Annotated in this window: 58 protein-coding genes; 38 read left to right on the top strand and 20 right to left on the bottom strand. The window is 64.6% G+C overall.

The window, feature by feature from the left end:
* The first annotated feature begins 30 nt into the window (after positions 1-30).
* Together HDG37_RS31770 and HDG37_RS31765 are read left to right on the top strand one after the other, a co-directional pair.
* Positions 31-744, top strand: coding sequence for a J domain-containing protein (locus HDG37_RS31770; protein ID WP_184054574.1), 714 nt, complete (start codon positions 31-33; stop codon positions 742-744).
* A 282-nt stretch (positions 745-1,026) separates the two neighbouring features.
* Complete coding sequence (locus HDG37_RS31765) at positions 1,027-1,638, top strand: low molecular weight phosphatase family protein (protein ID WP_184054572.1); 612 nt, start codon at positions 1,027-1,029, stop codon at positions 1,636-1,638.
* On the opposite strand, the gene HDG37_RS31760 is transcribed toward HDG37_RS31765, so the two are convergent.
* Entirely contained in the window at positions 1,635-1,961 is a 327-nt protein-coding gene (locus HDG37_RS31760) for an H-NS family nucleoid-associated regulatory protein (protein ID WP_184011295.1), read from the bottom strand. The genes HDG37_RS31765 and HDG37_RS31760 overlap by 4 nt on opposite strands.
* Before the next feature lie 786 nt (positions 1,962-2,747).
* Here HDG37_RS31760 and HDG37_RS31755 point away from each other — a divergent pair.
* The 6 genes from HDG37_RS31755 to HDG37_RS31730 all read left to right on the top strand — a co-directional run bounded on the left by HDG37_RS31755 (position 2,748) and on the right by HDG37_RS31730 (position 8,018).
* The gene (locus HDG37_RS31755) at positions 2,748-3,056 is read left to right on the top strand and encodes a hypothetical protein (protein WP_184054570.1); all 309 of its coding nucleotides are present in this window, start codon (positions 2,748-2,750) and stop codon (positions 3,054-3,056) included.
* Positions 3,057-3,989: 933 nt separating this feature from the next.
* Positions 3,990-4,607: a copper-binding protein gene (locus HDG37_RS31750; protein ID WP_184054568.1), complete on the top strand. Its 618-nt coding sequence runs from the start codon at positions 3,990-3,992 to the stop codon at positions 4,605-4,607.
* Positions 4,608-4,751: 144 nt separating this feature from the next.
* Entirely contained in the window at positions 4,752-4,985 is a 234-nt protein-coding gene (locus HDG37_RS31745; protein ID WP_184031536.1) for a hypothetical protein, read from the top strand.
* A gap of 162 nt (positions 4,986-5,147) precedes the next feature.
* Positions 5,148-5,900 carry an SDR family NAD(P)-dependent oxidoreductase gene (locus HDG37_RS31740; protein WP_090810144.1) on the top strand — a complete coding sequence of 251 codons (753 nt, stop codon included), beginning with the start codon at positions 5,148-5,150 and terminating at the stop codon, positions 5,898-5,900.
* Between the two features lie 99 nt (positions 5,901-5,999).
* Positions 6,000-7,178, top strand: coding sequence for an L-rhamnonate dehydratase (rhmD, locus tag HDG37_RS31735; protein ID WP_184054566.1), 1,179 nt, complete (start codon positions 6,000-6,002; stop codon positions 7,176-7,178).
* A 57-nt stretch (positions 7,179-7,235) separates the two neighbouring features.
* Complete coding sequence (locus HDG37_RS31730) at positions 7,236-8,018, top strand: SDR family NAD(P)-dependent oxidoreductase (RefSeq protein ID WP_184011280.1); 783 nt, start codon at positions 7,236-7,238, stop codon at positions 8,016-8,018.
* A 19-nt stretch (positions 8,019-8,037) separates the two neighbouring features.
* On the opposite strand, the gene HDG37_RS31725 is transcribed toward HDG37_RS31730, so the two are convergent.
* Positions 8,038-9,033 (bottom strand): LysR family transcriptional regulator, encoded by a 996-nt coding sequence (locus HDG37_RS31725; protein WP_184054564.1) that lies wholly within the window; start codon positions 9,031-9,033, stop codon positions 8,038-8,040.
* 121 nt (positions 9,034-9,154) lie between these two features.
* Between HDG37_RS31725 and rhaM the strand changes: the two genes are divergently transcribed.
* The 6 genes from rhaM to rhaS all read left to right on the top strand — a co-directional run bounded on the left by rhaM (position 9,155) and on the right by rhaS (position 15,150).
* Positions 9,155-9,472 (top strand): L-rhamnose mutarotase, encoded by a 318-nt coding sequence (gene rhaM / locus HDG37_RS31720; RefSeq protein ID WP_184054562.1) that lies wholly within the window; start codon positions 9,155-9,157, stop codon positions 9,470-9,472.
* 81 nt (positions 9,473-9,553) lie between these two features.
* Positions 9,554-10,447, top strand: a complete 894-nt coding sequence (locus tag HDG37_RS31715) for an amidohydrolase (RefSeq protein ID WP_184054560.1) — start codon at positions 9,554-9,556, stop codon at positions 10,445-10,447.
* Between the two features lie 47 nt (positions 10,448-10,494).
* Entirely contained in the window at positions 10,495-12,024 is a 1,530-nt protein-coding gene (locus HDG37_RS31710; RefSeq protein ID WP_184054558.1) for a sugar ABC transporter ATP-binding protein, read from the top strand.
* Positions 12,021-13,076, top strand: coding sequence for an ABC transporter permease (locus tag HDG37_RS31705; protein WP_184054556.1), 1,056 nt, complete (start codon positions 12,021-12,023; stop codon positions 13,074-13,076). The genes HDG37_RS31710 and HDG37_RS31705 overlap by 4 nt, the downstream gene beginning before the upstream one ends.
* Entirely contained in the window at positions 13,069-14,100 is a 1,032-nt protein-coding gene (locus tag HDG37_RS31700) for an ABC transporter permease (protein WP_184054554.1), read from the top strand. Before HDG37_RS31705 ends, HDG37_RS31700 begins: the two co-directional genes overlap by 8 nt.
* 39 nt (positions 14,101-14,139) lie before the next feature.
* Complete coding sequence (gene rhaS / locus HDG37_RS31695) at positions 14,140-15,150, top strand: rhamnose ABC transporter substrate-binding protein (protein WP_184054552.1); 1,011 nt, start codon at positions 14,140-14,142, stop codon at positions 15,148-15,150.
* A 91-nt stretch (positions 15,151-15,241) separates the two neighbouring features.
* Here the strand turns inward: rhaS and HDG37_RS31690 are convergent, their stop codons facing one another.
* The 6 genes from HDG37_RS31690 to HDG37_RS31660 all read right to left on the bottom strand — a co-directional run bounded on the left by HDG37_RS31690 (position 15,242) and on the right by HDG37_RS31660 (position 19,407).
* Positions 15,242-16,393, bottom strand: coding sequence for a CmpA/NrtA family ABC transporter substrate-binding protein (locus HDG37_RS31690; RefSeq protein ID WP_184054550.1), 1,152 nt, complete (start codon positions 16,391-16,393; stop codon positions 15,242-15,244).
* Positions 16,394-16,400: 7 nt separating this feature from the next.
* Complete coding sequence (locus HDG37_RS31685) at positions 16,401-16,976, bottom strand: ANTAR domain-containing response regulator (RefSeq protein ID WP_184054548.1); 576 nt, start codon at positions 16,974-16,976, stop codon at positions 16,401-16,403.
* A gap of 266 nt (positions 16,977-17,242) precedes the next feature.
* Complete coding sequence (locus HDG37_RS40130; RefSeq protein ID WP_311541678.1) at positions 17,243-17,485, bottom strand: hypothetical protein; 243 nt, start codon at positions 17,483-17,485, stop codon at positions 17,243-17,245.
* A 415-nt stretch (positions 17,486-17,900) separates the two neighbouring features.
* A complete protein-coding gene (gene infA / locus HDG37_RS31670; RefSeq protein ID WP_090806547.1) occupies positions 17,901-18,170 on the bottom strand; it encodes a translation initiation factor IF-1 in 270 nt (89 codons plus the stop codon).
* A gap of 144 nt (positions 18,171-18,314) precedes the next feature.
* On the bottom strand, positions 18,315-18,596 hold the full coding sequence (locus tag HDG37_RS31665; RefSeq protein WP_184054546.1) for a hypothetical protein: 282 nt from the start codon (positions 18,594-18,596) through the stop codon (positions 18,315-18,317).
* Between the two features lie 592 nt (positions 18,597-19,188).
* Positions 19,189-19,407, bottom strand: a complete 219-nt coding sequence (locus HDG37_RS31660) for a hypothetical protein (RefSeq protein ID WP_184054544.1) — start codon at positions 19,405-19,407, stop codon at positions 19,189-19,191.
* Positions 19,408-19,644: 237 nt separating this feature from the next.
* On the opposite strand from HDG37_RS31660, the gene HDG37_RS31655 reads away from it, so the two are divergent.
* The 3 genes from HDG37_RS31655 to HDG37_RS31645 are packed head-to-tail and all read left to right on the top strand — an operon-like array spanning position 19,645 to position 20,806.
* Positions 19,645-20,289: a transcriptional regulator gene (locus HDG37_RS31655; RefSeq protein ID WP_018425410.1), complete on the top strand. Its 645-nt coding sequence runs from the start codon at positions 19,645-19,647 to the stop codon at positions 20,287-20,289.
* Positions 20,290-20,347: 58 nt separating this feature from the next.
* Positions 20,348-20,590 carry a DUF1653 domain-containing protein gene (locus HDG37_RS31650; protein ID WP_184054542.1) on the top strand — a complete coding sequence of 81 codons (243 nt, stop codon included), beginning with the start codon at positions 20,348-20,350 and terminating at the stop codon, positions 20,588-20,590.
* Between the two features lie 21 nt (positions 20,591-20,611).
* Positions 20,612-20,806: a YqaE/Pmp3 family membrane protein gene (locus tag HDG37_RS31645; RefSeq protein ID WP_090806541.1), complete on the top strand. Its 195-nt coding sequence runs from the start codon at positions 20,612-20,614 to the stop codon at positions 20,804-20,806.
* 54 nt (positions 20,807-20,860) lie between these two features.
* On the opposite strand, the gene HDG37_RS31640 is transcribed toward HDG37_RS31645, so the two are convergent.
* Positions 20,861-21,169 (bottom strand): 2Fe-2S iron-sulfur cluster-binding protein, encoded by a 309-nt coding sequence (locus HDG37_RS31640; protein ID WP_184054540.1) that lies wholly within the window; start codon positions 21,167-21,169, stop codon positions 20,861-20,863.
* A 305-nt stretch (positions 21,170-21,474) separates the two neighbouring features.
* Here HDG37_RS31640 and HDG37_RS31635 point away from each other — a divergent pair, with 305 nt between their 5' ends.
* Positions 21,475-21,765 carry a DUF1488 domain-containing protein gene (locus HDG37_RS31635; RefSeq protein ID WP_184054538.1) on the top strand — a complete coding sequence of 97 codons (291 nt, stop codon included), beginning with the start codon at positions 21,475-21,477 and terminating at the stop codon, positions 21,763-21,765.
* Between the two features lie 192 nt (positions 21,766-21,957).
* Here HDG37_RS31635 and HDG37_RS31630 read toward each other — a convergent pair whose 3' ends face one another.
* From HDG37_RS31630 to HDG37_RS31600, 7 genes are all read right to left on the bottom strand, one after another.
* Positions 21,958-22,491 (bottom strand): cytochrome b, encoded by a 534-nt coding sequence (locus HDG37_RS31630; protein ID WP_184054536.1) that lies wholly within the window; start codon positions 22,489-22,491, stop codon positions 21,958-21,960.
* A gap of 147 nt (positions 22,492-22,638) precedes the next feature.
* Complete coding sequence (locus HDG37_RS31625; protein ID WP_184054534.1) at positions 22,639-23,940, bottom strand: NCS2 family permease; 1,302 nt, start codon at positions 23,938-23,940, stop codon at positions 22,639-22,641.
* A gap of 164 nt (positions 23,941-24,104) precedes the next feature.
* Complete coding sequence (locus tag HDG37_RS31620; RefSeq protein ID WP_184054532.1) at positions 24,105-24,599, bottom strand: YaiI/YqxD family protein; 495 nt, start codon at positions 24,597-24,599, stop codon at positions 24,105-24,107.
* Positions 24,600-24,739: 140 nt separating this feature from the next.
* Entirely contained in the window at positions 24,740-25,006 is a 267-nt protein-coding gene (locus HDG37_RS31615; RefSeq protein ID WP_184054530.1) for a DUF4148 domain-containing protein, read from the bottom strand.
* A gap of 214 nt (positions 25,007-25,220) precedes the next feature.
* Positions 25,221-25,991, bottom strand: coding sequence for a slipin family protein (locus HDG37_RS31610; RefSeq protein ID WP_184031463.1), 771 nt, complete (start codon positions 25,989-25,991; stop codon positions 25,221-25,223).
* Positions 25,988-27,616, bottom strand: coding sequence for a nodulation protein NfeD (locus tag HDG37_RS31605; protein WP_184054528.1), 1,629 nt, complete (start codon positions 27,614-27,616; stop codon positions 25,988-25,990). Before HDG37_RS31605 ends, HDG37_RS31610 begins: the two co-directional genes overlap by 4 nt.
* An 85-nt stretch (positions 27,617-27,701) precedes the next feature.
* On the bottom strand, positions 27,702-28,748 hold the full coding sequence (locus HDG37_RS31600; RefSeq protein ID WP_184054526.1) for an AraC family transcriptional regulator: 1,047 nt from the start codon (positions 28,746-28,748) through the stop codon (positions 27,702-27,704).
* Positions 28,749-28,969: 221 nt separating this feature from the next.
* Here HDG37_RS31600 and HDG37_RS31595 point away from each other — a divergent pair, with 221 nt between their 5' ends.
* The 10 genes from HDG37_RS31595 to HDG37_RS31550 all read left to right on the top strand — a co-directional run bounded on the left by HDG37_RS31595 (position 28,970) and on the right by HDG37_RS31550 (position 41,439).
* The gene (locus HDG37_RS31595; protein ID WP_184054634.1) at positions 28,970-30,103 is read left to right on the top strand and encodes an acyl-CoA dehydrogenase family protein; all 1,134 of its coding nucleotides are present in this window, start codon (positions 28,970-28,972) and stop codon (positions 30,101-30,103) included.
* 153 nt (positions 30,104-30,256) lie between these two features.
* A complete protein-coding gene (locus tag HDG37_RS31590) occupies positions 30,257-31,948 on the top strand; it encodes an AMP-binding protein (RefSeq protein ID WP_184054524.1) in 1,692 nt (563 codons plus the stop codon).
* Between the two features lie 117 nt (positions 31,949-32,065).
* Positions 32,066-33,607, top strand: a complete 1,542-nt coding sequence (locus HDG37_RS31585; RefSeq protein WP_184054522.1) for a CoA-acylating methylmalonate-semialdehyde dehydrogenase — start codon at positions 32,066-32,068, stop codon at positions 33,605-33,607.
* Between the two features lie 31 nt (positions 33,608-33,638).
* Positions 33,639-34,556, top strand: coding sequence for a 3-hydroxyisobutyrate dehydrogenase (mmsB, locus tag HDG37_RS31580; protein ID WP_184031442.1), 918 nt, complete (start codon positions 33,639-33,641; stop codon positions 34,554-34,556).
* Positions 34,553-35,353: an enoyl-CoA hydratase gene (locus tag HDG37_RS31575; protein ID WP_184054520.1), complete on the top strand. Its 801-nt coding sequence runs from the start codon at positions 34,553-34,555 to the stop codon at positions 35,351-35,353. Before mmsB ends, HDG37_RS31575 begins: the two co-directional genes overlap by 4 nt.
* A complete protein-coding gene (locus tag HDG37_RS31570) occupies positions 35,350-36,513 on the top strand; it encodes an enoyl-CoA hydratase/isomerase family protein (RefSeq protein WP_184054518.1) in 1,164 nt (387 codons plus the stop codon). Before HDG37_RS31575 ends, HDG37_RS31570 begins: the two co-directional genes overlap by 4 nt.
* 300 nt (positions 36,514-36,813) lie before the next feature.
* The gene (locus tag HDG37_RS31565; protein ID WP_184054516.1) at positions 36,814-38,457 is read left to right on the top strand and encodes a hypothetical protein; all 1,644 of its coding nucleotides are present in this window, start codon (positions 36,814-36,816) and stop codon (positions 38,455-38,457) included.
* Entirely contained in the window at positions 38,457-39,734 is a 1,278-nt protein-coding gene (locus HDG37_RS31560) for a hypothetical protein (RefSeq protein ID WP_221312201.1), read from the top strand. Before HDG37_RS31565 ends, HDG37_RS31560 begins: the two co-directional genes overlap by 1 nt.
* Positions 39,735-39,913: 179 nt before the next feature.
* Complete coding sequence (locus HDG37_RS31555) at positions 39,914-40,096, top strand: CsbD family protein (protein ID WP_184054512.1); 183 nt, start codon at positions 39,914-39,916, stop codon at positions 40,094-40,096.
* A 248-nt stretch (positions 40,097-40,344) separates the two neighbouring features.
* Positions 40,345-41,439 carry an AI-2E family transporter gene (locus HDG37_RS31550; RefSeq protein WP_184054510.1) on the top strand — a complete coding sequence of 365 codons (1,095 nt, stop codon included), beginning with the start codon at positions 40,345-40,347 and terminating at the stop codon, positions 41,437-41,439.
* A 48-nt stretch (positions 41,440-41,487) separates the two neighbouring features.
* Here the strand turns inward: HDG37_RS31550 and HDG37_RS31545 are convergent, their stop codons facing one another.
* From HDG37_RS31545 to HDG37_RS31535, 3 genes are all read right to left on the bottom strand, one after another.
* Positions 41,488-42,771, bottom strand: coding sequence for an MFS transporter (locus HDG37_RS31545; RefSeq protein WP_184054508.1), 1,284 nt, complete (start codon positions 42,769-42,771; stop codon positions 41,488-41,490).
* Positions 42,772-42,837: 66 nt separating this feature from the next.
* Positions 42,838-43,674, bottom strand: a complete 837-nt coding sequence (locus HDG37_RS31540; RefSeq protein WP_184054506.1) for a siderophore-interacting protein — start codon at positions 43,672-43,674, stop codon at positions 42,838-42,840.
* A 64-nt stretch (positions 43,675-43,738) separates the two neighbouring features.
* Positions 43,739-44,581 (bottom strand): PadR family transcriptional regulator, encoded by an 843-nt coding sequence (locus HDG37_RS31535; protein ID WP_184054504.1) that lies wholly within the window; start codon positions 44,579-44,581, stop codon positions 43,739-43,741.
* Positions 44,582-45,366: 785 nt separating this feature from the next.
* On the opposite strand from HDG37_RS31535, the gene HDG37_RS31530 reads away from it, so the two are divergent.
* The 10 genes from HDG37_RS31530 to HDG37_RS31485 all read left to right on the top strand — a co-directional run bounded on the left by HDG37_RS31530 (position 45,367) and on the right by HDG37_RS31485 (position 53,679).
* Entirely contained in the window at positions 45,367-46,239 is an 873-nt protein-coding gene (locus tag HDG37_RS31530; RefSeq protein ID WP_184054502.1) for a xanthine dehydrogenase family protein subunit M, read from the top strand.
* A gap of 7 nt (positions 46,240-46,246) precedes the next feature.
* The gene (locus HDG37_RS31525) at positions 46,247-46,735 is read left to right on the top strand and encodes a (2Fe-2S)-binding protein (RefSeq protein ID WP_184054500.1); all 489 of its coding nucleotides are present in this window, start codon (positions 46,247-46,249) and stop codon (positions 46,733-46,735) included.
* The gene (locus HDG37_RS31520; RefSeq protein ID WP_184054499.1) at positions 46,728-49,082 is read left to right on the top strand and encodes a xanthine dehydrogenase family protein molybdopterin-binding subunit; all 2,355 of its coding nucleotides are present in this window, start codon (positions 46,728-46,730) and stop codon (positions 49,080-49,082) included. Before HDG37_RS31525 ends, HDG37_RS31520 begins: the two co-directional genes overlap by 8 nt.
* A 14-nt stretch (positions 49,083-49,096) precedes the next feature.
* Positions 49,097-49,978 (top strand): NAD(P)-dependent oxidoreductase, encoded by an 882-nt coding sequence (locus HDG37_RS31515; protein ID WP_184054497.1) that lies wholly within the window; start codon positions 49,097-49,099, stop codon positions 49,976-49,978.
* Between the two features lie 9 nt (positions 49,979-49,987).
* Positions 49,988-50,437 (top strand): CoxG family protein, encoded by a 450-nt coding sequence (locus HDG37_RS31510; RefSeq protein WP_184054495.1) that lies wholly within the window; start codon positions 49,988-49,990, stop codon positions 50,435-50,437.
* 44 nt (positions 50,438-50,481) lie between these two features.
* Entirely contained in the window at positions 50,482-50,793 is a 312-nt protein-coding gene (locus tag HDG37_RS31505; RefSeq protein WP_184054493.1) for an NIPSNAP family protein, read from the top strand.
* A gap of 86 nt (positions 50,794-50,879) precedes the next feature.
* A complete protein-coding gene (locus tag HDG37_RS31500; protein WP_260335172.1) occupies positions 50,880-51,758 on the top strand; it encodes an SDR family NAD(P)-dependent oxidoreductase in 879 nt (292 codons plus the stop codon).
* Between the two features lie 37 nt (positions 51,759-51,795).
* A complete protein-coding gene (locus HDG37_RS40485) occupies positions 51,796-52,179 on the top strand; it encodes an SMP-30/gluconolactonase/LRE family protein (RefSeq protein WP_184054491.1) in 384 nt (127 codons plus the stop codon).
* Positions 52,180-52,286: 107 nt separating this feature from the next.
* Entirely contained in the window at positions 52,287-52,697 is a 411-nt protein-coding gene (locus HDG37_RS31490; protein WP_311541672.1) for a putative quinol monooxygenase, read from the top strand.
* Between the two features lie 343 nt (positions 52,698-53,040).
* Positions 53,041-53,679: a TetR/AcrR family transcriptional regulator gene (locus HDG37_RS31485; RefSeq protein ID WP_311541671.1), complete on the top strand. Its 639-nt coding sequence runs from the start codon at positions 53,041-53,043 to the stop codon at positions 53,677-53,679.
* Between the two features lie 201 nt (positions 53,680-53,880).
* On the opposite strand, the gene HDG37_RS31480 is transcribed toward HDG37_RS31485, so the two are convergent.
* A complete protein-coding gene (locus HDG37_RS31480; protein ID WP_184054628.1) occupies positions 53,881-55,200 on the bottom strand; it encodes an IS4 family transposase in 1,320 nt (439 codons plus the stop codon).
* Positions 55,201-55,432: the final 232 nt, after the last annotated feature.

Below are 55,432 nucleotides of genomic sequence, written 5' to 3'. Positions count from 1 at the left end.
GCAGTGATTTTTCGCGAGATCGAGTCCAGCATGGCAACCCTGTATGAGACGCTCGGCGTGCCCGCGCACGCCACCGACGACGAAATCAAGCGGGCCTACCGGAAAGCCGCGATGAAGTGGCATCCGGACCGCAACCACGGTGCCGAGGACGTGGCGCGCGCGGCGTTCCAGGAAATCAAGGACGCGTACGCGATCCTGTCCGATGCCGAGCAGCGCAACGTCTACGACGCGGTCTACACCGAGCAGATGCGCGAGTGGGAGGCGCAGCACACGCGTCGGCAACGCGCGCAGGCGAAGCGCGAGGCAGCGGCCCGCGCGGCCGACGAAGCCGGGTATGCCGAGATGGTGTCGATCGCGATCCGCTTCGCCGACCAGGGCCACAATCGCGACGTGCTGTTCGGCGTGCTGCTCGGGCGGCAATGCGAACCGCAGCGCGCCGCGCAGATCGCCGACAGCGTCGCGGCGTTGCAGGCCGCACGCCGCGACGAGGCGGACGCCGCGCAAAACGCCCAGCGCGCGGGAAAGACCGCGAAGAGCGCGCAAGCGGCGCAAGCCGAGGCGTCCGAGCCCGAACTGGCGGACCGCGCGCAAGACACCGGCGCGGCCTCGCAAACCGCCCCTCACGACACGCAGCCTTCCAGACGCGAGAACCATGCGAAGCGCGACGAAACCGTCAGCGACATGCATCCGGCCGGCGCGCTCGGCAACCTGTGGTTTCAGTTCCTCAACAGCCTGAAGTTCTGACCCGCCGCCGACGGCGACCGGGCCAGGCCCATCATGCCGGACCGGCGGGCCGGCGGCAGCGTCGGTTGATCTGGCAAATATTGACAGGGTGCTGAAACAGGGGGCCGGACACTGGTACACTGCCCATCGTTCGCAAAGTTGTGCTCTGTGCCCGTGAGTCGAGATACCTGGTGCGAATCCCGAGGCGCAAATAATAAAGACGCCGTAGTTTCACGGGGGCGCAAGACTGGAGCGGCACAATTCCGCCCAGAGGCCAATAAAAAACATCGGTACGGGGTAAGCGTGTCCAGAAAATATAAGGTGTTGTTTCTCTGCCGCGATAATTCGATCCGCAGCATCATTGCCGAAGCTTTACTGCGCGAACTGGCGGGGCACCGGTTCGACGCGTTCAGCGCGGGCCCTGAACCGGCCGCGCGCCTTCATCCACTCGCGGTCGCGCAATTGCGGCCCGGCATTTCCGGGCGCGCGGTGCTGAGCCCTAAAAGCTGGCTCGAATTCACCGGCGAATGGGCGCCGCGCATGGATATCGTGATCGCGCTCGACGAATTCGTCGGCGGACTGCACGCGCCGGTATTTCCCGGCGCACCGGCGTTCGTCTATTGGACCATTACCGATCCGCTCGCGGGCGGCCACGGCTGCGCTGACGAGCAGGCCTGTCTTTTCGACAAGACCTTCTGGCAGATCGTGCGGCAGGTCAGCGCGCTTATCGAGCTGCCGCAATATGCGCAGCCTGCCTCGAATCACGCGAATCTCGTCGATGCGGCGGATGCGGGGAATGCGGTGAATGCCGTAAATGTGACAAGCGGTGGCGCAAAAACGGTGCGTGGCACGGCGGTTCGTTTCGAAGCCGCAGCCATTGTGCCCGCGCCTTCGAGCGCGGCGTCCTGCACCTAGCGGTTATTCGGGCGCCCGAGCCGCGTGCCGGCGAACGGGTCATTCGACCAGTCCACCTGTTTTTTCGGTTGGGGCGCGGGCGCCGGTTTTGCGGCCAATTCGAAATGCTCAATGCTCTGGCCGGCACTAATAGCCTGCTTCAACCATTGCGGCATTTCGCCATTGCCGTCCCAGCTGTCTCCGGTCGCATTGCGATAGCGCTCAGCCTTTTTGGCCAATGACTCGGTCGCCAGCGCTGCGGCAAGGTCTTCTGGTCTGATACCAAACTCTTCCATACGATGGCGGAGATAGGCAATCATGCTATCTCGCTTCCTTTCGTCCATAGGATATTCGTCCTTCTAAAACGTGCAGCGTGCTGTCGAAGACAGATTGCGGGGAAAAAGCTGCGAAGCATCGAGCCCGACTGAATGGGGCCGCCCCGCGGGGGGGTGTCGATTGACGGAAATGCCATGTGCCGGGTTAAAAAACGTTGCTCCCTGAATTGCAATACGGCCTCGGACAAAGACGGCCGCTGGAACAACCGACCCTCGAACCGAGAGTCTCGATCAGCAAATATTTCAGCATGTCGCAACGCGACGAACGAGGCCGGTAAGCCTGACGTTCGCTATGAAAAACTCTGTGTCTCGATGCAATGATTGCGAATGGATGGAGTCATTCCACGCTGTCCGCCTTTCATCGGACTTTCGTCGACGTGCGGGTTCGCTTTTTGTGCGTTGTAGCAACATGATAGCGCAATGCGCGAGCAAAGCACGCTTAGTTCACGTTGAATTTGTCGGTGAATGCGGTTTATCGAACGGTGTGGACGATTGGCGACACTGCTGGAAGCTCCTGGATTGAATTCCGAGGTGCGCGAACTATAAAAGAAGGACGACAAGCTGCGAATGCAGACTTACAGCCGCCTTGTGCGCGCCGATTCCGCCGACGCTCGGGAACGCGTCGAGTATCGGGTGCAAGCGCGGTAATTCTTCATCTGTTTAGTTCGGTGACCCGTCGCAGCAGTAGCGCATTGGCATCGACCCGTTCCTCGGCCAGATTGGGCAGGTTGGCTGTTCGCGGATCAATTCTTGTGGAGGACGAACACTGCTGCGCCGGATTCGAGGAGTCCGGAAATGAGAGTACGTATATTGTTGATTGCCGCGACCGCAGTTCTGTTTCTCGCGCCGAGAACGGCCATCGCCGAGGAGTTGAGCGGCCAGGCGGAGCACGCCGTGTCGGGTCGCGCGATCATGGAGCACGATGCGGACGAATCGGCGCAGGCGACGACCGACATGTCGTTCGGTCAGAACTGGGACCCGCGTGAGCAGGGCATACGCAACGCGTCGTATGGTGGTGTTCCGGCGGGCGAGTCGCAAGCGGGAGGCCGGCGCAGCCAGTCATGCTCGTTCAGCACGGAGTGCAAGACTTATTTCGGTCAATGACCAGAGTTCGCGAGCGGCAGTGGGGCGCCAGGAACGACCCCGGATCGCGAGGCAACGAACAGGTGCCGAGCGCTGCCGCCGCCGCCTTTCACGCGCTTGGTCGAAAGCGCATGCCATTTCACGCGAATGCCAATTCCCGCTGGGCATCAGCGCAGCGCCTCGCCGAGGCGAGCGACGATATCGCGTCGCGCAGCGATGCGTAATCGCTTCAGTATCATCCATTAAGGGTTTGTGCGGAGTCGTTCGGCGATTGCCAATCTGCCGCGCGCCCACCGCTTTTCAATGCATATCGAATGCGCCGATTCGACTGTTGTCAGGCAACCGGACAGAGTCAGAGCGAGGACGGCGTCGCCGGGCATCCGAGTTCAGCGAATTGCAGCGATCATATTTTTATGGCAAATGAATCGCCCACCGTCATAAAAGATTTGACGCGGCAAACCCGATTAATCGGGAATGGCGATGCACAGCCACTTGTCTTGCCATTCCTTTGCGCGTTTGCTAGCATCCCCGAAACCGTTTGAAATAGTCATAACGTTCGGCAATTTCCGGACCCGCTCAGGTCGGGTCGCCCGGTAGTCCATCTCGTTGCGAGGAATATGTTATGGCTAGCTCTCTACCCCTCCGCTGACGCTCACGGGAACGCATGTGCAAAGCCGCGCGGCTCCTTGCGCAAGCTCATCCGCCACGACTCCGCATACCGATTGCATCGCATGGAGAAGCACGCGCTTTTCGCGATCAGCTCTCCGGGACAAATCGACGCATTAGAAAGGAACCGCCATTGGTTTCAAAAAGCGTAACCCCGTCCGCTAAAAGCGATTAATAGTCCGTTTTTCTTTTTTATTCGAAGCGACTGCACTTGCCGGTGCCAAGCGTAGTACGCGATCTGCGACAAAACATTTGCCGTAACATCGACGCAATCAAAAGGAGCATTTCATGGCTTGCAATTCAACGGACTCCGGGCTCATGCAGGTGAAGGCGATCGCGGTTGCGTTGGTGGTTTGCGTCGCCGCGGCGGGTCCGGCGCTGGCACAGGACAACGCGGCCGCGTCCGCGCCGGAACAGCGGGCAATTGGCGCCGCCGCGCTGCTGCACGTTCAGGCGCGCGTCGTCGCGATCGATCCCGCGACGAACAGCGTGACGCTGCGCGGCCCGCAAGGCGGCGAGGAAACTTTCGACGTGAATCCGCAAGCCGCCGACGTCAGCAAGCTGCATGTCGGCGACGTCGTGACGATTGCGTACAAGAAGGCGGTGCTGGTCGGCGTCGACAAACTCGCGCCGAACGGAATCCGCCAGCGCATCGATACCGAAGTCACGCACCCTGCGGCCAACGGTGTCGTTGCATCGGCGCGGCGCATCGAGGTCGTCGCGACGGTGCGCAAGATCGATCGCAAGAAGCGCACGGTCACGCTGCGCGGGCCGTCGCGCACGGAAACGCTCGACGTGGCGCCGGACATTGCGCTCGAGAAACTGAAGGTCGGCGATTCGGTGCGCGCGGTGTTCGTCTCGGCCATCGCGGCGTCGGTGTCGCGCAATGGCGCGGACGTCAAATAACGGCGATCGAGAAGGCTTAAATAAACTACGCTGAAGCGTATCGAGGTGCGCGGCGTCGAACCGCAACCGGCGGTTCGACGTCGCGCCGGCCATTGCGGCTCAGGTTTCACGATGGTCATCGCGTCGCGCGCGAAGGAGCGGGGAATGGAACAGAGCGAAACGGAAACCACTGCCGAATCGGAGCGCAAACGGCTGGTCCGCAGCAAGATACACGTGGGCCTCGCGGCGCTCGGCACGTTGTCGTCGGTGTTCGGGATCGGCATTGCGATCATCGGCGGGATCAACTTCGACAAGACCAAGGTGCTGGTCGGCGTCGGCATCATCGTCGTGTCGACCATTCTGTATGTCTCGATGCTTTTCGTCGCTGCCGATGATTAGCCACTTCGCTTCCCTTTAGCGCCCGCTCCCGCTGCCGATCCACTTTTGCTATCGCCCCCGCGAATAGTCGGATTGTTGGCGCATCGCACCGCCCGTATATTGACCGCAGCGATATACAACAACTCGATGGCACGCCGCACGGCGGCCTACAGGAGCACAGCAATGAATCGGATCGATCTGGAGGGGCGCACGGTCGTCATCACCGGCGGCGCGCGTGGCATCGGCTACGCGGTCGCGCAGCGGGCGTTGCGCTCGGGCGCGTCGGTCGCGTTGTGGGACGTCGATAGCGAACGGCTCGCGCGCAGCCAGCGCGAGCTGAGCGAACTCGGCAAGGTGAGCGCCATCACGGTCGAGCTGACCGACGACGCCGCGGTCCAGCAGGCCACCGCGCAAACGGTCGCCGGGCACGGCTCGATCGACGTGCTGATCAACTGCGCGGGCATCACCGGCGGCAACGGCACGACCTGGGAGCTTGCGCCCGACATGTGGCGCCGCGTGATCGACGTGAATCTGATCGGCCCATACCTGACCTGCCGCGCGGTCGTGCCGCAGATGCTGAAGCAGGGCTACGGCCGCATCGTCAATATCGCGTCGGTGGCGGGCAAGGAGGGCAATCCGAATGCTTCGCACTACAGCGCATCGAAAGCGGGGTTGATCGGGCTCACCAAGTCGCTCGGCAAGGAACTCGCGACCAGAAACATCCTCGTCAATGCGGTCACGCCGGCCGCGGCCAAGACCGAAATCTTCGATTCGATGTCGCAGCAGCACATCGACTACATGCTGTCGAAGATTCCGATGAACCGTTTCCTGCTGCCGGAAGAAGCGGCGTCGCTGATCCTGTGGCTGTCTTCCGAAGACTGCGCGTTCAGCACCGGCTCGGTATTCGACCTGTCGGGCGGCCGCGCCACCTATTGAGCGCGCTGCTCGCGCATTGCTCACGTCCCGCAGCGGATTGCACACGCGTCGAACGCGCGTTGTCGAGCCCCTTCGACGCCTCTCTCACGGAGCCCTTTCATGGCCATGCCTACCATCCGGCACGTGCGTGCCTTCATCGTTCGCGGCGGCGGCGCGGACTATCACGACCAGGCCGGCGGACACTGGATCGACGATCACATCGCGACGCCGATGGCGCGTTATCCCGAGTACCGCCAGAGCCGTCAGTCGTTCGGCATCAATGTGCTCGGCACGCTGGTCGTCGAGATCGAAGCGAGCGACGGCACCGTGGGCTTCGCGGTGACGACCGGCGGCGAGATCGGCGCGTTCATCGTCGAAAAGCATCTCGCGCGTTTTCTCGAAGGGCAACTGGTGACCGACATCGAGAAGATGTGGGATCAGATGTACTTCGCGACGCTGTACTACGGGCGCAAGGGCGTCGTGCTGAACACGATTTCCGGTGTCGATCTCGCGCTGTGGGATCTGCTCGCGAAGGTGCGCAAGGAGCCCGTGTATCAACTATTGGGCGGCCCGGTGCGCGACGAGCTGGTGTTCTATGCGACCGGCGCGCGGCCCGATCTCGCGAAGGAGATGGGCTTCATCGGCGGCAAGCTGCCGTTGCAGCATGGTCCCGCGGAAGGCGAAGACGGACTCAGGCAAAACCTCGACAAGCTCGCCGACATGCGCTCGCGCGTCGGCGACGACTTCTGGCTGATGTATGACTGCTGGATGAGCCTCGACGTGCGCTACGCGACGCGGCTCGCGCAAGGCGCGCACGAATACGGCCTCAAATGGGTCGAGGAATGTCTTCCTCCCGACGATTACTGGGGTTACGCCGAACTGCGCCGCAACGTGCCACGCGGCATGATGGTGTCGACCGGCGAGCACGAGGCGACGCGCTGGGGCTTTCGGATGCTGCTGGAGATGCAGTGCTGCGATCTGATCCAGCCCGACGTCGGCTGGTGCGGCGGCATCACCGAGCTGATCAAGATTTCCGCGCTCGCCGATGCGCACAACGTGATGGTGGTGCCGCATGGGTCGTCGGTGTACAGCTATCACTTCGTCGTCACGCGCCATAACTCGCCGTTCTCCGAGTTTCTGATGATGGCGCCGAAAGCCGACGAAGTCGTGCCGATGTTCGATCCGCTGCTGCTCGACGAGCCGGTGCCGGTGAACGGGCGCATGAAGGTGCCGGACACGCCGGGCTTTGGCGTGCGGCTCAATCCGGAATGCGCGCTGGTGCGGCCTTATCAGCATTGAACATGTCGAACGTTTTGAACCTGTGCCGAACGGCGAACCGCCGCAAAGGAGATTAGGGTGCTGCTCAAGGACAAAGTCGTGATCGTCACCGGCGGCTCGCGCGGCATCGGACGCGCGATCGCGGTGGCCTGCGCGCGCGAAGGCGCGGACGTGGCGATCAACTACTGGGGCGACAACGACGCATCGTATGGCCGGCGCTCGGCGGTCGAGGAAGTCGTCGGCGAAATCGAGGCGTTGGGGCGGCGCGCGATCGCGGTGGAAGGCAACGTCGCGGCGCGCGACACCGGCCAGGAGCTGGTGCGACGGACGCTCGACGCGTTCGGCAAGCTCGACGTGCTCGCGAGCAATGCCGGCATCTGCCCGTTTCACGCGTTTCTCGACATGCCGGCGGACGTGCTCGAATCGACGGTCGCGGTCAATCTGAACGGCGCGTTCTTCGTTACGCAGGCTGCCGCGCAGCAGATGAAAAAGCAGGGCACCGGCGGCGCGATCGTCGCGACGAGTTCGATCAGCGCGTTGGTGGGCGGCGGCATGCAAACGCATTACACGCCGACCAAGGCCGGCGTGCATTCGCTGATGCAGTCGTGCGCGATCGCGTTGGGGCCGTTCGGCATCCGCTGCAACTCTGTCATGCCGGGCACGATCGCGACCGATCTGAACGCCGAAGATCTCGCCGACGAAGCGAAGAAAGCCTACTTCGAAAAGCGCATTCCGCTCGGCCGCCTCGGGCGTCCCGACGACGTCGCCGATTGCGTCGTGTTTCTCGCGTCGGACCGCGCGCGCTATGTGACGGGCGCCGCGCTGCTGGTCGACGGCGGCCTGTTCGTGAACCTGCAATAAGCGACGCGCGATGCGGGCGTCAATTGACCGTGACGGGCGTAGTCGGCGTGCCGGGTGCGGCGGCCGGATCGTCGCGCGCGAGGTCGCGCGAGAAGCCGCGCAGCAGTTCGATGAAGCGCAGCGCCGGCTCGGCGAGCTGCTCTTCCTTGCGCGTGAGAATGCCGAAACCGGCGAGACTCTTGCCGATTTCGAGTGGCAGCGCGACCAGCAGTCCGCCGCGCACATGATCGCGCACGACCGACTCCGGCAGCATCGCGACCGCATCGTAATTCTCGAGCAATTGCAGCGTCGCGAAGATCGACGCGCATTCGGTCAGATTGACTGGCGTGGCGAGCCCGGCACGCGCGAGTTCTTCCTCGAACAGCACGCGCGCCGGACTCGTGACGGGTTGCGCAACCCACGGCCACGCGACCAGTTCGCGCAACGTGATGCGCGTGCGCCGCGCGAGCGGATGCACGGCGCGCACGACGAGCAGCAGCGTTTCGCGCGCGAGCGGCTCGAAGCTGAAGTCGTTGTGCTGCAGAGGGTTGGTCAGGCGCCCCAGCGCGAGATCGACCTCGCGCCGATGCAGCAATTGCACGACCTGATCGCTTGTTTCACCGAGGATGCGCACGCTGAGCAGCGGGCTTTCGGTCTTCAGCGCGGCGACCGACATCGCCAGCAGATCGGGCGCGGCGCCCATGATCGCGCCGACGGTCAACTGGCCGTGACCGCCGCGGCGTTTGACATCGAGGTCTTCGGCGAAGCGTGTGAGCTCGGCGAGCGCACGGCGCGCGTAAGCGAGCGTGACGACGCCGAGCGGCGTCGGCGTCATGCCGCGCGCGTTGCGCTCGAACAGCAGGAAGCCGAACGCTTCCTCGATGTCGCCGAGCATGCGGCTCGCGCTCGGTTGCGCGACGTTGACGGCCTCGGCGGCCTGATGCAGGTTGCGGGTGTCGTCGAGTGCGACGAGCAGGGCGAGATGCTTGAACTTGAGACGATTGACGAGTGCGACGGCGGCTGAATGTTGGCTCATGGTGCCAGTGGGAGTGCCCGTGCGATTCGGTTTGTGGATCGACCAATCCCAACAACGGATTGAGAGGCTATCGATGCAGGAATTATAGTCGTTCGAAGAGGTCGACAGGAGACAGGCCGCAATGGAGACAATCGCTTTCCGGATGGTGCTGAACCCCGGCATGCGCGAAGAATACGAACGGCGTCATACGCAGATCTGGCCCGAGTTCGTTGACGCGCTGCACAACGCCGGCGTGCGCGACTACCGGATTTTCTTCGACCCCGACACGCATCATCTTTTCGCGGTGCTCTCGCGCACCAGCGATCACACGATGGACCAGTTGCCGCAACTCGACGTGATGCGCAAATGGTGGGATTACATGGCCGACATCATGCAGACCGCGCCCGATCACACGCCGCTGTCGCAGACGCTCGAACCGGTCTTTCGTCTCAGTCATTGAGTCGCGCTGAACGCTGAACCCGGTTGAACCCCGCAACGACGCACGAACCTCGAAACGCTTTTCACCGGACGAAGGTGCCGCATGCAGGTTGTCGATTCGCATATCCATCTGTGGGATCTGAAGACGCATCGCTATCCGTGGCTGGAGAACCCGGGCGTGTCGTTCGTCGGCGATGCGCGCGATCTGAAGCACGACTATCTGCTCGACGATCTGCTCGGTGAAGCGGGCGACGTCGACGTGCTGAAGCTCGTGCACGTCGAAGCGAATCACGATCCGGCCGATCCCGTCGAGGAAACGCGCTGGTTGCAGTCGATCGCGGATCGCGACGCCTCGCGCGGCATGCCGAATGCGATCGTCGCCGCCGTGGACCTGTCCGCGCAAAATGCGCCCGCGTTGCTCGAAGCGCATGCGTCGTTCGCGAATACGCGCGGCATCCGGCAGATTCTCAACGTGCACGACAACAAACTGTTCGATTACGTCGGCCGTCATTACATGCGCGAGCCGCGGTGGCGCGAGCATTTCGCGTTGCTGCGCCGTTACGACCTGTCGTTCGATCTGCAACTGTATCCGTCGCAAATGGAAGAGGCGGCCGCCTTGGCGCGTGCGCATGCGGACACGCTTCTGGTCGTCAATCATGCGGGCATGTTCGTCGATCGTAATAGCGTGGCCGGTTACCGCGCGTGGCGCGAAGGCATGCGCCTGCTCGCGGCGTGTCCGAACGTCGCGGTGAAGATCAGCGGGCTCGCGATGTTCGATCATCACTGGACCGTCGAAAGCCTGCGGCCTTATGTGCTCGAAACGATCGATACGTTCGGCGTCGAGCGTGCGATGTTCGCGTCGAATTTTCCGGTCGACCGGCTGTTTGGTTCGTATACGGATTTGTGGCGCGCGTATGCGGCGATCGTTGGCGATGCGAGCGAGGCTGAGAAGGACGCGCTGTTTCGGCGCAACGCGCAACGGTGCTACCGGATTTGACGCGCGGCGCGTCGAAGAGAAGACAGCCGCAAAAAAGGAGACACGCAGTGCAGCCATCCCCTTCCGCGGTGCCGCGACTCGAATTGCGGCACGCGAGCAAATCCTTTGGCCGGGTGCGCGCGCTGTCCGACGGCGATCTCGTGCTGTGGCCCGGCGAGGTGCATGCGCTGCTCGGCGAGAACGGCGCGGGCAAATCGACGCTCGTGAAAATTCTCGCCGGGGTGCATCAACCCGACGCCGGCGAACTGCTGGTGAACGGCGAGCCACGTCGCTTCGCGACGCCGGCCGAAGCGCGCGACGCCGGGCTTGCGGTCATCTATCAGGAGCCGACGCTGTTCTTCGATCTGTCGATCGCGGAGAACATCTTCATGGGCCGGCAGCCGGTCGACCGCTTCGGCCGCATCCAGTACGACGCGATGCATCGCGAAGTGGACGGACTGCTCGCGTCGCTCGGCGTCGAGTTGTGCGCGGATCAACTGGTGCGTGGTCTGTCGATCGCGGATCAGCAGGTGATCGAAATCGCGAAGGCGTTGTCGCTGAACGCGAGCGTGCTGATCATGGATGAACCGACGGCCGCGTTGTCGCTGCCCGAAGTCGAGCGGCTCTTCGCGATCGTGCGCAAGCTGCGCGAACGCGACGTCGCGATTCTGTTCATCACGCACCGGCTCGACGAAGTGTTCGCGCTGACGCAACGCGTGACGATCATGCGCGACGGCGCGAAAGTCTTCGACGCGCTGACCGCCGATCTGAGCACCGACGCGATCGTCGCCAGGATGGTCGGCCGCGATCTGCAAACGTTCTATCCGAAGGCCGATTGCACACCGGGCGACGTGCGTCTGTCGGTGCGCGGCTTGACGCGCATCGGCGTGTTCAAGGATGTCTCGTTCGACGTGCGCGCCGGCGAGATCGTCGCGCTCGCGGGCCTCGTCGGCGCGGGACGCAGCGAGGTCGCGCGGGCGATCTTCGGTATCGATCCGCTCGATTCGGGCGAAGTGTGGCTGACCGGCAAGCGGCTCGACACCGGCAAGCCCGCGGCCGCGGTGCGCGCCGGGCTCGCGCTCGTGCCGGAGGATCGCCGCCAGCAAGGGCTCGCGCTCGAACTGAGCATCGCGCGCAATGCGTCGATGACGGTGCTCGGACGGCTCGTTCGGCGTGGGCTCATTTCGACGCGCAGCGAAACGCAGCTCGCCAACAAGTGGGGCACGCGTCTGCGCCTGAAGGCGAGCGACCCGGGGGCGCCGGCCGGTACGCTGTCGGGCGGCAACCAGCAGAAGGTCGTGCTCGGCAAGTGGCTCGCGACCGGCCCGAAAGTGCTGATCATCGACGAACCGACGCGCGGCATCGACGTTGGCGCGAAAGCCGAGGTGTATGGCGCGCTCGCCGAACTCGTGCGCGATGGCATGGCCGTGCTGATGATTTCGAGCGAGTTGCCCGAGGTGCTCGGGATGGCCGATCGCGTGCTCGTGATGCACGAAGGCCGCATCAGCGCGGAGCTCGCGCGCGCCGACGCGAACGAGGAGCGCATCATGGGCGCCGCGCTCGGTCAGGGACTTTCACCATTGGGACGTGCAGCATGATGCGCCATTCGATTCATCCCGCGCCGGTGCGGCAGTCGCTGCCGAAGCGTTCCGCGGCTTCATCGGGCGGCCTCGTCGCGAGCGTCGCGAAGAGCCGCGAAACCACGTTGTTCGTCGTGCTGATCCTGCTGATCGCGGGGACCGGGCTCGCGAAGCCGCAGTTCCTGAATCTGCAGAACCTGCGCGACGTGCTGCTGAACGTGTCGATCATCGGTCTGCTGACGGCCGGCATGACCGTCGTGATCCTGATGCGGCATATCGATCTGTCGGTCGGCTCGACGGTGGGTATCAGCGCGTACGCGGTGGGCAGCCTGTACGTTGCGTTCCCGCATATGCCGGTGCTCGTCGCGCTGGCCGCGGGGCTCGCGATCGGGCTCGTGGCGGGAGGCATCAATGCGCTGCTCGTCGCGGTGGGGCGCGTGCCTTCGCTGGTGGCGACGCTGTCGACGCTGTACATCTTTCGCGGCGCCGATTACGCATGGGTGCACGGCGGTCAGATCAACGCGACCAGTCTGCCCGACGCGTACTCGCGGCTCGCGACCGGCACGCTGCTCGGCATTCCGACGCTCGCGCTGATCGCGATCGTCGTACTCGCCGGCCTGTCGGTGTATCTGAAGCAGTTTCGCGGCGGTCGCGAGCACTATGCGATCGGCTCGAATCCGGAAGCCGCGCGGCTCGCGGGCGTCAACGTCGAGCGTCGCGTGATGTCGGGCTTTTTGTTGTCCGGGGCGATTGCGGGCTTTGCGGGCGCGTTGTGGCTCGCGCGCTTCGGCACCGTCGATGCCAGCACCGCGAAGGGCATCGAATTGCAGGTCGTCGCGGCGGCGGTGGTCGGCAGTGTCGCGATTACGGGCGGCGTCGGCACGATCCTCGGCGCGACGCTCGGTGCGCTCGTGCTCGGCGTGATCAGCATCGCGCTCGTCGTGCTGCACGTGTCGCCATTCTGGGAGCAGGCGATCCAGGGCGCGCTGATCGTCGCCGCGATCGCCGCCGATACGCTGCTGGCCCGCTCCGTCGCCAAACGCATGATGAGGAAACGCGATCATGGCTAAACCCGATTCCGCGCTGCTCACGCGCAAGCGCGAAACGCCGCTGCAATGGGAAGTGTTGCTGGTGATCGTGCTGATCGTGTCGCTGGTGTTGGGCCGCTGGCTGTCGCCGGTGTTTCTGACCGGCGCGAACCTGAGCAACGTATTCGCCGATCTGACCGAGATCGCGCTGATGGCGCTGCCGATGACGCTGATCATCGTCGCCGCCGAAATCGATCTGTCGGTCGCGTCGGTGCTGGGCGCGTCGAGCGCGCTGATGGGCGTGCTGTGGCACATGGGGCTGCCGATGCCGGTCGTGATCGTCGTGGTGCTGATCGCCGGTGCGCTGGCGGGCCTGCTGAACGGCCTCGTGATCGTCAAGCTGAACCTGCCGTCGCTCGCGGTCACGATCGGTACGCTCGCGCTGTTTCGCGGTCTCGCGTATGTGCTGCTCGGCGATCGGGCGGTCGCGGATTTTCCGGCCGCGTATACGGCGTTCGGCATGAACACGCTTGGCCCCACGTTCATTCCGTTGCCGTTCGTGATCGTGATCGTCGCCGCCGTGCTGTTCACGGTTCTGCTGCAAGCCACCGCGTTCGGCCGCAGTCTCTATGCGATCGGCGCGAATCCGACCGCCGCCGCGTTCTCCGGCATCGAGGTCGCGAAGATCCGTTTGCGCCTGTTCGTGCTGTCGGGTCTCGTCAGCGCGCTCGCGGGCATCGTCTATACGCTGCGCTTCACGAGCGCGCGCGGCGATAACGGCGAGGGCTTCGAGCTGTCGGTGATCGCCGCGGTGCTGTTCGGCGGCGTCAGCATTTTCGGCGGACGCGGCTCGATGGTCGGCGTGCTGCTGTCGCTGCTGATCATCGGCGTGCTCAAGAACGCGCTGACGCTCGACGACGTATCGAGCGAAACGCTGACCATCGTGACCGGCGTGCTGCTGCTCGCGTCGGTGCTGATTCCGAACCTCGTCGCGCGCTGGCGGGCGGCACGCGACCGGCGTTTCATCGCGAAGTCCGCCGCCACGTCTTCTTCATCCGCAACCTAGCTTCCCCTCTCTGTCCAACAACAACGCAGGAGACACTTCATGTTCAAACCTCTACGTCACACCGGCATGGCCGCGCTCTGCGCCGCGTTGCTCGCGATCAGCTGCGGCAGCGCGTTCGCCGCGGAACTGAAAAGCGGGCTGAAGATCGCGTTCGTGCCGAAGCAGATCAACAACCCGTACGAAGTGATCGCCGACGACGGCGGCCTCGCCGCGATCAAGGAATTCGGCGGCGTGGGCAAGGCGGTCGGGCCGTCGGATGCGGGCGCGTCGTCGCAGGTGTCGTACATCAACACGCTGATCACGCAGCACCAGGATGCGATCGTGATTGCCGCCAACGATGCGAACGCGGTCGTGCCGTATCTGAAGAAGGCGATGGGTCAGGGCATCAAGGTCGTCACGTTCGACTCCGATACCGCGCCCGAGGGCCGCCAGCTGTTCGTCAATCAGGCGAACGCCGAAGGCATCGGCCGCGGGCAGGTGCAACTGGTTGCGAAGCTGATGGGCGGCGAGGGCGAGTTCGCGATTCTGTCGGCGACGCCGAACGCGACGAACCAGAACACCTGGATCAAGTGGATGCAGGAGGAACTGAAGAAACCGGAGTACTCGAAGATCAAGCTCGTCAAGATCGCGTACGGCAACGACGACGATCAGAAGTCCTTCGTCGAAACGCAGGGCTTGCTGCAGGCGTATCCGAACCTGAAGGCGATCGTCGCGCCGACGACGGTCGGCATCGCGGCGGCGGCGCGCTATATCTCGTCGTCGTCGAGCAAGGGCAAGGTGGCGGTGACGGGCCTCGGCACGCCGAACCAGATGCGCGCGTTCGTGAAGAACGGCACCGTGACCGCGTTCCAGTTGTGGGATCCGAGCGAGCTCGGCTATCTGGCCGCGTACGCGGCGGCGTCGCTCGCGTCGGGCACGATCACGGGTAAGGAGGGCGAAACGTTCGACGCCGGCAAGCTCGGCAAGCGCACGATTGGCGCGCACGGCGAAATCATTCTCGGGCCGCCGACCACGTTCGATGCGAGCAACATCGACAAGTACAACTTCTGAGCTTCGGCAACGCCGACTGTCCACCTGATCGCCGTTGGCGGTTCGTGGGCAGTCGGCGCAGCGGATCTCGGGGCTTTCGCGTGCGGTCCGCTCAGCGGCGGATCGCAAAACGCCGCGCATAAGCGGCGGATGGTGTGCCGCTTCCCCACACCGCGCCATCGATCAGTTCCCTTGTGACGTCCTCGCCGGGCACCGGCACGTTCACGCGTGCGGCGGCCTCGCGATACAACTGCGTCTGGTTGATGCGCGCGGCGACCGCGTCGTAGTCGTTGTGCGCATCGATGATCCCCCAGCGCTCGAACTGCGTGAGGAACCACGCGCCTTCGAATGGATGCGGATAGTTGACCGCGCCGTCGTCGAAGAAACGCATCGGCAGGCGGCGCGGGTTCGCCGTGTCGAGGTGGTCGCCGAGCCGCGCCGCGATCAGCGTCTCGTCGATACCGATGTAATCGGGCTGCGCGAGCCAGCGGGCGATCTCGTCGCGATGCCCGGCGCCGTCGAGCCAGCGGCACGCTTCGAGCACGGTCTGCACGAGCGCGCGCGTCGTGCGCGGATGCGCATCGACGAAATCGCGTCGGCAGGCGAGGACTTTCTCGGGATGCTCGGGCCACACCTCGCTCGAATAAGCGATCGTTTTGCCGACGCCGTGCGCCTCGGCCATTTCATTCCACGGCTCGCCGACGCACAGACCGTCGAGCCGGTCCTCGGCAAGCGCGGCGACCATTTGCGGCGGCGGAATCGCGACACTGTCGATATCGCGCAACGGATCGACGCCTTGCGCCGCGAGCCAGTAGTACAGCCACATCGCATGCGTGCCGGTCGGGAAGGTGTGCGCGAACACCGGCTTGCGGCCGAGCGTCGCGAGCGCCTCGCGCAAGGTCCCATGCTTCGCGAGCGCATCGGCGAGCCGATTCGACAGCGTGATCGCCTGGCCGTTGCGGTTCAGCACCATCAGCACGGCCATGTCGGTGCGCGGGCAACCGAGGCCGAGCTGCACGCCATACACGAGCCCGTAAAGCGCGTGCGCGGCGTCGAGATCGCCGGCTAGCAGCTTGTCGCGCACGGCGGCCCACGACGGCTGGCGGCACAGTTCGAGCGTGAGCCCGTGCGCATGGCCGAACTCGAGCAGCTTTGCCGCGATCAGCGGCGCCGCGTCGGACAACGCGACGAAACCGAGCCGCAGATGGGTCTTTTCAGGCGGCTCCGCAAAGGCCGCGGCGGTGACGGAAGTGGCTGGATTCATGAGCGCATCATTTGAGCGAGCCGGCCGACGCGACGACCTCGCGCGCCACCTCGGCGAGTTTGACGCCCTGGTTCATCGCGCGTTTGCGCAGACTCGCGTAGGCGGCCGGTTCGGTGAGTTTCTGCTGATCCATGAGCAGGCGTTTCGCGCGATCGATCAGCTTGCGCTCGGCCAGTTCGTTTTCGGCCTGCGCGAGCCGCTCGCGCAATTGCGACTCCTGCGCGAAACGCGCGAGCGCGACTTCGAGAATCGGCGCGAGCCGCTCGGTCGCGAGGCCTTCGACCAGATACGCGGTGACGCCCGCGTTGACCGCTTGGCGGATCAGTTGCTGGTTCGCGTCGTGGCTGAACATCAGCACGGGGCGCGGCGCGCTCGCGTGCATCACGGCGAGCTGTTCGAGCGTATCGCGCGACGGCGACTCCGTATCGATGATGATGACGTCGGGCCGCTCGTCCTGAACCGCGCGATGCAGCGCCTGCGGCGTCGCGGTGCCGGGGAGCATTTCGCAGCCGAGACAGGCGAGCGCATCGCGCAGATCGCCGATGGGTTTGTCGGTGTCGGTGACAAGGAGAACACGCAGCATGGAGTCGGGGGAAAGGACATCTGACTATCAGTAAAGCAATGAATATGCCAGCCTTCGCACGACGGGGCTTGACGAGGTGCGTGAGCGCATTCGCGCGAACGGCGGGGATCGATTGGGTTTTTTGCGGGCGATCGCTGCGAATCGTCCGCGAAAGAGGTGACGCGGCCACGCCGGTCGCGCTGCACCGGCGAGGGGCATGCAGGACAGCGGACGCCCGATGCACCGAAGCGGCGCATCGCGTTCGTCGCGGCCGCAGCCTTGGAGCCTTAAAGCCAGCGCGAATAACTGCGCGGTGAAAACAGCGAGGTCACCGCCATCATCGCGGCGATGCAGCCGGCGAGCATGATCCACGCGGCGACGAATCGGCCGCTCCAGCCGCGCACGATGCCGGCCACGAGCGGCGCAACCGCCGCGCCGAACGCGCCGGCGCCCATCGCGACCACCGGCAGACTGGTCAGCAATGACGCGCCGTAGAAGCTCGAGCCGGTCGCGTCGCGAATCGTCGTCATTAACGGGCTGATCGAGGTCGGCAGCGGGCGCAGATGAAGCTGGAGGAGCGGGTGGTCGAGCAGGTGCGCAAAAGCGCGGGTGGGGAGGATTTGGGGACGGTGTTTGGAGTTTAGCGAGACGTGCTGCGACGTGCGTGGTCGCCGAAGCGGCGTGCCGCCAGATTCCGATCAAGACGCCGCGCGTGTTGCGGCGTACGACGTTCGCGCCTGCGCTGGAGAGCATCCCGAATGTCAGGGAAGACGTCTATTTCACGCGCTTGGGCGGCGAGGCTGACGTAGCGCGTTCAAGCAGAACGCGGAGTCGGAAGGTATGGCGCGAGTTTGTCGGGCCTCGCGCTTTCGCATGGGTTCGGGCGGGCTGCCCGCATCGCCTGCACAACATCACAGGTACGCAGGGCGGCGCCGTGACCCCTGCTTACCTCCGCCGCGCCGCGTGCCGTGGCGCACCGCCGCCACTCGCACGCTCGTCCTTGTGGCGGAAATTGATCCGCCCCTTGGTCAGGTCGTAGACCGACAATTCGAGCGTCACGCGATCGCCCGCGAGAATACGGATATGGTTCTTGCGCATGCGCCCGGACGCATAGGCGCCGACCACGACGCCGTTGTCGAGCGTCACGCGGTAGCGGCTATCCGGAAGCACTTCGTCGACGATACCGTCAAGTTCAAGCAGTTCTTCTTTCGCCATGCATAACTCCTGGTCGATGGGATAAAGGGGAAATAGGGGAAACCGGCCGCAGGCATTGCGAGCGGCGCGACTGTGGATTCGTTTGAAAAGCCGCGGCGCCCGAAAGCACGCTGGGCGACATGAGTGACGCGCCGATGACGCCGCTCAAAGATCGGTGACCGACTGACCGCTCACCTGGCCGTCGATCAGCCGTTCCGCATGCGCCATGCACGCGATGCGCGCCTTGCCCATGCCGTCGAACGGAAACAGATACTGCAGGCGAAATACCCGGCCGTCGGCCGCCGGATTGGCGCCGACGCGGCAGATGCGCACCGAAGCGTCGTAACCGGCGCCCGGATTGCGGGTCGCTGGCGCGCCCGCGGGGCGGCGCGGATAAACGAGCGGGTGAATTTCGTAACCTTTGTAGGTCTTGACTGCTGGATTCATGAGAAACATGTCCTGTATTGCGTGGTCCACGCGCCGCGTGCGGGGCGCTGCTTCCGGCAACGCTCCTTTGACGCGTCACGGCGCGGACCGGCGGCGCAGCACCGATGGGCGCGCCGGCGATAAAAATGGTTGGCACAGACCTGCTAGACCCGGCGGGCTCAATGACAATGGCCCGAGCGGTCGCGCGAAAACGCGGATTCGACCGAAAAAACGCTGAAGCGGCGCGTCAATTCGGGCGCCGGACGCATGATGCTGAACCGCTCGGTGTACTTCTCGCGGCGGCGAATGCGGGCGGCGCATTGCCGGAGTGACGGGATCGCAGATAAGGGCGGTCGAACAGTCGGGGGTGGTGCGGAGATGCCGGGTTGAGACTGCCTGGTGCTGCCAGTGCTATATGGGTGCGAGGTGCAACAATTGCAACATGATGCCTGAAATAGGCCTGATTGGATAGTGCAAACTTCAGCGCACGACCGGAACGCCCGACTGGCGGGGCTTCGCGGGCAGTTGGCGAAGTCGTGTCGGATGCGGGACCGGTGACGGGCTCGCGAATCGCGCGAGTGGCGCGCGCGAGGCTCCTATTCGAACGCGTGCATCAGCGCGACGTCTCGGCGACGCGCTTCTGCAATTCGCGCGCGGCCGCCAGCGGCAGGCGCGCATCGTCCCAGCCGGTCAACCATTCGACTTCCTTGGCCGTGAAGACCTGACCATGGTTGCGCAGCGCGTACTGCAGCGAATCGATGATGTGGTTGCGAATGATCTCCGGCGTGCGCTTGTCGTCGAGCACGGCGCGAAGCGCTTCGAGTGTGGCCATCGGTTGGCTCCGTTCGGTTAGGTGTCGGCGGATCAGTGTTTATCGCACGAAAAAAATGTGCTCGCGAGGTAGACAAAATTGCCGTCCGGCATCGAGTCGCGGCGCCAGCGCGAGGCCGCTACAATGGCGACTTCCTGAATTGCGGACCGAGCGGGCGCGCCGGCGTGCACTGCGGGCATCTGGCTTCGTCGTCATCCGCTATCGCGCGCCGCCTCCTTCGAACCTCGCGTTTTTTCCATGCGCAACCCGAACGTGTCTCCTGTCAAAGACCTGCTGCTGAAGCGCTACGCGCCGATCGCCGACGGCATCGCCGCGCTGCTCTATCCGTGCGCCGAGGTGGTGATTCACGATCTGCGCGATCAGACCATCGCGTATCTGGTGAACAATCTGTCGCGGCTCGAGGTGGGCGCGCCGTCGGTGCTCGACGATGCGCACTTCGCGGCGCGCGGCCAGACCATCGGCCCCTACGAGAAGCTGAACTGGGACGGCCGCCGCATGCGCTGCGTGAGCAACATCCTGTTCGACGACGACGGCAAGCCTGCCGGCATCCTGTGCGTGAACTTCAACATCGCGGTGTTCGAGGATGTGCGCTCGACGCTCGATCTGTTCATCAAGGGCGGCGCGATGACGGACGCGCCTGCCGACGATCTGTTCCGCGACGACTGGCAGGACCGCATCAACACGTATCTGCACACGTGGCTGCGCGACCGGCAAATCGGCATCAATGCGCTGACGCGCGAGCACAAGCGTGAAATCGTCGAGGCGCTGCACGCGCAGGGCGCGTTTCGCGGCCGCAGCTCGGCGAATTACGTGGCCGCGGTGCTGACGATGGGCCGCGCGACCGTCTACAAGATCCTGAAGCAGATGAAAGAGGGCGGCTGAGCTCAGGCGCGCCGTGCTTGAAAATGCTTCGACGACGCCCAAAATAAGGTCACACACCATGCGCTACCGACACTACAAAGGCGGCATTTACGAACTGGTCTGCGAGGCCACGCTCGAATCGGATCCGACGGTCACGATGATCGTCTACAAGGCGGCCAATGGTACGATCTGGACCCGTCCAGCGACGGTGTTTTTCGAGCTGGTAGAGCAGGAAGGCGTCAAGGTGCCGCGTTTTGCGCCGCTCGATGAGTTCAGCAACGAGGCAGATGCGTCCCCCGCGGACTCACCCATGCTGCCGTAATCACAGGAACAGGAAAACCGAATGCGTCTTTTGCTTGCCATCATTCTGCCGTGGCTGCAGTTTTTCACGATCGGCCGTCCGTTTGCGGGCATCATCTGCCTGATTCTGCAAATCACGCTGATCGGCTGGGTGCCGGCGGCCATCTGGTCGGTGTATTCGCTGAGCCAGTACAACACGGACAAGAAAATCGCCCGCGCAATGGGCAACGGGCGGTAAGACACAGCGCGTGAAAGCGTCGGCGAGTGGGGCGCCAGGCCCCCACGCTCGCGCTCACCGTGCCGGTATCGCGACCGCATCCGGCACTTCGATCACCACGTCGGTTTCCGCGACCGCCACGCACGGCAGGATATAACCGTCCGCCTTTTCCTCGCGGCTCACGCCGGGCCATTCAATCGAGTAGCGCACACGCCCAGACGTCATCCGGCACAAGCATGTTCGGCACGTGCCGTTGCGGCACGAACGCGGCAAACGCAGATTGGCGAAAGCGGCGGCTTCGAGAATCGTCAGCGAATCGGGCGCTTCGAAGCTCTGGCCGAGCGGTTCGACGCGAACCACAGGCGGGCGGTTGGGGGCGGACATCGTGCAGGTCAATGACTAGGTGCGCGACACTTTACACGGGATCGGACGGCGCTTTATGCCGCGCCGCAACATCGGCGCGTCAGTCGCGCCTTCAAGAAAAAATCGGGGAAATCTTGCACCTGGCCCGAACTCGTCTAAAGTGAATCAATTCACCTCCGCGTGGCGCGAACTGACGATGCCGCGTCGAGGCGACGGCCCGCGCCGGCTGCATGGGACAAGGAGGAACGAGCGGCGGACGCGATAGCAAGCAATCAGCGCGTGCATTACCCGAGCGCATCGTACGCGCACTCTTCCAGGTGACTCCCATGCAGATCCAATTCCTGAACGAAGCCCCTGAATATTCAGGTCGCGAACTTACTTTGGCGTTTCCGGCAATGGTCGATGGGCAGAGGGTGGAGTGCATGATCACCGCGGAAGCGCTCGAAGATCACTTCGGCGCCGCGTCCCCCCGGCTGGAGGACATGATCGTCGCGTTCGACGCGCACCGGCCGCGCATCGAGGCCGCCACGCGCCGGCTGTTGTCGGAAACGCGCGCGCAGTGTCTCGTGCTCAGAAGCGGTTACGTGCGGTTTTACGAGGCGAACTGGCGTAACTGACCGATCTGAAACTATCGGCTGGCTACCGGTACCGAAGCTTCGGCAAGCGCGACTGCTGCCGAAGCGCGAAGTTCGGATTCACCGGTGCCGCTGCTGCCGCTGCTGCTGCTGCCGCTGCTGCTGCTGGCTGGCCTGCGCGCAAGCCGCGGCCGCGTGCAATGCATCGGCGGCACGCAGCCAACTCCATTACTTTCAAATGATCCGTCGCAGCGCCCGATCCTTGAACACCACATGGTGCGCGATCGCCGCGAGCGCATGCAGTCCGATCACCCAATAGAACACGTTGCCGAGCCACTCGTGCGCGTCCTTCAACAGCGGCCGCGCGATCGCATCCGCACGCACCAGCGTGAAGCTGATGTCCGTCCATGCGAGCGACACCGGCCGCCCGCCCGCATTGACCATCAGCATGCCGAGCAGCGGCTGCGCGAAGATGAACACATAGAGCGCGAGATGCGCGGAGCGCCCGAGAAAGGCGAGCAGCCGATTGCTTTCGAGCTCCTCCGGCGCGCCGGCCCACAATCTCCACAGCAGCCGCAACACGGCCAGCCCGAGCACCAGCGTGCCGGCCCAAAAATGCACGCCGGTCCAGAACGCGCGGCTGTCGGAGCCGCGCGGGCCGCGGATTTCGATGGCCAGATAGGCCAGCGCGACCAGCAGAAAAATCATCCAGTGGAAGAAAATCGCGGGCTTCGTGTAGCGGTCCGCCGTGCGGTTATATGAGGACATCGAGGCTCCTGGGGTGGCGACCCGTGCCGTTGCGACCCGGTCGATCGCGACCCGGTCGATCGCGACCCGGTCGGTCATCATTCGAAACATCGGATGATAAACGGTCCCCGAAACCGACGACACATTCGCCCCGGCCGCGCGACCTCCTCATTCGCTGCCGAGATAGAAATACCGGAACAGGAAAATCGCCGCGATGATCCACACGACCAGCTTCACCTGGCGCGCCTGGCCCGTCAGCAGCTTGAGTCCCGCGTACGAGATGAAGCCGAACGCGACGCCGTTCGCGATCGAGTAGGTGAACGGCATCAGCAGCGCGGTCAGCGCGGCCGGCACGACTTCGGTCGCGTCGTCCCACGGCAGGTCGACCAGTTCGCGCAGCATCAGGCACGACACGTACAGCAGCGCGGGCGCGGTCGCATACGGCGGCACCACTTCGGCGAGCGGCGCAAAAAACAGCGCCGCGACGAACAGCACGGCGACCGTGATCGCGGTCATGCCGGTACGGCCGCCGGCCTGCACGCCCGATGCGCTTTCGATATACGCGGTCGTCGACGAAGTACCGAGCATCGAGCCGGCGAGAATCGCGGTGCTGTCCGCGAGCAGCGCGCGGTTCAGCCGATGCATCTTGCCTTCCACCAGCAGCCCCGCGCGGTTCGCGACGCCCATCAGCGTGCCGGTCGCATCGAACAGCTCGACGAGGAAGAACACCAGCACCACGTTCAGCACGCCGCTCGACAGCGCGCTGCGGATATCGAGCTGCAACAGCGTCGGCGCGATCGACGGCGGCGCGGACACGATGCCGTGAAACTGATTGCCGCCAAAGAAAAAGCTCAGGATCGTCACGCCGACGATGCCGATCAGGATCGCCCCGCGCACACGCATATGATCCAGCGTGACGATGCCGAAGAAGCCGACCGCCGCGAGCACGACGTGCGGGTCATGCAGATTGCCGAGCGTGACGAGCGTGGCCGGATTGCCGACCACCACGCCGGCCGACTTCAGCGAAATGATCGCGAGAAAGAGACCGATGCCGCCGGTGATCGCGATGCGGATCGAATGCGGAATGCCCTTGACGATCACCTCGCGCACGCGGAACAGCGTGACGATCAGGAACAGGCACCCGGAGATGAACACCGCGCCGAGCGCGGCCTGCCACGTGTAGCCCATGCCCTTGACGACCGTGTATGCGAAGTACGCGTTCAGGCCCATGCCGGGCGCGAGCGCGATCGGGTAGTTCGCGTACAGACCCATGATCAGCGACGCGAGCGCGGCCACGAGGCAGGTCGCGACGAACACCGCGCTCTTCGGCATGCCGGCGTCGCCGAGAATCGCCGGGTTCACGAAGATGATGTAGGCCATCGTCAGGAAAGTGGTCACGCCGGCCAGCACTTCGGTGCGCAGGTTGGTGTCGACGGCGTCGAAGCCGAAGTAGCGTTTGATCGAGTCCATGTGGCGGGTTTTCCCTCTTTCGTCGTTCAGACAGTGTTTTTGTCATCGAGGCGGTGACAGCGCGCGCGGCAAGGCAGGCCGCGCGGCGGCGTTACGGCCGAATTGTAATCACGAATGGCAGCGCCCCGGCGCCTGTGGCGGCGCCAGCAGGCCGCCCCGGCCTGTCAGATGGGCGGTTTGCCGTGCGACTGCGGCGCCTGCGCATCACCGCGAGGCGCCTGACGCGCGAGCCAGCGATCGAGTTCGCCAGCAAACGCCTTGCCATCGCGCGCGCTGAAGGCGGCCGGCCCGCCCGTGTCGACGCCGCTCGAGCGCAACTGGTCGAGCATCGAGCGCATGCGCAGCCGTTCTTCGATCGTGCCGGGCGTGTACCAGTTGCCGCGCGGATCGAGCGCGTGGGCATTTTTTGCCAGCACGGCGGCGGCGAGCGGGATGTCGGCGGTGATCACGAGGTCGCCCGCGACGACGCGCTCGACGATCAACTGATCGGCGGCGTCGAAGCCGGCCGGCACCTGAATCGCGCGGATCAGCGGCGACGGCGGCACGCGCAGGAACGAATTGGCGACCAGCGTCAGCGGCATGCCGGTCCGGCGCGCCGCGCGATAAAGCATGTCCTTGACGACGGCCGGGCAGGCGTCGGCATCGACCCAGATTGGCATGGTGCGGGTTCCGGCTGTGTGCGGCTGGTTTGCTGCGTGGCGGATGGAGGGACCGGATGATACCTTGGCGCGACGCAAGCCGTGCCATGCCGCCCGCGGCGGGCGGCATTCAGGCAGCGACGACCCAAGCCGCGACCGCTTTACTGCACGGCCGTCGGGGCGTTGCCTTGCTGCTGCTCGCGGTGTTGCGCGACGATGCGGCCCGCGCGCTGCGCGTTCTCCGGATAGTCGATCCAGTCCAACGGGTCGTAGCCGGCGGCGAGCCATTCCGCGAGGTCAGCGCGGACCTGGGCGCGCGTTTTCGGCGCCGACGGGTCGGCGGGCTGCGTCACCGCTTGCGCGTAGACGGTGCTGATACCCACGGCGGCCAACAGCGCGCCGAGTCCAATGCGGGAAGACAGTTTCATGGCGGGCTCCTGCGGAGCGGAAAAACAGCCGGACCTGGTGGTTTTTCGGTGCGCCGGGTAAGGCGGTACAGGCAACGCACCACTTCTGCCGGCAAATCGAACCCGCCGCGAGCCTCGTTCGCCACGTCAGCGCAAGCAACGCGCAAGCGGGTGGGTATGCCGAAACGTCGACGCTAATCCGCGCCGAATGGATGTCCTGACAAATATCGTCCTATCACGCCGATGGCTTGTTGAAGCGTTCCAGCCCCGCACTCACGAGGTCGATCGGCAGCGGAAACACGATCGTCGAGTTCTTGTCGGCGGCGATCGTCACCAGCGTCTGCAGATAGCGCAACTGCATCGCCTGCGGTTGCCGCGCGAGCGTCTGGGCCGCCTCCAGCAACTGCTTCGATGCCTGCAACTCGCCTTCCGCGTGAATCACCTTCGCGCGCCGTTCGCGCTCGGCTTCGGCCTGACGCGCAATCGCGCGGATCATCGTTTCATTGATATCGACGTGCTTGATCTCGACGATCGATACCTTGATGCCCCACGCGTCGGTTTGCGAGTCGAGCACTTTCTGGATGTCGGTGTTCAGCTGCTCGCGCTCCGACAGCAGCTGGTCGAGGTCGTGCTTGCCGAGCACCGCGCGCAGCGTCGTCTGCGCCAGCTGGCTGGTCGCCTCGAAGTAGCGCGCGACCTGGATCACCGCCTTCTCCGGATCGACGACGCGGAAATACACGACAGCGTTGACCTTGACCGACACGTTGTCGCGCGTGATCACGTCTTGCGTCGGCACGTCGAACACGATGGTGCGCAAATCCATGCGCACCGCCTGCTGCACGATCGGAATGATCAATACGAGCCCGGGCCCCTTGACCTTCCAGAAGCGGCCGAGCATGAACACGACGCCGCGTTCGTACTCGCGAAAAATCCGCACCGACGACGCAATCAGCGCGACCACGAGCAGGATCAGGATGCTGCCGAAGCCGAATGTGAAGCCGATCATGAGCGTTCTCCTTGTAAGGCGTCGACCGACGTAACGGGCACCACGGTCAATGTGAGGCCGTTGCGCGCCGTCACGCGCACGCTCTGACCCGGCGCGGCCGGCGTGGTGCTCGAGACGCGCCAGCGCTCGCCGTGCACGCGCGCCCAGCCGGCCAGCGGGCCGCCCGCCGCGTGTTCGGGTTCGGGCAGCAAGCCGCCGTCCAGCACCACGCCGACGCAGCCGATCAGCGCCTCCGAGCCCGTCACGACCGGCCGCCGCCGCGCGCGCAGCGCGAGCCGCGACACGCCGAGCACGAACGCGACGCTGAACACGACGACCGCGGCGATCAGCGGCAGCGGGATGCCGTAGCCGGGCACGTCGGTATCCATCAGCATCGTTGCGCCGACCACGAACGCGACCACGCCGCCGAAGCCGAGCGAGCCGAAGGTCGGCAGGAACGCTTCGCCGATCAGGAAGGCGATGCCGAGAAAGATCAGCCCGAGGCCGACGTAGCTGATGGGCAGCATCTGCATCGCGAACAGGCCGAGCAGCAGGCTGATCGCGCCGACCACGCCGGGCAGCACGAAGCCCGGATTGGCGAATTCGAAGAACAGGCCATACATGCCGAGCATCAGCAGAATCAGCGCGACGCTCGGATCGGTGATCACGGCGAGAAAGCGGCTGCGCCAGTCGGGTTCGAGCGTGATCAGCGGCGCATGCGCGGTGTGCAGCGTGACGCTGCCCGCGCTCGTGACGTACGTGCGGCCGTCCACCTGGCGCAGCAGGTCCGGCACGGCGCGCGCGACGATATCGACGACGTGCTGCGCGAGCGCGTCCTCATCGGACAGGCTCACCGCTTCGCGGACCGCGCGCTCGGCCCACTCGGCGTTGCGGCCGCGCATCTGCGCGAGGCCGCGGATGTAGGCGGCGGCATCGTGTACCTGCTTGCGCAGTTCGGTCGATTGGGTGTCGAGCGGCAGTGCGTTGGCGGCTTCGGATGATGCGCCGGGTGACGCAGGCGCAGGCGCGGACGCGCCGCCAGGCGGCGTGCGCATGTCCGGCAGCCCCGGCGTGCCTGGGGTGGCTGGCGTTACCGGCGGTCCGCCGGCGGGCGGCTCGTTGCCGCCGATGCCCATCTGGATCGGCGTCGCGGCGCCGAGGTTGGTGCCCGGCGCCATCGCCGCGATATGGCTCGCGTAGACGATGTAGGTGCCGGCGCTGGCCGCGCGCGCGCCGCTCGGCGCGATGAAGGTCGCGACCGGCACCGGCGAGGCGAGGATCGCCTTGATGATCTGCCGCATCGACGTATCGAGGCCGCCGGGCGTATCGAGTTGCAGGACCGCGAGCTGTGCGCGCTGGCTGGCCGCGCGCTGCAAACCCCGCACGATGAAATCGGCGGTGGCCGGTCCGATCGCGCCATTCACCGGAATCACGACGACGCTGTTGGCGGTCGCGGTGGCGACGTTCGCCGCGCTCGCCGCATTGGCCGCTTGCAGCGGCGCCAGCGCTTCGCGCGTCGCGAAGCCGAACGCGCATAGCACGCCGAGCACGGCGATGCCGCGCATCAAACGGCCCACGATGCCGCCGCGGATAAGCGGCCTGCGCGGACCGGACTGCCGGAGCGGGAGACGCGGAGTCGTGTTCATCGCTGACGGCCGTCGCGCCAGCCGGTGCGAACCGGCGGCGCGGGCCCCTATCCTCGATCAAGGCTGGCCTGTTGCCGCTTAAAGCTTAGTCCGATTCGGCGCGTCGCGTGAGATCGAGCCCCGCGGCCCGGGCCGGCCGGTAGTCGGTCGGGCGCATGCCGGTCCATTTGCGGAACGCGCGATGAAACGCGCTCGGCTCCGCGAAGCCGACGGCGTTGGCGATATCGGCGATGGTGCGCTGCGTGCGCTGCAGTTCGGCGATCGCGATGTCGCGCCGCAGCGCGTCCTTGATCGACTGATACGTGTGGCCCTCCTGCTTCAGGTGCCGCCGCATCGTCGCCTCGGCGACGTGCAGGCGCGCGGCCATCTGATCGGCCGCCGGCCAGCCCGACATCGGCAGCGCGCGCAGCGTCTTGCGCACGCGCGCGGCGAGCGAACCCGGATTGCGGTACTTGACGATGAAGCTGCCCGGCGCATCGCGCAGAAACGGCCGCGCCGAGCGCGAAGTCTGGATCACCGGCAGTTCCAGAAACGCGGGGTCGAGATCGACGGACGACTCCGGCTCGTCGAAATACATCTCTTCGCAGAACATCAGCCGGTATTCGTGCGCGGCCGGCGGCGCGGCGCAGCGAAAGCGCGCTTCGAGCAACGGAATGCGCCGGCCGACGAGCCAGCACACGAGGCCGTACACGAGGATGAAATACGTCGCGTAGGCGAACATCGCCGGCTTGCGCGAGCCCGCGCGCTCGACGAACTTCAGGCGCACGCGCCGCGCGTCGGTGTCGATCGTCGCGCCGAGATCGTCGAGCACGAGCCGCATGAAGCCGACCGCGCGCGCAAGCGCCTGCGCGCCGTTGCGCGCGCCCAGCGCCGTCTGCGTCATCGCGATGAAGCTGCCGCTTTTCATCGGATGCGAGTCCTGGCCGAAGAATTCGTCGTCGAGCGCGCGCGCGATGCCGGCCCACAGCGCGCCGTATTGCGCCGACGAGACGCGGCTTTTCGGCGACGCGAGCATCGCCGCGGCAATGCCGGCCGCTTCGGCGAGCGCTCGCGCGTCGAGGCCGCGCGCCGTCGCGAGCGCGAGCGTTTCCTCGACGAGACTGACGGAGATCGTGCCTTTGTCGCTTTTCATCGGGATTGGGCTTTTCTGGCAAAAGCGCTCAGCATGGGCTGGATCGTGGTTCGTGAAGCCCCTGAAATGGCGAGGCTCCATGCACGTGCATGGTAGCAGTATGGCAAAAGCGCTCAGCAAGAATGAGCGGAGCGAGCATCGAACGGCGCGGGCCGCTTGCCTACACTTGCCGCATCACCGCGATCGCCAGCACGGCCGTCAGCACCAACGAGGACGCAGTCATGGACAGCTTCTACACCGACGAACAACGGATGATCCGCGACGCCGCGCGCGACTTCGCGACCGAATGCCTCGCGCCGCACGCGGCGCAATGGGATCGCGACGCGCAACTGCCGGCCGGGGTCGTCGCGCAGCTGGGCGAACTCGGCTTTCTGGGCATGATGGTGCCGGCCGAGTGGGGCGGCTCCTACACCGATTACGTCGCCTATGCGCTCGCGCTCGAAGAGATCGCGGCCGGTTGCGCCGCCTGCGCGACGCTGATGAGCGTGCACAACTCGGTCGGCTGCGCGCCGATCCTGAACTTCGGCAGCGCCGCGCAGAAAGACCGCTATCTGCGCGAGCTCGCCAACGGCCGGACGATCGGCGCGTTCTGCCTGACCGAGCCGCAGGCGGGCTCGGAGGCGAACAATCTGCGCACCCGCGCGGAGCGGCGCGACGGGCAGTGGATTCTGAACGGCAGCAAGCAGTTCGTGACCAACGGTGCGCGCGCCGGTCTCGCGATCGTATTCGCGGTCACCGATCCCGAGCGCGGTAAGCGCGGCCTGTCCGCCTTCATCGTGCCGACCTCGACGCCGGGTTTCGACGTCGGCCGGCCGGAGCACAAGCTCGGCATTCGCGCGTCCGACACCTGTCCGATCTCGCTCGATCAGTGCGCGGTGCCCGAGGCCAATCTGCTCGGCGAGCCGGGCGAGGGTCTGCGCATCGCGCTGTCGAATCTCGAAGGCGGACGCATCGGCATCGCCGCGCAGGCAGTCGGCATTGCGCGCGCCGCGTTCGACGCCGCGCGCCGCTACGCGAACGAGCGCGAACAGTTCGGCAAGCCGCTGAAAGACCACCAGACGATCGCGAACATGCTTGCCGACATGACGACGCGCCTGAATGCCGCGCGCCTGCTCGTGCATCACGCGGCACGGCTGCGCTCGGCGGGGCGGCCGTGTCTGTCGGAGGCGTCGCAGGCGAAGCTTTTTGCGTCGGAGCTTGCGGAGGAGATCTGTTCGAACGCGATCCAGATTCATGGTGGCTACGGCTATCTGGAGGACTATGCGGTCGAGCGCCACTATCGGGATGCACGGATTACGCAGATTTACGAAGGGACGAGCGAAGTGCAGCGGATGGTGATCGCGCGCCATGTTTGAGGGCGGCGTTTGAGCGCACAATAGCCTGGCCGTGGATGCTCGCCTGGATCACCGCGGCGAAAAAAACCGAGCGCGCCCCGCGCCACTCGCAACTACGTTGCATGAGACCGGAGTAAGCGCTAAAGCGCTAACTCTGGTCGACAGGAGACGACGATGACAGCAGCGAAAGCCTTTCTCGAAGCGCGCGATCTGCTAGTGCGCCATCGCACCGACTACGAGCGCGCGTACCGCGAATTCGCGTGGCCCGCGCTCGGCGAGTTCAACTGGGCGCTCGACTACTTCGACGCGATCGCGCATGACAACGACAACCCCGCGTTGTGGATCGTCGACGATCCTTCCAGCGACGGCCTGCGCCTGTCGTACGCGCAGATGTCGGAGCGCTCGTCGCGGATGGCGAACTTTCTGCGCGGCGCGGGCGTCGGCCGCGGCGACCGTGTGCTGCTGATGCTGCCGAATCGCGTCGAGCTATGGGACGTCATGCTCGCCGCGATGAAGCTCGGCGCGATCGTGCTGCCCGCCACCACGCAGCTATCCGCCGAGGACTTGCGCGACCGCGTGCAGATCGGCGGCGCGAAGTTCGTCGTGGTCGACAGCGCGGAGCTGGGCAAATTCGATGCGCTCGACGTACCGCTCACCCGCCTGTCGGTCGGTGCGCCGCGCGACGGCTGGATCGATGTTGCCGCCGCGTACGAGGCTTCGCCGCATTTCACGCCGGACGGCGTCACCCACGCCAGCGATCCGCTGTTGCTGTACTTCACGTCCGGCACCACCTCGAAGCCGAAGCTGGTCGAGCATACGCACCAGAGCTATCCGGTCGGGCATCTGTCGACGATGTACTGGATCGGCCTGCAACCCGGCGACATCCATTGGAACATCAGCTCGCCGGGCTGGGCCAAGCACGCGTGGAGCTGCTTCTTCGCGCCGTGGAACGCGCAGGCCTGCGTGTTCGTGTTCAACGTCCCGCGCTTCGTGCCGAAAGACACACTCGCCGCGCTCGTGCGTTTCAACGTCACCACGCTGTGCGCGCCGCCGACCGTCTGGCGCATGCTCGTGCAGGAGCCGCTCGGCGACTATCCGGTGAAGCTGCGCGAAATCGTCGGCGCCGGCGAGCCGCTGAATCCGGAAGTCATCGAGCGTGTCAAGCACGCGTGGGGCATTACGATTCGCGATGGCTACGGCCAGACCGAAACGACCTGCCAGATCGGCAATTCGCCGGGCCAGCCGGTCGTGGCCGGCTCGATGGGGCGTCCACTGCCGGGCTACCGGGTCGAGCTGCTCGACGCCGACGACGAGCCGGTCGGCGAAGGCGAAATCGCGCTGCCGCTCGCCGAACGGCCGCTCGGCCTGATGACGGGTTACGCGAACAACGCCAACGCGACCGCGCAGTCGATGCGCAACGGCCTCTATCGCACGTCGGATGTCGCGCTGCGTCGCGACGACGGCTACTACGTGTACGTCGGCCGCTCGGACGACGTGTTCAAGTCGTCCGACTATCGCCTGAGTCCGTTCGAACTCGAAAGCGTGCTGATCGAACACGAGGCGATCGGCGAGGCGGCCGTCGTGCCGAGCGCGGACGCGTTGCGTCTGGCGGTGCCGAAGGCGTTCGTCACCGTGCGTCACGGCTACGAAGCCGGTCCCGAACTCGCGCGCGCGGTGTTCGCGTTCTCGCGTGAAAAACTCGCGCCGTACAAGCGGATTCGCCGTCTGCAATTCAGCGAACTGCCGAAGACGATCTCCGGCAAGATCCGCCGCGTCGAATTGCGGCGCCGCGAAATGGAGCGCGCGGCCGAGCCCGCGCGTCTGCCGGACGAGTATTGGGAAGAGGATTTTCCCGACTTGCGGTGACTGTCTTTATTCCTCGCCATTGCTGGTTTGCCGCCCCGGTTTGAATCGCACGCGTTGAATTCGAGCTTCGGATTCGACGCGTCGGGGCACTGTTTTCTAAATCACAGGAGTTTCAGCATGAGCACCCTTGCTTCGAACGAGACCGGCCGCGACGTTGCCGGCGCCGTGGCCACCGTCAAACTGCTGATCAACGGCGAGTTCGTCGAATCGAAGACGACCGAGTGGCGCGACATCGTGAACCCGGCCACGCAGGCGGTCCTCGCGCGCGTGCCGTTCGCGACCGTCGCGGAAGTCGACGCGGCGGTGCGCAGCGCGCACGCCGCGTTCAAAACGTGGAAGGACACGCCGATCGGCGCGCGCATGCGCATCATGCTGAAGTACCAGGCGCTGATTCGCGAGCATATGCCGCGCATCGCGAAGACGCTGTCGGCCGAGCAGGGCAAGACGATTCCCGATGCCGAGGGCGACATCTTCCGCGGTCTGGAAGTCGTCGAGCACGCGTGTTCGATCGGCACGTTGCAGCAGGGAGAGTTCGCCGAGAACGTCGCCGGTGGTGTGGACACTTACACGCTGCGCCAGCCGCTCGGCGTATGCGTCGGCATCACGCCGTTCAATTTCCCCGCGATGATCCCGCTGTGGATGTTCCCGATGGCGCTCGTGTGCGGCAATACGTTCGTGCTGAAGCCATCCGAGCAGGACCCGCTGTCGACGATGCAGCTCGTCGAACTCGCGCTCGAAGCCGGCGTGCCGAAGGGCGTGCTGAACGTGGTGCACGGCGGCAAGGAAGTCGTCGATGCGCTGTGCACGCATGAACTGGTGAAGGCGATTTCGTTCGTCGGCTCGACGGCGGTCGGCACGCATGTGTATCGCCTCGGCAGCGAACACGGCAAGCGAGTGCAGTCGATGATGGGCGCGAAGAACCACGCGGTCGTGCTGCCCGACGCGAATCGCGAACAGACCCTCAACGCGCTCGCCGGCGCCGCGTTCGGCGCGGCCGGTCAGCGCTGCATGGCGAGTTCGGTGGCGGTGCTGGTCGGCGCCGCGCGCGAGTGGCTGCCCGAGCTCGTCGCGAAGGCGAAGACGCTGAAGGTCAACGCGGGTCACGAGCCGGGCACCGATGTCGGGCCGGTCGTGTCGCGCGCCGCGAAGCAGCGCATTCTCGGTCTGATCGACGCGGGCGTGAAAGAGGGCGCGACGCTCGTGCTCGACGGCCGCGATGTGAACGTGCACGGCTACGAGCAGGGCAACTTCATCGGCCCGACGGTGTTCACCGACGTGACGGCCGACATGGAAATCTACCGCACCGAAATCTTCGGGCCGGTGCTCGCGGTGCTGAACGTGGCGACGCTCGACGATGCTATCGCGCTCGTCAACGCCAACCCGTTCGGCAACGGCGTCGGCCTCTTCACGCAAAGCGGCGCGGCGGCGCGCAAGTTCCAGAGCGAGATCGATATCGGCCAGGTCGGTATCAACATTCCTATCCCGGTGCCGGTGCCGTTTTTCAGCTTCACCGGTTCGCGCGGCTCGAAGCTTGGTGATCTCGGTCCCTACGGCAAGCAGGTCGTGCAGTTTTACACGCAGACCAAGACGGTCACCGCGCGCTGGTTCGACGACGACACCGTCAACGATGGCGTCAACACGACGATCCGCCTGCGTTGAAGGCACTGAGGGCACACCCGGAGACGACACCATGAAAATAGGCTTTATCGGACTCGGCAATATGGGCGCGCCGATGGCGCTGAACCTGCTGAAGGCGGGCCACGCGCTCAACGTGTTCGACCTCAGTGCGGAAGCTGTGCGCACGCTCGTCGACGCGGGCGCGCAGCCGGCTCGCTCACCGCAAGCCGCCGCGAGCGACGTCGAATGCGTGATCACGATGCTGCCCGCCGCGGCTCACGTGCGCAGCGTGCTCGTCGCGGACGACGGCATCCTCGCCGGCATCGCGCCGGGCGTGCCGATCATCGATTCGAGCACGATCGATCCCGCCAGCGTGAAAGCGTTTGCCGAACTCGCCGCGGCTCATGGCAACAACTTCGTCGATGCACCGGTCTCGGGCGGCACGGGCGGCGCGGCGGCGGGCACGCTGACCTTCATGGTCGGCGGCAGTGCGAGCGCGTACGAGCAGGTCAAGCCAGTGCTGTCGGCGATGGGAAAAAACATCGTGCATTGCGGCGACACCGGCACGGGCCAGGTCGCGAAGATCTGCAACAACCTCGTGCTCGGCATCTCGATGGCGGGCGTCGCCGAGGCGATGTCGCTCGGCGAGGCGCTCGGTATCGACACGAAGGTGCTCGGTAGCATCATCAATACGTCGACCGGGCGCTGCTGGAGTTCGGACACGTATAACCCGATGCCGGGCGTGATCGAGACCGCGCCGTCCTCGCGCGGCTATACCGGCGGCTTCGGCACCGACCTGATGCTGAAAGACCTCGGCCTCGCCACCGATGCCGCGCGCGGCGTGCGTCAACCGGTCTATCTCGGCGCGCTCGCGCAGCAGCTTTATCAAACGATGAGCGCGAACGGCGCGGGGCGCCTGGACTTTTCGGCGGTGATCAAGCTGTATCGCTCGCGTGAGCGCGGCGGTAACGGCCAGGGAGGCACGCAATGATCGACCTCGATTACGCACATGACGGCGCCGTTGCTTTGATCACGTTGAAACGGCCGCCCGCGAACGCTTTCACGCCTGACGGTCTGCTGCAATTGCAACGCACCGTCGAGCAGTTGAACGCCGATGCGCGCGTGCGCGCGCTCGTGATCACCGGCGACGGTCCGAAGTTTTTCAGCGCGGGCGCCGATCTGAACACGTTCGCCGACGGCAATCGCGAAGTCGCGCGCACCGCGGCCGCGCGTTTCGGCGCGGCCTTCGAATCGCTGCAGAACGCGCGGCCCGTCGTCATCGCGGCGCTCAACGGCTTTGCGATGGGCGGCGGTCTCGAATGCGCGCTCGCCTGCGATATCCGCATCGCCGAGCAGCATGCGGTGCTGGCGCTCCCCGAGACGGCGGTCGGTCTGCTGCCATGCGGCTGCGGCACGCAGACGCTGCCGTGGCTCGTCGGCGAAGGCTGGGCCAAGCGGATGATTCTGACCGGCGAGCGCGTCGATGCGGCGACCGCGCTCAGCATCGGTCTCGTCGAAGAAGTGGTGGAGCGCGGCGCCGCGCGTGAAGCCGCGTTGAACATGGCGCAGCGCGTCACCGGTTTGAGCCCGCAGGCGGTCAACTTCAGCAAGGAGCTGATCCATCAGGCGCGGCATGGCGTGCCGCGCGCCGCCGCGCTCGCGCTAGAACGCGAGCGCTTCGTCGATCTGTTCGATGGCGCCGATCAGCGCGAGGGCGTCAACGCGTTCCTCGAAAAACGCGCGCCGCGCTGGCAGACGAGCCGTGCATCGCAGGAGACGCAGCGATGAGCACTTTGCGCGGCTTTGCGGTCGAAATGCGCGCCGCGATGAACCCGCAAGCCGAACCCGACGTGCTGTTTCGCGTCGTCAACCGCGTGGCGATCATCACGCTGAACCGGCCTGCCGCGCTCAACGCGCTGTCGCACGCGATGGTGCGCGAACTCGCGGTGCTGGTCGAGCATTGCCGCACCGATGCCGGGATCGTCGCGCTGGTGCTGAAGGGCGCCGGCGACAAGGGCTTTTGCGCGGGCGGCGACGTGCGCGAGGTACATCGGCTCGCGACGCAGGGCGACCCACGCTGGCTCGCGTTCTTCGTCGACGAATACCGGCTCGATTACGCGTTGCATACGTTTCCGAAGCCGCTGGTCGCGCTGCTCGACGGCATCGCGATGGGCGGCGGCATGGGCCTCGGCCAGGCGGCGCGGCTGCGCATCGTGACCGAACGCAGCCGCATCGCGATGCCGGAGACGCGCATCGGCTTCGTGCCCGACGTCGGCGCGAGCCGCTTTCTGAGCGTGATGCCGGCCGAGCTTGCGCTGTATGTCGGGCTGACCGGCGCGACGCTAGCGGGCGCCGACGCGATGCGCCTGCAACTGGCCGACCTGTGCGTGCCGGCCGACTGGCTCGCGAGCTTCGAGGAACGTTTGCAGCGCATGTCGCACGACGGCGAGCGAATCGACGCGCTGCGCGCCGTGTTCGAGCCGCCGTGCAATATCGTGCCGCACGCGCCGCTCGGCGCGCTGACGCAACTGATCCTGCGCCACTTCGACCGGCGTTCGGGCGTCGAGCGCATCGTCGCGACACTGCGTCAGGATCTCGAACGCGAACCGCCGCGCGAGGTGCGGCAATGGCTGCAAGCGACCTACGACGCACTGACCGCCCATTCGCCGACGATGCTGCACGTGACGCGCGAAGCGCTGCTGCGCGGCCGGCAGATGACGCTTGCCGAATGCTTCCGGATGGAGCTCGGCATCGTGAAGCGCTCGATCGAGGAAGGCGATTTCCGCGAGGGCGTGCGCGCGCAACTGATCGACAAGGACCGTCGGCCGCGCTGGTCACCGGCGACGCTCGCCGATGTGCAACCCGAGCGCGTGCGGCATTTCCTGAGTTCGCCCTGGCACGGCGACGCGCATCCGCTGGCGACGCTGGGCGCGGAGCATGGCGACTGACTTGCGCGGCGTATCGCATGCCGCGCGGGGCGCGCGGCCCGGCGCACCCGCGCCCGCCCTTAGGTCTGCTTGGCATGTCCCGCCCATCAGCCGCCGGTGCCAATTGTGGTCTGGCGTACACAGACTACGCGCGCCAATTGACATCTTTCCGGGCGCGATCTTAGATAGATAGTTAAGCTCCGTCCCGACCGGCAAAGCCTGCTCGCAGCCCTCATCACGGCGCTCGTCCGACCTACGGTGCGTTTATACGTCACCGTTTCCCGCATTCCCGTGCTCTTGATCGATCAGGAGGCAATGCGTATGGAAAAGCCGTCAGATGAGAATCGCCGCTCCAAACCCTTCGGCGACAAACCCGCTTCCCACCTCGAGCAGGGTCCTCATGCAAGAAAGCTCGTCCTCACCGCGCTAGGCGGCATTGCGGTTCTGGTGGGCAGCGGTATCTACTGGGTGGTGACCTTTTCGCATCGCGTGCCGGATGCGGATTGCTTTCCTCCCGGCATCGAGTGCGTTAAAAAGATCGCCGCGGTGATGAAGGAAGTCAGCGACGCGGATCGCGCAACCAGCATGGGCGAGAGCTGGCTGCTTGCGTTGCTGGTCACGGCCTTCACGTTCCTCGTGTTTTATGTCCACATTTGCCGTGGAGAAGACGAACGGGCGCGGACCATTGCGGAGCGCGAGTTCGAGGAGAAGAAGCGTATCGCGGAAGAGGAAGGCGAGGCCGCTCCCGACGTCGACTCCCGCTCGAAGGGTGTAGTCGGCATCCTGCGAAGCTGGTTCGCGTCGCGCTGGTGCATTCCGGTGTTCTGCTACGTCCCCGCGGTATTGCTGTTCGGCGGAGAGATATGGGAGGGCTATACCGATGCGGTCGTACTCGCATTGGCGCTCGCCGCCATTTACGTGGCCGCGGAACACTATTGCGCGCTCGAGCAGCAACGCAAGCTCGTCGACGAGCAGGAAGCGGTGCTCGAGACCATCCGCAAGGAGCTCAGCGACAAGGTGGCCAGCATCGATAACGCGATGGGAACCCGCTATGGTCTTCGCGTGATTTACGACGCCTATCGCGACCCGAACCACGACCAGTCCCGCGCAGAGGAGAGGAAGCGCTTGCAGCCGGGCGCGGCGCACCAGGCTCACGGCGGCGCGGCGAACGTTCAGGAGTCAGAAAAAGGCATTTTTTCGATCTATCGTTTCTTCGATATCGACAAGCAATGGTGGGCGCGCGAGTCCTGGGACGGCTATCGCAGCAGCCCCGCGGCGACGCTCTATCGGACCTTGAAGGAAGGTGCGCGCACGAAGATGACGCTGGTGACGCCCCTCGAATATCCCGAGTTCGACGACGGCTCGATGCAGGACAAGGCACTCTTCTTCGGCAAGTTCATTGGACTCGTATGGCATTACGTCGTGCTGTGGCACGTACGGCGCGCGCTCGAGGCCGACTCGAAAGACGTCGTGTGCGAACACAAGATCCGCATTGCGCAGACTTCGCTGTGGCTGCATGTGGTCGACCGGACCGTCTATCAGATTCTCGGCGACGATCGCGGCAAGGACGTCAAGGTGCGCAACCTGACGCACGACATGGATGAGATCTCGGTATCGCTCGCCCGCTGGGCCAAGCGTGAAATTCAAACGCTGGCGGCGCGTGGCCCGACCGTCGAGGAGTACATCTGCACCTGCCTGACCGATGCCCATCAGGCCATACCCGCGGACGGCGCGGCCACCTTCGGACAGAACGAGGATCACGTACTCGAAAGACTCGGATTCAAGGAATGGGCGAACGAAGGAGACGCGCCATCGGGAATTCGCAAGCGAGTGTTGGCCGCGCGCTGCAAGGGATTGATCCGGGATGCCGTGGCGATCATCGCCACGTCCGAGTCGAGGCAGACGGCGGCCATCGACGGCCAATACGATCCGTCGATCGAAGAGATAGCAGCGGAGGTCGAGTGATGACTACTTCCATCGATGCGATGCTGGCCGACCTGGAGATCATCAGCGACCTGGTGATGTCCATCGTGGTGCCGACGAAAAACACGGACCGGTCGAACTTCACGACGCCGATCTCGCTGATGGTCAGACACCATCTGGTCGGCGGGCAGTCGCCGCTTGCCGGTCGCGACGTGCGCGGTCTCGTCGACCGGCTCAAGCACTGCGCCGGCGCGCTGTGCAAGGTCGGATCGGGCAAGAAGCTGCTCGCCGATTCGCAGTTGATGCGGGGCATTCCTGCGGCGCCATATCAGGCGAATCAGTTCTACGTCGAGTTGCTGACGGCGGTGTCGCTCGGTCTTTACTTTCTCGGCGTGCCGATTGGCGAGCCGTGGGACCTGGTGCAGACCTGGGCCGACGAGGAGGGCGGCGGGCTGCCGAACGGCATCTGCGTGGCGAAGGCGATCGGCGATATCGTGCGCTCGTCGCGCAAGTGGCATCCCACGCTGCCGGTGCAAGCCGATGCGAACGAGCGCGCCAAACGCAGGGCGTCGACGGATCTGATCGTCCATTCGTTCCTGCCGATGATCCTGTTTCGCGATCTGATCCTGTGGGGCGGCGGACAGCCGGAACCGGAGAATTCCGGGCTGCCGGAACATCCGTCGATCCGCAGTCAGACGGCGACCGGACCCACCGAAGGCGACGAGTCGGATGAACGGTCTTTGCTCGTGCCGTCGATCCATGCGTTGGGCCGCTGTTACGAAGTGTTGCAACTGCAACTTTACCTGAGGGCGGGTTATCCGATTTACTATGCCGTGCCAGAGGCCATTCTGAAGACCGAAATTTTGCGGTCCTGCGCGGCGGGAAAATCCACCGAGGAGTGCTGGGAAGAAATGTGCGCGTTCCTGCGTGACAAGATCTTCCGCGGCAAGCTGCCCGACGCCGGCAATCTGCAGAAGCAGTGCGTCTACGTGATCGACCGGACCAAGCCTCCCGCGTGCTTCATCAATCACGATGCGGGGCTGCTGACCTTCGAAGGCATCGATCTCGACGTGGGCAGCCGCGAACTGCCGCTACCGGCGAGTTACATGCTCGATGAACGCAGGGAGCGCTACCGCAAGAGAGTGCTTTCGTTCAAGCCGGCCGATGAGGAAGCCGCGCTGCGAAACCTCTTGAATGGCGCAAAGAACAAGGAACTTTTCAAGCATATCTTTCATGGCGCGAAAGATGATCATCCTGATCCGGCTCACGGCAAGGATGCCGCCAACGACGCCGCGAAGGACACCGTCACGGTGAGGTGACGATGCGCGGCGCACTGGGTATCGGGAACGCCGGATGCTAGGATTTTTATGGTTGCTCCGACGCGGATCGCCTCTGGCGAAGCGATCCGCGCCATAACGAGGCGCGTCGCGCCGTACGTTGGCTGTTTCGTTGCAACGCCAGCAGGCAACTCCACAGTCAAACCTGGCAGGAAGGCACCATGGACAGGAATCGTGTAGAAGGTACAGCGAAGGAGCTCAAGGGCTCGGTCAAGGAAGCGATTGGCAAGGTCACCGGCAATCGCGCGAAACAGGCCGAAGGAGCGGCCGAAAAAATAGCCGGGAGGATACAGGCGAGAATCGGCGAAGAAACCGAACAGGTACGAGAGCGTGTGAAGAGTTAGCGAGCCGAAACTTCACGTACCCGCAGCTTCATTTATCCCGCCCCCCGGTTTCGGGCGCATCAAGTCAGGCACGCAAGCCGTGCAGTGACGCAGCGCGTGCGTAGCGCCTCGCACGCCGCCGGTGCTCGCCGCGTCGCGCCCTCGCGGCGCGGCGTTCGACATACGGAACGTGTAAATTTCTGTTACGGTCCAGAGTCAGCCGGCGCACTCGTCGCGCCGGCGCCGCATCGCCCATTCGAGGACGCTTCATGCTGGGATTCGACGTCGGCGCGGCCAGGAAAGTCTGGACCGCGTCTCTGCTCGCGCTGCTATTTTTCCTCATCTATATCGCGTCGACGACGGTGCTCGTCGTCGTGTTCGCGGTGTTTTTCAGCTATCTGATCTACCCGATGGTGGTGCTGGTCGAACGCGTGAGGCCGCGCCGCATGCCGCGCGTCGTGTCGATCGCGGTCGTGTTCGTCGTCGTGGTCGCGCTGCTCGCGGTGGTTGGCTCACTGTTCGGCGTGGAATTGCAGGATCAGGCGACGCGCCTCTTCACGCAACTGCCCGCGCTGCTGCGCACCGATGTGCCGAACCGTTTTCCGCTTCCGCATTTTCTCGAACCGCTGCGCGAGCGGATCGTCGATTTCGTGCGCAGCCAGATCGAGACCGGCTCGGACAACGCCGTGCCGTTGGCGCGCAGCCTCGGGCTCGGCGTCGTCCACGCGGCGAGCAACCTGATCTACCTGGTGCTGATTCCGATCCTGAGCTTCCTGCTGATCAAGGACGGCGAACGGATGCGCGACGCGTTTTTGGGTTTGCTGAACAGCCGGCATCGCGTGCTGTGGAACGAGATCGTCGTCGATCTGAACGTGCTGCTGTCGAAGTACGTGCGCGCGCTGCTGTTTCTGTCGCTCGCCACGCTATTTAGCTACGGCGTGGTGTTCTCGCTGCTCGGCGTGCCGTACGCGTTTCTGCTCGCGGTCAGCGCGGGGCTGCTCGAATTCGTGCCGTTCGCGGGGCCGCTTGCCGCGGTCGCGATCACGCTCGTGGTCGCCGTGTTCAGCGGCTATCCGCACCTGTTGTGGCTCGTGATTTTTATCGGGCTGTACCGGCTGTTCCAGGACTACGTGCTCAATCCGTATCTGATGAGCGAAGGCGTCGAGGTCAGTCCGTTTCTGGTGATCGTCGGACTGCTCGCGGGCGATCAGCTTGGCGGCGTCGCTGGGATTTTTCTCGCGGTGCCCGTGATCGCGACGCTGAAGATCGTGATCGGCCGGGCACGCGTGTTTTACTCGGCGTCGCACGGGCAGGGCGAAGCTGCGCGGCGCGCGCTGACGGGCAGCGCCGACGACGAGGCGTAGCGCGCGGCTCGCAGTTGGCGCAGCGACACCGCGCGCTGCCTGGCATCGCTAACCTTCTCCAGCGATGTTAGCTTCGATGCCGGCGCGAGGCATCCTCGCGCCAGCGGCGCTGGCCGCCGCCACTTCGCGCGGCACGCCCTTCACGCGCGAGACCCACAGCACCGCCGCGCATGCGACCGCCACCGCCGCCCAGCCGACGGTTCCATACCCGGCGATGCGGCCATCAGCCGACGTGCTCAGCATCAAGCCGCCGAGCCACGCGCCAGTGCCGGTGCCGAGCGCCTGCAGCGCGCTGTTCGCGCTCAGGAACGCACCGCGTCGCGCGGGCTCGGGGACCGTGGTCAGCAGTGCCTGCATCGGCACCATGCGGCCGTTCATCAACACGAGGAAGCACGGGAAGAACAGCACGAGCGCGTAGAACGGCAGGTTCGGCAGATGCGTGATGAACAGCACCGGCACGAACGACAGCAGCGCCGCGCAGCGAAACACGCGCTGCGTGCCGAAGCGGTCGGCGAATCTGCCGACGAGGCGCGACGTGAAGAAGGTCGCCGCACCGCCGGCCATGTACAGCCACGACAGCTGTCGCGGCGCGACGCCGTGATTGGCGACCAGCATCGGCGCTATGAACGGGATCACCAGCATGTGCGCGATCATCATCATGAACGTCAGCGCGAACGCGTTCAGATGGCTTCGGTTGCTCAGCAGGCGCCACAGCTCGGGCAGTACTTCCGCGAGCGGCGGCTGCCGGCGGCTCAGATGCGCGGCCAGCGACGGCACCTGTTGCGAGGCCGCGAACCACACCAGCAGCGACAACGCGACCAGCAGGAAGAACGGCGCCGCCCAGCCGAACTGCGCGCCGAGCATCACGCCGGCCGGCACGCCGGCGATCGCCGCGAGCGAGAACGCGGTCATGATCGTGCCGGTCGCGGCGCCGCGCCGTTGCAACGGGATCACGTCGCCGACGATCGCCATGATCACGGAGCCGAGCACGCCGCCCGTGATGCCCGCGAACGCGCGCGCGGCGAGCAGCAGCGCGAAGCTCGACGCGAGCGCGCACGCGAGGTTCGACAGCGCGAACAGCGCGTAAATGGTGAGCAGCAGACGGCGCCGGTCGAAGCGGTCGATATAGGTCGCCGCGAACAGGCCCGAGAGCCCCGAGCACCACGAATACGCGGATACGGCCGTCGCGAACGCGGCCGGCGCGATCTGGAACGCGCTCATGATCTGCGGGCCGAGCGGCATCATCACCATGAAGTCCATGATGATCGTGAACTGCGTGAGCGCGAGCAGCCACAACAAACGACGCTCGTGCCGTGCAGTGATTGAGTACATCGGTGGATTTCCTTTAGTTGTTGTTCGAAGTACGCCGCTAATGCCGCGCGCCACGCGAGCAGAAGCTCAGTCGTCGATCGTTTCGTGGACCGCGACCGCGCCCTGTTTCCAGTAGCTGGCCGCGCGAATCCGCGCCTTGTCGACGCCGCGCTCGCCGCACAGATGTTGACGCACCGCGCGGATCGTCGCCGCTTCGCCGGCGGCCCACACATAGCCTTCACCGTTCACCGGCAGCCAGGTATCGCGCACCGCGTGCAACAGCGCTTCGCCGCGCGTGCCGTTTTGCGTGTTGGCTTCGCTGCGATAGCACCAGACCAGATGCACCTCGGCCTGCGTCGTGAACTCGATGCGCGCCGACGGATCGGCGACCTCGATCACCGCGGCGACGCGCGTACCGGCCGGCAACTCTTCGAGACGGCGCGCGATCGCGGGCAGCGCGGTGTCGTCGCCGATCAGCAGATGCCAGTCGAAGCCGGTCGGAATCACCAGCGAACCGCGCGGGCCGCCGACGCCCAGATATTGGCCCACCTGCGCCTGCGCGGCCCACGTCGCCGCGGGGCCCGCGTCGTGCATCGCGAACTCGATGTCGAGCTCGCGGGCGTCGCGATCGAAACGGCGCGGCGTGAAATCGCGCGCGGTCGGCCGCTTGCCTTCCGGGAACACCGGGCCGTCGGGGTCGGCTTGCGGCAGCGTAGGTTTGTCGGCGCCGGGGTCGGGGAAGAAGACCTTGATGTGATCGTCGAACGAGGCTGAGACGAAGTCGTCCAGATCGGCGCCGGTGAAGGTCACGCGAACCAGGTGCGGCGTCAGCGCGCGCACCTGCTTGACCTGCAGCAGACGAAACTTCAACGGATGCCGTACGCGATGCACGGCGAGATCAGGGCGAGTGGGTTGCTCTTGCATGTGGGCGATGCTCCGGTTTGGTTCGGGAGGACGCGCGGGTCGCCTCGTGGACGGGCGCGCGTTGTCAGGCGGTCGGCTCGCTGTCGTTGCCGGGCTTTGCGATGTCGCCACGGTTGCCGCCTTCGATTTCTTTGGCCGCGCGCATCAGGATCGCTGCGATGCGGCGCTGTTCGTCGGCCGGCGCGTTGTCCCGGCGCAGCAGCGCGTTCTTCAGCGTGCGGCGCGCTTCATTCAGCTCGGGCACCCAGCCGCCTTCGCTGACGTCGGCCGGCTCCTCGCCGGCAAACGCGCGGCGCACCGAATCCATCTTGCGTGCGATATGCGAGAGTCGCGCGAGCATCAGCTCGACGCGCTCGCGGTTCGCGGCCAGATATTCGCGGCCCGCATCCGCCAGCTCATAGCGCTTGCGGTTGCCTTCGAGCTGCACGGTGACGTAGCCGAGTTCTTCGAGATAGGTCAGCGCTGGATAGACCATGCCGGGGCTCGGACTATAGAAGCCGTTCGAGCGCGTTTCGAGCGCCTTGATCAACTCGTAGCCGTGACTCGACTGCGCTTCGATCAGCGATAGCAGCAGCAGTTGCAGATCGTCGGAGCTGAATTTGCGGCCACGCGGGAAACCATCGCCGTCGCCGCCGAAGCCGCCGGGGCCGCCGCCACCGTATCTGCCCGGACCGCCGAAACCACCGCCGAAGCGCGAGCCACGGCCGCCGAAGCGCCACTCGTGATGGCGGCCAAAGGCGTGACGCAAAACGTGCAGCAGGTAGTGGTGGCGGGCGCCGGAGGAAGCGCATGCTTCGGAGGCGCCCAGGCCGGCGACTTCGCTCGCCTGCGGCGACGGAAGGCGGAAACCGGCATGAAAACGGTCGCGCGCGCCGCGCGGACCGCAAAAATGACGAGGATGACGCATCTGGGACTCTCCTGTGAGTGTCGTAAGATGCATCTTAAGATATATATCTTAAGATTGTCTGTCAAACTCTTTTTGCGATCTTATGAGCGCACAACAAAGTCTGCGGGATCGCGAAAGGTCGCTCGGTCGCCTTGGTTTTTTGGTTTGGAACCTCGATCGATCTTTCGTCCATTGAAGCCAACATGCTTTGGCATCTCCCGAGACTGCTTCGGAAGGCAAAACGAACACCGGCAGACCGTAGTTGATCCGGCCGCCTGTCCCGCCGCCAAAAATAGCAGGTAGCCGCTCGCGAATCAGATGACACAGATGAAGCTCGCTTCGCGATGGCACTGAGATAGTGCATGGCTAGACCGGGAGCATGGCGACACCGGTTCATGCTTGCGGACGATGTCCTCTATCAAATCATAAGTCGTCATGTGAAGACGTATTTGAAAAACCGCGCCAATCAAACGGCCGATAAAAAACGCCACATCGCGATTTTCCTTACAAACAGGCCAATACACCAGCTTGCATGCTGGATCGACGTCGCGCCTGCTCATGGAAATGTAGTCGTCAATTGACGATCTAATTTATCGGCGATATCCTCGCTGCCAATACGATGGCTGAAGCGGTAGCTATCCCACGGGGTGAACAGCGCCGCGCACGCGGCTGGAGCGACTCATGAGCAGCGTCAAGCGAATCGGGAATGGCCGTCGTCGATTGCCTCGGTTACCGGCGGGCGGGGGCTGTCGCGGGTTGCCGGTCTTCGCCCGGAATCGCAGCCTGAGTGCGCAGGCGCAACGCGTATGAAGCCCACCGCGTTTTCGTATCACCGGCCGCACACGCTCGACGACGCGCTGTCGCTTCTTGCTCTTCACGGTTTTGACGCCAAGCTGATCGCCGGAGGACAAAGCCTCGCGCCGATGATGAATATGCGCTTCGCGCAACCGGCGCACCTGGTCGATCTGAATGCGCTGCCTCAACTCAAGGGCGTCACGCTTGAACCCGATACGCTAGCGGTCGGCGCAATGACGCGCCATCACGAACTGGCCACCAGCAACACAGTACGCGCTGCTTGCCCGCTACTGGCTGAAGCGGCGGCGACGATCGGACATTACGCCATCCGACAGCGCGGGACACTCGGCGGCAGTCTCGCGCATGCGGACCCCGCGGCGCAATTACCGCTCATTGCGAGCACGCTAGGCGCACGCATCGAGATTGTCGGGCCGGCCGGCAGCCGACAGGTGTCGGCGGCACAGTTTCTGATCGCGGTGATGAACACCGATCTGGCGGTCGACGAAATCATTCGCACGGTGCGCTTTCCGACGGCGTTGTCCGGCGAGCGGCATGCCTTCGAAGCATTTAGCCGACGGCACGGCGATTTCGCGATCGCGGCTTGCGCTGTCACCGCCGTGCTCGCGGATGACAGGTTCGCCTCGTTGCGGATCGGCGTAGGCGGTGTGGCAGATGTGCCGCTGGTGCTTGACGACCTCGCTGCGGGATTCGTCGGCGAAACGGCCGATGCGCCGAGCGTCGGCAGGATTGCCGAGGCAGTCGCAAACGCCGTCGAGGTGCACGATCAGCCAGGCATTAGCGCCGCGTATCGGCGCGATCTCGTCAAGGCGCTCATCGCGCGAGCATTGCAGCGGATAACCGCCGGCGTTACGCAACCCGATTAGGCCGTTCATGGAAAAGACAGCAATTTACCTGAGTGTGAACGGTGCGCGCCATGAAGTGCATTGCGAGCCTCGCAAGCTATTGTCCGATGTGCTGCGCGAAGATTGCCGGCTGACGGGCACGCATGTCGGATGCGAGCACGGTGTGTGCGGCGCATGCACCGTGTTGATCGATGGCCGCCCGGCACGCTCATGTCTGGCTTACGCCGTGCAGATGGATGAAGCGCAGATCACGACCATCGAGGCGGTCGCGCAAGACGGTCGTCTGTCGCCGCTCCAGCAGGCGCTGCATGAGTGCCACGGTCTGCAGTGCGGTTTCTGCACGCCCGGCATCGTCATGACATTTGAAGCGTACCTGCGCGAGAACCCGTGCCCATCCGAGGCCCAGGTGCGCGAGGTGCTGTCGGGCAATCTGTGCCGCTGTACCGGATATCAGAACATCGTGCGGGCGATCCTGCTCGCGGCCGAGCGGATGCGCGCGGAGACGGTCGATGTCTGAGCAGACGTTTCGTTACCTCAACAAAGCGACGCCTCGCACCGAAGACTATCGGCTGCTGACCGGCTATGGCCGGTATCTCGACGACATCGAGATACCCGGTGCCCTTCACGTGTGCTTTGTTCGCTCGCCGCACGCGCATGCGCGGATCGTCTCCATCGATATTCACGGCGCCGTCGCGATGCCCGGCGTCGTATCCGTCATCACGGGCGTGGAACTCGCGCAGTGGACTACACCGTTCCGTGTCGCACCACCCGTCGAAGGACTGAAGCCCGTCGAATTTGCGACGATGCCAGTGGACATAGTGCGTTTTCAGGGCGATCTGGTGGCTTGCGTCGTCGCGACGGATCGGTACCTCGCTGAAGACGCCGCCGAGCAGGTGCTCGTCGAGTTCGAACCGCTGCCCGTGGTGACAGACATGTGGCGGGCGCTCGCGCCCAACGCGGCGCAAGTCGACCCGGCTGTGCCAGGCAACCTGGTCTCGCACCAGACCTACGTGCATGGCGACCCTGAGCGCGCCAACAGCTGGGCCTTCCGGATAGTCGAAGCGACCTTCCAGCAGCAGCGCCAGACCCATGTGCCGATCGAAACCCGCGGCTGTGCAGCGGTCTGGGACGCCGGACGGAACCACCTGACGTTCCATATTGGAACGCAGGTGCCACATCCTTTGCGCACTCAACTGGCGCAGCGCCTCAAGCTCGACGAGTCTCAGGTGACCGTGATTTCGCCCGATGTCGGTGGAGCGTTCGGACAGAAAATCGCCTTGTACCGCGAAGAGTTGACGGTTGCTGCGCTGGCTCGCCAATTGAAACGGCCCGTGCGCTGGCGTGAGGATCGCCTCGAGAACCTGACGGCCGCCGCCAATTCACGTGAGGACTTCTGCCGCACCCGCGCAGCGGTCGATGAGCGCGGCACCCTGCTCGCTCTCGAACTCGAACTCCGCGAAGACTTTGGCGCCTATTGCTTCTTTCCTGCCAACTATCTGGCGCGCGTCGTTGCGATGATCCTGAGCGGACCGTACCGGCTGCAGGACTACGCTTTTGATGTGAAGGTCGTGCTCAGTCATAAATGTGGCAATGCACCGATGCGCGCGCCGATGTCCATCACCAGCTGGGTGATGGACGGCACGCTGGATGCAATTGCGCGGGAACTGGCACTCGACCCGGTCGAGGTACGCCGGCGCAACCTGCTGAGTCCGGCAGAACTGCCGTACCGCACTGCTACGGGAGAATGTCTGGACGACATCACGCCGACCCAGACGTTCGAGGCCTTGCTGTCGGCGCTCGACTACGCGGGCTTTCGCGAGCGCCAGCAGGCGGCGCGCGCAACTGGCCATTACCTGGGGCTTGGCCTGTGCAACGTGGTGGAACCGACCACGTATGGTTCGCGCTTCTATAAGGCCGCGGGAATTCCCGGTTCGGGGCACGAAGCAAGCTGGATCCGTATCGAACCGGGCGGGGTGGTGAACGCGTCGGTCGGTCTAGGGCCCAGCGGCCAGGGCTATGAAAGCGCGATGGCCAACGCGGTGGCGGAGGGCCTGGGCGTGCCGCCGTCGAGCGTGCGCATTCATATGGGCCACACCGATATCGCACCATACGGTATGGGCAGTCGTGGCGCCCGCAGCGGCACGGCAGGCGGCGGCGCGCTTTACCTGTGCGCACTCGACGCACGCCGCAAGGTGCTCGCGATCGCCGCCGGTTGCCTTGGTTTGTCTGACGAGCAGTCGCTGCGCCTGATCGACGCGAGAATCGAGCGTCGTCGCGCGGACGAGTGGATCGACACGGGTTTGACGCTCGCCGACGTCGCCCGCCGTGCGTATCTGGATCCAACCGCGTTGCCGCAAGGTTTGACGCCGGGCCTTGAATTTCACCTGACTTACGACCCTCCGGCCATGACCTATTCGAATGCGGCTCATGGATGCGAGATCGAGGTGGACGTCTGGACCGGCGCAATCCGCATCGCGCGTTACGTCATCGCGGAAGACTGCGGCACGCTGCTCAATCCCACCGTGGTGGAAGGGCAGCAGCATGGCGCCGTGGCGATGGGACTGTCGGGCGCGCTGTTCGAGCAGATGCGTTACGACGACTCAGGACAGAACGTGACCGGCTCACTCGCCGACTACCTGATCGCCACTTCAACTGAATTGCCCAACCTCGAGATCATCCCGCTGCATACGCCTGGCAAGTCGACGGCGGCCGGCATCAAGGGGATGGCCGAAGGCGGGGTGATGGGAGCGATCGGCGCATTGACCAACGCGGTCAATGATGCGCTTGCGCCATTTGGCGTCGTTGCCGACCGTCATCCACTGACTCCCATGCTATTGCGCGACTTGCTGCGCGACAAACTCTGAACGGACCAACCATCATGAATCAATCTACAGGCAGACCCGCGATTGGCTTTATCGGCCTTGGCATCATGGGTTTCTCGATGGCCTCGCGGCTCGCCGCCGCCGGCTATCCGCTGCATGTCTATAACCGTACGCGTGCGAAGGCTGAGCCGCTCATCGAGGCCGGCGCGACATGGCAAGCGACCCCGCGGGCGCTCGCCGAAGTATCGGACGTCGTGTTCACGGTTGTCGGCACCCCCGCGGACGTCCGCACCCTATATCTGGGCGACGACGGTCTGATCGGGCATGCGCGGCGCGATGCGGTGCTGGTCGACATGACGACGTCGAGTCCAAAACTGGCCGAAGAGTTGGCCGCGCACGCCGCTGAGCGCGGGGTGCACATGCTGGATGCGCCGGTATCGGGCGGCGACATCGGTGCGCGCGAAGGGCGCCTGTCGATCATGGTCGGCGGCGCAAGCGCTGTGCTCGCACGCGTGGAACCGATGTTGCGCTGCCTCGGCACCAACATCGTCCTGCAAGGCGGCCCGGGAGCGGGTCAGCACACGAAGCTGTGCAATCAGATCGTCGTTGCGTCGACGATGATGGGCGTGTGCGAAGGGCTCGCCTATGCGCACAGCGCCGGCCTGGATGCCGACACCGTATTGAGCGCGATTGGCGGAGGCGCGGCGGGTGGATTCCAGCTGAACAACCTGGGGCCGCGTATTGCCAAGGGCGATTTTGCACCCGGTTTCTTCATCGAGCATTTCATCAAGGACATGCGGATTGCGCACGAGGAAGCGCGGAGCATGGGACGTGAATTGCCGGGTCTGGAACTGGTGCGCGTAATGTACCAGGAGTTGGCCGAGCGGGGCTGCGCGCGCAACGGCACGCAGGCGCTGTTCAAACTCTACGAGCGCTGAGCGGCGACGATGAAGCTGACAGATCAAACCATCCTGCCCGTGCCCCCTGACGCCGCATGGCGTGCATTGAACGATCCCGTAGTACTCGAAGCATGCCTGCCTGGCTGCAAAGCGCTGAAGAGGCTCGACGACCTGCATTTCGAATCGACCGTGCAGATTCGCGTCGGCCCAATGGCGGCGACCTTCAAAAGCAACGTCGAATTGTCGGATCTCGATCCGCCCAGGGCCTATACGATTGTCGGTATGGGCAGTGCGGGTGCGCTGGGTTTTGCCAAAGTCACGGCGCGCCTGCAACTTGAAGCGCAGGGGGATACGACCGTGCTGGTGTACGACGCTGACGTCGAGATTGGCGGGAAGCTGATGAGCGTGGGGTCGCGCCTGATTCAGTCTGCCGCGAGCAAGAATCTCGATGAGTTCTTCAGCGCGCTGAAGGCGCATGTCGAAAGCCACGCGGTCTGATGGCGCCGTGCTGTGAAAGAGTACCGATCGAAACAGAGGGAATCATGCTGATAGAAATGCGTACATATCAGATTACGGCGGGAAAGACAGGCGAGTTCCTGGACATCTACGAGCGCGAAGGGCTTGGCATCATCAGTCAGTACGCCCGCCTCAAGGGTTGCTGGACGAAGGACTCAGGCACGTTGAACTCGATCGTGTTTTGCTGGGGCTACGAGGACTACGCGCATCGGGCCGCGCAGCGCGCGAAACTCGCAGCCGATCCACGCTGGCAAGCTTTCACGCCGCGCATCCTGCCGTATCTCGTCCATCAGGAATCGGTGTTTCTGTCGCCAGTGCCGTTTTGCCCAATGGACTGAGGTGAGTGCCGAATTTCCCGGCCGCGCGACCTATCGACGTACCTGCCGTTTGGCGGTCTGCTTGTGAGGTGGCGGGCTGACATTTTATGACGAATCAGAAAGGACTATTGATGACACACTTTACTTTCACTCCCGGAGCCGTCGCCGTCGTGACAGGCGGCGCTGCCGGCATTGGACTCGCTGCTGCGAAGCGGTTTGCGCAGCTCGGGCTTCGCGTGTGCATTGCGGATCTGGGTGAGGACCGCCTGGCGCATGCGACGCAGGCGATTGCCAGCGTGGCTGCTGAAGGTGCGAAGGAGGTACTGGCCGTCGAGACGGACGTCAGCCGCCTCGAAGACCTGAGCCGCCTCGAAGCAGCGGTTCGGGATCGCTTCGGCGGCACGGATATCCTCATGAACAATGCGGGGATTCAACCGGGTAGCGCCATGTTCGGAGCGGCCGCTAACTGGGATCGGGTGCTCGACGTCAACCTATGGGGTGTCATTCGTGGCACTCGGACCTTCGTGCCCGCGATGATCGCGCGCGGACGCCCGGGCCTCGTCATTAACACCGGTTCGAAGCAGGGCATCACGACGCCGCCCGGCGACCCGGCTTATAACGTCTCCAAGGCCGGCCTGAAGGCGTTTACCGAAGCACTGCAGCACGAGTTGCGCAATACGCCGGGCTGCCGGATCAGCGCGCATTTGCTGATCCCTGGCTTTGTATTTACGGAGCTTGCCGCTCAAGGTCGTACCGAGAAACCGGCCGCTGCCTGGACGCCCGAGCAGACTGTCGATTTCATGATCGAGCGACTGGGTGCCGGCGATTTCTACATTCTGTGCCCCGACAACGATGTGCCTCGCTCCCTCGACGAGCGACGCATCCTTTGGGCTGCGGGAGACATTGTAGAGAATCGCCCGGCGCTATCGCGTTGGCATCCGGACTACGAGCAGGCGTTCGCAGCGTATATCCGGAAGAACGACTGACTTGCCCGCCCCGCAAATCGCAAGTGGAAGATGGGAGATGGTAGAGATTCCAAGGTGGCGACAGAGCGAAACCTATCCCGATCCGTCGGTGGAGGTCCTCGATCCGCGCTTTCTGAAATACCGCATTACCCATGCCGCAGTGGAGCGCCTTGCGACTGGAATGCGCTTTGGTGAAGGGCCCGTGTGGTTCGGCGGCGGCGAGCACGGCGCGCCGGATGGCTTTCGCTGCGACACCGACGGCAATCTGTGGGCCGGCTGGGGTACAGGACCGACGTTGAACGGCGTGATGGTGTTCGCACCGGACGGCGAGGCCATCGGCCGCATCGCGCTGCCTGAACGCTGTGCGAACCTGTGCTTTGGCGGCGCTCGCCGCGCCACCGCCCCGAGGGTGAGTAAGCTCCATTGTCCGCAGATGGGGTGACGCGAGGCTGACCTCTGCATTACGCCGCTGTCATGTTCAGATAGGCAAGAGCGTGCTGAGCGTCGCGATGTAGTGACGGATCGAATCGCTGACGAGCCACGTCGGAAGTGCGGTCTGAACTCGATGAGGCTCTTTCAGCAAACGTACGCAAACGCGGCTATGATTTCACGCGGCGATCGGCGCCGAAACAGAAAAGGAGAAGTACCCGGATGATCCATGTCATTGCCACAATCACCGCACAGCCCGGTCAACGCGAAGCCGTGCTGGCACTTTTCAACAAGAACCGGCCGGCGGTATTGGCCGAAGAGGGGTGCATCAGCTACGAGGCCGTCATCGACGTACCTGAGTTCGGGACGATTCAGACACCGCTCGGCAAGGACACGTTCGCTGTCATCGAGCGCTGGGAAAGCGCGCAAGCGTTGAGGGCGCACGGGGCCTCTGCGCATATGGCCGAATATGGACACAATACGCGCCCGTTGCTCGTGAGCCGCGTCATCAACGTGCTTCAGGCTTGCTAAAGAGAGCGTTCGTGGCGGCCCGCCATCGGCTGGGCGGGATTCGATGCCAATGCGGGCGCCGTCACGCCGACTCCCATCACGATGCCTCCGTGGCAACGCGGACATGGACGAACATCCGGTTCCAGGTTAGTTGGCAGCAGCAAGGACGACGCTCGCTTCGCAACGGCTGCGATAATGCGAGGGTCACGCAGGGCAGCGCGGGCTACCGCCCACGGCCGGGGTGTGTACTTTATCAAAACGTAAATCGTCATGTGATGATAATAGCTATAATCCGAGAGCGTAGGGAGCTATGAAGACCAAAGGGACTATCGAGAAGCCGAGCCGTGGAACCGGCGCCGACCGCGTGGCGGTCAAGCGGCCGATGAAAAAAGCGCCGCAGCGTTTGCCGCGCGCCGAGCGTCAGGCGCGCGTGCTGGAGAAGGCCGCGGAATATTTCGCGGAGCATGGTCTCGGCGCACAGACCCGCGCCATCGCGGAAGCCTGCGGCGTATCGCAACGCTTGTTATATAGCCTGTTCCCGAGCAAGGCCGCTTTGATTGATGAAGTCTACAAGCGGGAAGTCGTCGGAATCTTCGACGCAATCTGGTTTGTTCAATTGCAAGACCGAAGTGTGCCGATTGAAAGCCGACTCAACCGCTTTTATTGCGAGTACTATGACACGCTCCTGACGCGCCGCTGGCTGAGGCTCTTCCTTTATTCGTCGCTCGAGGGCCTGCACACGGCGCCGGCCTATACGAACGCGATCGTCAGCCATGCGCTCGAGATCATCGTCACGGAGACCGCGTATGAACTGGGTCTACGCATGCCCGCCGACCCGACTCAACTGGGCGAAGTGGGTTGGCTGTTACATGGCGCCGTGTCTCATCTGGCGATTCGCCGCCGCATCTATTCGAATGAAAACAGCATGCCCGCCGCAGCGGTGATTGCCATGCACGTGCGCGCCTTCCTGACGAGCCTGCCGAGCCTGCTGCCTGCGCTATAAACGCATTGCGAGTCGGCGCCGGGCGACTCGCCGGTGTTATCGCTGCGATCGTCCGAGTCGTCTCCAGTGCAACTCGTCAGGTGACGATATGATCCTGAGAAATTGAACTGCGTTGCCGCGCAGGCGCCGTGGCGGCTGCTCATTTCAACTCGCGGCGGATTATGACGAGGCGGCAAAGCCCATAGCGTTATACAGAAGTCATTAGCCGAGCCCTTCGCGGAGCGCGCGTAGCGTGTCAGCGGCAGCGAGTACCTGATCGAGCCCTCGCCAGATGGTCTTGGCGCCCGGCTCACCGTCACTCTTTCGGCCGAGGAAACCACCGATTTGCGCAATCAGCCGCACGACCTCATTCACAGTGGGCGGCGTCGCCGGCATCTTCTTTTTTGCCAGCAGATGGGCGCCACGAATTTCGTCCGGATCGAAGAACAAGGCGGCATCCAGATCCGGGCAGGTTCGGCCTTTGCGCATCAAATACGTCACGCGCCAAGCCACCACCAGGAACAAGGCCAGCGCGCGCTCAATCCGGTCGACAGCGGCCAATTGCAGGGTCTCGACTTCGCAGCCATTCTTGAGGACATGGAAATAGATTTCGATTTCCCATCTCGCCCGGTACCAATTGATCAGTTCGACCGCTTCTTCTTGGGTTGCGACGGCTCGGTTGGTCAGCAAACGCCACTCAATCGGCTTGATGCCAGCGGGCGCCCCGACTTCGCGTGCGATTACGCAGTGAACCTTGATCTTGCCGCGCTCGCCGTCCGCGATCTCGACTTCGCGAGCCCACAGTTGCTGGCGCACGGTGCGACTCTTCTGAGTCTCGCGGGCGCCGGTCACGAAGGTGATTTCACCCAAGGGCTCAGCGCTGGTTGTACTCGCCCACAGCCTGGCGCCGTCGCCGCCGGGCAAACAGCGGTCATGTTTGGCGCGCACCAGCCAGTCCGCCGGCGTGCCCAGCTCGCTGGCCCGGCGCATCATTTGCACCATGTCGGCCTCGCGGTCGGCCACGTACACCAGTCGCGTGTGCGGCATGTCCGGCGCCATTTCCGCCACGCGCTCGTAGCCTTCGACCCAGCGTGTGCTTTCTTTCGGACCAGGACGAACGCCATCGGCATCAAGCTCCTCACGCGCCCACATCCACGCGTCGAGCACGCCCAGCGGTTCGCGTTCGGTCGTCACCGCATAGGTGGGGTGCAAGTACAGCCCGCGCCTTGCTTCGTAGTTCAACGGCCCCAGCCCGTCGATGTCCTGGCCGTTGAAATCAAGCTCGGTCGTGTCCTGGATGCACAGCACCACCGACCGGCTGCGCATGCGTTCCTGCGTGCTCGCCCAATGCGGCTCCAGTATGGCTTCCCAGGCCACATCCGTATTGCGCAAAAAACGGTACGCTGCGCACGTCTCGCTCCAGCTATCGCACGCCTGCGGGATACTGGCCGTCGGATTGGCCGCAAGTCGTTCCATCAATTTCTTTGCCCTCCTGTCCAGGCGGGCGTCGCCAAGGTCCAGCCCCGCAAATTCCTGCTCGATCCACTGCTGTGCAGCCTTCGTCACGCGCCCGCCCAAATTGCAAGAGTAGACGCGATTCGGCCAAAGTTTACAAGCCCAGCCTCCAAGTCATTGAATGTAAACGGCTTGCTGGCGCGGGCGGCGCGGACAACGAAATGTGTATAACCTTTCATGATTTAGATCGGCATCGCCCCCAAGCATGAAAGCTCCTTAAGGCAGAGAATCAGCGGTGGTGCACAGGACACCAAAGACC

This window comes from Paraburkholderia sp. MM5384-R2, from assembly GCF_014201025.1.
GTDB classification, from domain to species: Bacteria; Pseudomonadota; Gammaproteobacteria; order Burkholderiales; family Burkholderiaceae; genus Paraburkholderia; species Paraburkholderia tuberum.
The sequence above is the reverse complement of the archived record's forward strand: the minus strand, read 5'-3'. Positions and strand labels throughout refer to the sequence as shown.

Bases quoted from the DNA above. Each gene is read 5' to 3' on its own strand.
- HDG37_RS31770 (WP_184054574.1), top strand. From the start codon at position 31: ATGGCAACCCTGTATGAGACGCTCGGCGTGCCCGCGCACGCCACCGAC.
- HDG37_RS31760 (WP_184011295.1), bottom strand. From the start codon at position 1,961: ATGGACGAAAGGAAGCGAGATAGCATGATTGCCTATCTCCGCCATCGT.
- HDG37_RS31755 (WP_184054570.1), top strand. From the start codon at position 2,748: ATGAGAGTACGTATATTGTTGATTGCCGCGACCGCAGTTCTGTTTCTC.
- HDG37_RS31750 (WP_184054568.1), top strand. From the start codon at position 3,990: ATGGCTTGCAATTCAACGGACTCCGGGCTCATGCAGGTGAAGGCGATC.
- HDG37_RS31745 (WP_184031536.1), top strand. From the start codon at position 4,752: ATGGAACAGAGCGAAACGGAAACCACTGCCGAATCGGAGCGCAAACGG.
- HDG37_RS31740 (WP_090810144.1), top strand. From the start codon at position 5,148: ATGAATCGGATCGATCTGGAGGGGCGCACGGTCGTCATCACCGGCGGC.
- rhmD (WP_184054566.1), top strand. From the start codon at position 6,000: ATGGCCATGCCTACCATCCGGCACGTGCGTGCCTTCATCGTTCGCGGC.
- HDG37_RS31725 (WP_184054564.1), bottom strand. From the start codon at position 9,033: ATGAGCCAACATTCAGCCGCCGTCGCACTCGTCAATCGTCTCAAGTTC.
- rhaM (WP_184054562.1), top strand. From the start codon at position 9,155: ATGGAGACAATCGCTTTCCGGATGGTGCTGAACCCCGGCATGCGCGAA.
- HDG37_RS31715 (WP_184054560.1), top strand. From the start codon at position 9,554: ATGCAGGTTGTCGATTCGCATATCCATCTGTGGGATCTGAAGACGCAT.
- HDG37_RS31705 (WP_184054556.1), top strand. From the start codon at position 12,021: ATGATGCGCCATTCGATTCATCCCGCGCCGGTGCGGCAGTCGCTGCCG.
- HDG37_RS31700 (WP_184054554.1), top strand. From the start codon at position 13,069: ATGGCTAAACCCGATTCCGCGCTGCTCACGCGCAAGCGCGAAACGCCG.
- rhaS (WP_184054552.1), top strand. From the start codon at position 14,140: ATGTTCAAACCTCTACGTCACACCGGCATGGCCGCGCTCTGCGCCGCG.
- HDG37_RS31690 (WP_184054550.1), bottom strand. From the start codon at position 16,393: ATGAATCCAGCCACTTCCGTCACCGCCGCGGCCTTTGCGGAGCCGCCT.
- HDG37_RS31685 (WP_184054548.1), bottom strand. From the start codon at position 16,976: ATGCTGCGTGTTCTCCTTGTCACCGACACCGACAAACCCATCGGCGAT.
- HDG37_RS40130 (WP_311541678.1), bottom strand. From the start codon at position 17,485: ATGACGACGATTCGCGACGCGACCGGCTCGAGCTTCTACGGCGCGTCA.
- infA (WP_090806547.1), bottom strand. From the start codon at position 18,170: ATGGCGAAAGAAGAACTGCTTGAACTTGACGGTATCGTCGACGAAGTG.
- HDG37_RS31665 (WP_184054546.1), bottom strand. From the start codon at position 18,596: ATGAATCCAGCAGTCAAGACCTACAAAGGTTACGAAATTCACCCGCTC.
- HDG37_RS31660 (WP_184054544.1), bottom strand. From the start codon at position 19,407: ATGGCCACACTCGAAGCGCTTCGCGCCGTGCTCGACGACAAGCGCACG.
- HDG37_RS31655 (WP_018425410.1), top strand. From the start codon at position 19,645: ATGCGCAACCCGAACGTGTCTCCTGTCAAAGACCTGCTGCTGAAGCGC.
- HDG37_RS31650 (WP_184054542.1), top strand. From the start codon at position 20,348: ATGCGCTACCGACACTACAAAGGCGGCATTTACGAACTGGTCTGCGAG.
- HDG37_RS31645 (WP_090806541.1), top strand. From the start codon at position 20,612: ATGCGTCTTTTGCTTGCCATCATTCTGCCGTGGCTGCAGTTTTTCACG.
- HDG37_RS31640 (WP_184054540.1), bottom strand. From the start codon at position 21,169: ATGTCCGCCCCCAACCGCCCGCCTGTGGTTCGCGTCGAACCGCTCGGC.
- HDG37_RS31635 (WP_184054538.1), top strand. From the start codon at position 21,475: ATGCAGATCCAATTCCTGAACGAAGCCCCTGAATATTCAGGTCGCGAA.
- HDG37_RS31630 (WP_184054536.1), bottom strand. From the start codon at position 22,491: ATGTCCTCATATAACCGCACGGCGGACCGCTACACGAAGCCCGCGATT.
- HDG37_RS31625 (WP_184054534.1), bottom strand. From the start codon at position 23,940: ATGGACTCGATCAAACGCTACTTCGGCTTCGACGCCGTCGACACCAAC.
- HDG37_RS31620 (WP_184054532.1), bottom strand. From the start codon at position 24,599: ATGCCAATCTGGGTCGATGCCGACGCCTGCCCGGCCGTCGTCAAGGAC.
- HDG37_RS31615 (WP_184054530.1), bottom strand. From the start codon at position 25,006: ATGAAACTGTCTTCCCGCATTGGACTCGGCGCGCTGTTGGCCGCCGTG.
- HDG37_RS31610 (WP_184031463.1), bottom strand. From the start codon at position 25,991: ATGATCGGCTTCACATTCGGCTTCGGCAGCATCCTGATCCTGCTCGTG.
- HDG37_RS31605 (WP_184054528.1), bottom strand. From the start codon at position 27,616: ATGAACACGACTCCGCGTCTCCCGCTCCGGCAGTCCGGTCCGCGCAGG.
- HDG37_RS31600 (WP_184054526.1), bottom strand. From the start codon at position 28,748: ATGAAAAGCGACAAAGGCACGATCTCCGTCAGTCTCGTCGAGGAAACG.
- HDG37_RS31595 (WP_184054634.1), top strand. From the start codon at position 28,970: ATGGACAGCTTCTACACCGACGAACAACGGATGATCCGCGACGCCGCG.
- HDG37_RS31590 (WP_184054524.1), top strand. From the start codon at position 30,257: ATGACAGCAGCGAAAGCCTTTCTCGAAGCGCGCGATCTGCTAGTGCGC.
- HDG37_RS31585 (WP_184054522.1), top strand. From the start codon at position 32,066: ATGAGCACCCTTGCTTCGAACGAGACCGGCCGCGACGTTGCCGGCGCC.
- mmsB (WP_184031442.1), top strand. From the start codon at position 33,639: ATGAAAATAGGCTTTATCGGACTCGGCAATATGGGCGCGCCGATGGCG.
- HDG37_RS31575 (WP_184054520.1), top strand. From the start codon at position 34,553: ATGATCGACCTCGATTACGCACATGACGGCGCCGTTGCTTTGATCACG.
- HDG37_RS31570 (WP_184054518.1), top strand. From the start codon at position 35,350: ATGAGCACTTTGCGCGGCTTTGCGGTCGAAATGCGCGCCGCGATGAAC.
- HDG37_RS31565 (WP_184054516.1), top strand. From the start codon at position 36,814: ATGGAAAAGCCGTCAGATGAGAATCGCCGCTCCAAACCCTTCGGCGAC.
- HDG37_RS31560 (WP_221312201.1), top strand. From the start codon at position 38,457: ATGACTACTTCCATCGATGCGATGCTGGCCGACCTGGAGATCATCAGC.
- HDG37_RS31555 (WP_184054512.1), top strand. From the start codon at position 39,914: ATGGACAGGAATCGTGTAGAAGGTACAGCGAAGGAGCTCAAGGGCTCG.
- HDG37_RS31550 (WP_184054510.1), top strand. From the start codon at position 40,345: ATGCTGGGATTCGACGTCGGCGCGGCCAGGAAAGTCTGGACCGCGTCT.
- HDG37_RS31545 (WP_184054508.1), bottom strand. From the start codon at position 42,771: ATGTACTCAATCACTGCACGGCACGAGCGTCGTTTGTTGTGGCTGCTC.
- HDG37_RS31540 (WP_184054506.1), bottom strand. From the start codon at position 43,674: ATGCAAGAGCAACCCACTCGCCCTGATCTCGCCGTGCATCGCGTACGG.
- HDG37_RS31535 (WP_184054504.1), bottom strand. From the start codon at position 44,581: ATGCGTCATCCTCGTCATTTTTGCGGTCCGCGCGGCGCGCGCGACCGT.
- HDG37_RS31530 (WP_184054502.1), top strand. From the start codon at position 45,367: ATGAAGCCCACCGCGTTTTCGTATCACCGGCCGCACACGCTCGACGAC.
- HDG37_RS31525 (WP_184054500.1), top strand. From the start codon at position 46,247: ATGGAAAAGACAGCAATTTACCTGAGTGTGAACGGTGCGCGCCATGAA.
- HDG37_RS31520 (WP_184054499.1), top strand. From the start codon at position 46,728: ATGTCTGAGCAGACGTTTCGTTACCTCAACAAAGCGACGCCTCGCACC.
- HDG37_RS31515 (WP_184054497.1), top strand. From the start codon at position 49,097: ATGAATCAATCTACAGGCAGACCCGCGATTGGCTTTATCGGCCTTGGC.
- HDG37_RS31510 (WP_184054495.1), top strand. From the start codon at position 49,988: ATGAAGCTGACAGATCAAACCATCCTGCCCGTGCCCCCTGACGCCGCA.
- HDG37_RS31505 (WP_184054493.1), top strand. From the start codon at position 50,482: ATGCTGATAGAAATGCGTACATATCAGATTACGGCGGGAAAGACAGGC.
- HDG37_RS31500 (WP_260335172.1), top strand. From the start codon at position 50,880: ATGACGAATCAGAAAGGACTATTGATGACACACTTTACTTTCACTCCC.
- HDG37_RS40485 (WP_184054491.1), top strand. From the start codon at position 51,796: ATGGTAGAGATTCCAAGGTGGCGACAGAGCGAAACCTATCCCGATCCG.